This is a genomic window from Massilia alkalitolerans DSM 17462, from assembly GCF_000427785.1.
Classification (GTDB): domain Bacteria; phylum Pseudomonadota; class Gammaproteobacteria; order Burkholderiales; family Burkholderiaceae_D; genus Telluria; species Telluria alkalitolerans.
Map to the genome: position 1 here is coordinate 1 of NZ_ATYR01000004.1, position 57,472 is coordinate 57,472.

The following is a 57,472-nucleotide window of genomic DNA, read 5'->3' on the forward strand; positions in this document are numbered from 1 at the left end:
CGACACCAGGAAGGTCTGGATGATGGAAAGCGATTTCTCGCCCCAGGGCGGCTGTCAAGCAGATTCCCGAGCAGTGCTTCACGGTCGACCACGTGCTGGGCGGGCGCCTGGCTGCGCGCACCCTGCTCGACTACAAGCACCGCGACATCGCCGTGATTGCCGGCCCGGCGGCGCTGGCCGACAACGTGGCCCGCATCGACGGCTTCATGCGCGAACTGGAAGCCGAGGGTATCGACACCAGGAAGGTCTGGATGATGGAAAGCGATTTCTCGCCCCAGGGCGGCTGGTCGGCAGCCAAGGCGCTGATCGATTCCGGTACCAAATGCACCGCCCTGTTCTGCGCCAACGACGAGATGGCGGTGGGCGCGCTGGCCTACTTCCAGGAAGCCGGCATCAGCGTGCCGCGCGACCTGTCGGTGATCGGCTACGACGATACCCCGAGCGCCGCGTTCTCGGCCCCGCGCCTGACCTCGGTGCACATGCCCTGGCGCGAGATGACGCTCAATGGCCTGAACGCCCTGCTCAACCGCTGCTACGACCTGCATCGTCCGGTAACGCGCACCTTCCCGGTGAGCGTGACGCTGCGCGCCTCGCTGGCCAAAGGGCCGAGCGAAAGCGCGGCCGGACGCACGCGCAGCAGGAAGAAATAAGAGGGAGGGCCGCCCGTCGGCCTTTTTTTTAGATTGCAATTGGAAAGCTTTCCAAATATCCTAGCGTAACAAGCTCAACCAGACCAGACCATGACAACAGCATCCCGTCCCGAGCCGAGCGCCCCATCGCGCGGCGATTTCGCCCCCGACTTCTTGTGGGGCTGCGCCACCTCGTCGTACCAGATCGAAGGCGCCGGCCAGGAAGACGGCCGGGTCGAATCGATCTGGGACCGTTTCGCCGCCACGCCAGGGAAGATCAAGGACGGCTCCAACGGGCTTGTCGCCTGCGACCACTACCACCGCTGGCCGGAAGACTTCGACATCGGCCGCGACATGGGACTGAATGCCTACCGCTTCTCGATCGCCTGGCCGCGCATCTTCTCCGAGGTGGGCGGCAAGCCCAACGAAAAGGGCCTGGATTTTTATTCGCGCCTGGTGGACGGCATGCTGGAACGCGGCCTGCAGCCCTGGGCCACCCTCTACCACTGGGACTTGCCGCAGTTCCTGCAGGACCGCGGCGGCTGGAACGAGCGCGCCACCGTCGACGCCTACCTCGCTTTCGTCGATGCGATGACGCGCCGCCTGGGCGACCGCGTGCAGCACTGGATCACCCACAACGAACCCTGGTGCACGGCCATCATCGGCAACTACGAAGGCTGGCACGCGCCGGGCAATACCGATTTCAAGACCGCGCTGCAAGTGGCGCACCACGTGCTGCTCTCGCACGGCAAGGCGGTGCCGCTGATCCGCGCCAACGTCCGCAACGCCAAGGCCGGCCTCGCCCTGAGCCTGCATCCGGTACGTCCTGCTTCCAGCCAGCCTGAGGACATCGCCGCCACCGAACGCCACGACGGCCTGCGCTACCGCTGGTTCCTCGATCCGCTGTATGGCCACGGCTACCCGCAGGCGATCCTGGAAGCGATCGGTGACGCCGCCCCCATCGTGCTGCCGGGCGACCTCGAGGCCATCGCGGTGCCGACCGACTTCCTCGGCGTGAACTACTACTTCCCCGAGACCATCCAGCATGCCCCGGGCCACGGGCCCCTGTCGGCGCGCGTGCTGCCGCCCGCGCCTGGCGTGGAAACCACCTACATGGGCTGGGAAGTGGCGCCGCAGGGCCTGGCCGAACTCCTGCTGCGCATCGAGAACGACTACCATCCGGGCCCGATGTACATCACCGAGAACGGTTCCTGCTATGCCGACGAGGTGGGCCCCGACGGCGAGATCGACGACGTCGAGCGCCGCCACTACCTGATGCGCCACCTGGCCGCCTTGCACGCGGCCATCAAGGACGGCGTGCCGGTGAAGGGCTACTTCGCCTGGAGCCTGCTCGACAACTTCGAATGGGCGGAGGGCTACCTGAAGCGCTTCGGCCTCACCCACATCGATTACACAAGCCAGCAACGCCGCCTGAAGGGCAGCGGCAAGTGGTACCGCTCCTTCCTGCGCGCCGAACAAGACAAACCATAACAAGCGAGACGACCCCATGAAACCCATGCTTCGCAACCCGGTACTGACGCTGGCCATCGCGCTGGCCCTCCCTGCCACGGCAGCCCCCCTGAATGACTGGCCCACCGTGCGCAGCGCCATCGCCAAGGACGCGGCGCTCGAACAGCGCGTCCGCGACATCGTCGGCAAGATGAGCCTGGCGCAGAAGGTCGGCCAGATGACCCAGCCCGAGATCAAGAGCGCCACGCCGGAAGACGTCAAACGCTATTACCTCGGCTCGGTGCTCAACGGCGGCGGCAGCTGGCCGAACGGGAACAAGCATGCCAAGGCGGCCGAATGGCTGGCGCTGGCGCAGCGCTACCACGAGGCCTCCCTCAGCACCGACATGGCGGTCAAGGTGCCGGTGGTATGGGGCACGGACGCCGTCCACGGCCACAACAACGTGTTCGGCGCCACCCTGTTCCCGCACAACATCGGCCTGGGCGCGGCGCGCAACCCGAAGCTGATGGAGGAAATCGGCGCGGCCACCGCGAAAGCCACGCGCGCCAGCGGCATCGCCTGGGTCTTCGGCCCCACCCTGGCGGTGGTGCGCGACGACCGCTGGGGACGCACCTACGAGAGCTATTCCGAGAATCCGGACATCGTGAAAAGCTATGCCGGCGCCTATGTGCGCGGCATGCAGGGCATGCTGAAGGACGATGCCAATACCATCGCCACCGCCAAGCACTTCATCGGCGACGGCGGCACCGAGTTCGGCAAGGACCGCGGCGTCAACAAGTCCAGCAAATCGCAGATGATCAACATCCACGGCGCCGGCTACTATCCGGCCCTGGAGGCGGGCGTGCAGACCGTCATGTCCTCGTTCAATTCCTGGAACGACGTGGCGAGCGGGACCAACTACGGCAAGATGCACGGCAGCCGCGCCATGCTCACCGACGTGCTGAAGACGAAGATGGGCTTCGACGGCTTCGTCATCACCGACTGGAACGGCCACGGCGAAGTGCCGGGCTGCCGCAACGACAGCTGCGCGGCGGCGATCAATGCCGGCAACGACATGATCATGGTGCCGGACGACTGGAAGGCGTTTATCGCCAACACCATCAAGCAGGTGGAAAGCGGCGAGATCCCGATGGCGCGCATTGACGATGCCGTGAGCCGCATCATCCGCGTCAAGCTGCGCGCCGGCCTGTTCGACAAGAGCCCGGCGCAGAACGCCTACGCCGGCAAGGACGAGGTCATGCAGCCGCGCGATCTGGCGCGCCGCGCGGTGCGCGAGTCGCTGGTGCTGCTCAAGAACGATCAGCCAGTCCTACCGATCGCACGCGGCAAGAAGATCCTGGTGGTCGGCAAGACCGCGGACGACATGTCGAACCAGAGCGGCGGCTGGTCGATCACCTGGCAGGGCACCGCCAACACCAATGCCGACTTCCCGAATGGCGACACGGTGCTGGCCGGCATCCGCGAGGCGGCCGGCAAGGATAATGTCACGTTCAGCGTTGACGGCAAAGGCGTTGACGTGTCGACCTTCGACGTGGTGGTGGCGGTGATCGGCGAGCGCCCGTATGCGGAAGGCGACGGCGACATCGGTCCGAACGGTACCCTGCGCCACTCCGGCCGCTATCCGGAAGACCTGGCGGTGCTGCAGGCGGTCGCCGGCAAGGGCAAGCCGGTGGTGACCGTGTTCGTCTCGGGCCGTCCGCTCTACGTGAACGACCTGCTCAACCTGTCGGACGTGTTCGTGGCCGCCTGGCTGCCGGGCACCGAAGGCAAGGGCGTGTCGGACCTGCTGGTGGCCGGGACCAAGCGCTACGACTTCAGCGGCAAGCTGCCCTTCTCGTGGCCGAAATCGGCCTGCCAGACCGACTTGAACGTGGGCGACAAGAATTACGCGCCGCTGTTCGCCTATGGCTACGGTCTCAAGGCGGCGACGCGCTCGAAAGTCGGCAAGCTGGATACCACCTATCCGCAAGGCGGCTGTGGCGTCAGCAACAGCTTCCCGGTGTTCAGCCAGGCCGACCGCGCCAGCTTCCCGCTGACGATCCGCAGCGGCGGACAAACCCTGGTGCTGGGCGCCGACCTGAATTCGAGCTTCAGCCTGCCGGGCGTGAGCGTGCAGACCTCGCAGGTCAATACCCAGCAGGACGCCAAGCTGGTCACCTGGACCGGCCCGGCCACCGTCGAGGCGCGCGGCGCCCGCGCCATGGTGCTGCCGGCCGCGGCATCCACCAATGCGGCGCTGCGCTTCGACACCATCGTATCGAACGCACCAAGCGGCAAGGTCACGATGCGCATGGGCGCCGGCAGCCTCGACACCACCGCCCTGTTCAAGCGCCTGGCCGGCAAGGGCAAGCAGACCGTCGCGATTCCGCTGGCCTGCTTCCAGGCCAAGGGCACCGACCTGGCCAAGGTGGACACGCCCTTCAGCGTGAGCAGCGACGCCGCTTTTGCCGCCGCCTTCACCAACATCGAGATCGCCGGCGGCGCAGCTGGCGAGCCGGATGCCGTCCGCTGCAGGGAACTGCAATGAAGCTGCTGGCCGACATCGGCGGCACCAACGCCCGTTTCGCCCTGCAGTCGGGCACGGGCTTCGATGACGTCGAAGTGCTGGCCTGTGCCGATTATCCGACCCTGGGCGAGGCCATGCAGGCCTACCTCGCCAGGGCTGCCGGCCGCGGGCTGGCGGTGGAGCGCGTGCGCCATGCGGCGCTGGCGATCGCCAACCCGGTCGAGGAAGACCGGGTCAGCATGACCAACCACCACTGGAGCTTCTCGATCGAGGAGCTGCGCCGGCAGCAAGGCCTGGATACCCTGCTGGTGGTGAACGATTTCGCCGCGCTGGCGATGTCGCTGCCGCACCTGGCGGCGAACGGACGCGAGCGCATCGGCCGCGGCATCGAGCTGGCGAACCGACCGATCGGTTTGATCGGGCCTGGCACGGGCCTGGGCGTGTCCGGCGTGATCCCGGCGGGGACGCGCTGGATCGCCCTCGCCGGCGAAGGTGGCCACGTGAGCTTCGCGCCGTCGACGAAGGAGGAAGTGGCGATCCTGGAAGCGCTGTGGGGAGAATACGGCCACGTGTCGGCCGAACGCCTGCTGTCGGGCATGGGCCTGGAGCTGATCCACTGGGCGCTGACCGGGAAACGTATTGACGCCCCAAGCATCACCGGCGCCGCGATCGACGGCACATCGAGCGACTGCGTCAGGACGGTCGAGATCTTCTGCGGGGTGCTCGGGAGCGTGGCGGGCAACGTCGCACTAACCCTGGGCGCGACCGGTGGCATGTATATTGGTGGCGGCATCGTGCCAAGGCTTGGTAAACTGTTCACCGAATCAGCTTTCCGCGCACGCTTCGAGGACAAGGGGCGCCTCAGTCCCTACCTCGCACGCATCCCGACCTACCTGATTACCGAGCAGTACCCGGCGCTGCGCGGCGTATCCGCGATGCTGTCGGACCATATCGCGACCCTGCAATAAACGGAGACCCCATGCAGAACACAGTCCAGAACCCGACGCCGACGGCGCAGGCGCTCGAATCCGAGCACAACCCGCACACCGGCGCGCTCGTCATCGTCACCATCCTGTTCTTCATGTGGGGCCTGCTCACGTCGCTCAACGACGTCCTGATCCCGCACCTGAAGTCGATCTACACCCTGACCTACCTGCAGGCGATGCTGGTGCAGTTCTGCTTCTTCGGCGCCTACTTCATCGTGTCGCTGCCGGCCGGGATGCTGATCAAGAAGATCGGCTACCAGAACGGCGCCGTCACCGGCCTGATGATCGCAGCCGCCGGCTGCGCCCTGTTCTACCCGGCCTCGAAAGGCGGCTACGGCCTGTTCCTGTTCGCCTTTTTCGTTCTGGCGAGCGGCATCACGATCCTGCAGGTGGCGGCGAACCCCTTCGTCACCGTGCTCGGGCCGGCGCGCACCGCGTCCAGCCGCCTCACGCTCACCCAGGCCTTCAACTCGCTCGGCACCACGGTGGCGCCGGCGCTGGGCGGCATCCTGATCCTGTCCACGGTCGCGCTGAGCGCCGAGCAGCTGGCTGCATTACCTAGCGCCGAGCAGGCCGCGCACAAGGCGGCCGAGGCGGCCGCCGTGCAGGGCCCGTATCTCGGCCTGGCCGCGGCGCTGGCGCTGCTGGCGGTGCTGTTCGCGGTGGCCAAGCTGCCGAAGATCAGCCATGCCGATGACGGCAAGCCGGCCGTCGACGGCAAGGGCGGCGCCATGGCCTACCGCCACCTGGTGCTGGGCGCGGTCGCGATCTTCCTGTACGTGGGCGCGGAAGTGAGCATCGGCAGCTTCCTGATCAACTTCCTCGGCGAGGGCAACATCGCGGGCCTGAGCCACGCGGATGCGGCGCAGTACGTCAGCCTGTACTGGGGCGGCGCCCTGGTGGGCCGCTTCATCGGCTTCGCCGTGATGCGCTACGTCAGCCCGGGCAAGACCCTGGCCGTCAACGCCCTCGGTTCGATCCTGCTGGTGCTGGCGGCGACCTTCGGCGAAGGCCAGCTGGCCATGTGGGCGATCATCGCGGTCGGCCTGTTCAATTCGATCATGTTCCCGACCATCTTCAGCCTCGCGCTGCACGGCCTGGGCAAGTTCACCGGCCAGGGCTCGGGCATCCTGTGCATGGCCATCGTCGGCGGCGCCGTGGTGCCCTTCGTGCAGGGCATGTTCGCCGACACCATCGGCCTGCAGCCGTCCTTCCTGGTGCCGGCCGTGTGCTACCTGTTCATCCTGTACTTCGGCCTGAAGTACGCGAACCTGCACAAGCAGCCGGTGGCGGCGGCCTGACGCCGTCAGCCCTTCTAAGAATGCCCGCCTGACAAGCGGGCATTTTTTTCGTCCTCGCGCAGCGCTTCCATCAGGGCGATGAAGCGCCGCGCCGCCAGGGCCGGTGGGCGCTCGTTGTTCCAGATGATGTCGACGAAGAAGCGCAGCACATTGGTGAAGTTCGCGGTCGGAATCTCGACCAGTTCACCATGCTCGAGATGCTCGCGCACCAGGCCCGAGGGCAGCCATGCCCAGCCCAGGCCGGCCTTCACCAGCGCCAGCGCCGCGGCCGGGTTATCGGTTCGCCATTGCATGCGCGCGACGGCGATGCGCTTGTCGACGTACTCGGTGTCGCGGCCGGCGATCAGGACCTGGCGCTCGACCAGCAGGTCTTCGTCGCGAATGGCTTCCTTGCCCATGCGTTGGCACAGGGGATGGCTGGGCGCGACGACCGCGACCAGTCGTTCCTCGGCCACCTCCTCGAAGGCTTCGTTGGTTTCGCGTCCGTAGCGCTCATAGACCAGGGCGAGGTCCGCGCGTCCGCTGCGCAGCATGGCCAGCGCGTCGGCCTGCGGCGCGGTCAGCACTTCCACCTTGAGCAGCGGGTATTCGAGCGCCAGCCGGCGCAGCGCCTCGCTCCACGGTGCCGCGGCCAGCAGCTCGGGCACCAGGGCAATCGTCAGCGAGGTTTCCAGTCCCTGGGTCAGCGACAGCGCGTGGCTGTTCATGCGCTGCAACTGCTCGACCAGCAGGCGGGCCTGCGGCAGCAGCACCGCGGCATGCGCCGTGGGCCGCGGCTCGCGGCCGCTGCGGTCGAACAGTTGCAGGTCGAGTTCCGCCTCCAGGTTGGCGATCGCCATGCTCACGGCGGACGGAACACGCCGCAGCGCCCGCGCCGCGGCCGAGAAGGAACCGTGGTCCACCGCCGCCAGGAAGACTTTCAGGTTGTCGAGGTCAAAGGCCATCTTTCAATTTTACTGACAGCTTCTGACTTTTTCTATCTTCAATACAGAAATAAGATACTGCCATTGTTTTTTCATGGAAAGGTACATCATGGTCTGGGGAGCTCTCCTCGTGGCCGGCCTGTTCGAAATCGCCTGGGCGGTCGGCCTCAAATACACCGAAGGGTTTTCGCGCCTGTGGCCCTCGGTCGGCACGCTGGCGGCGATGGCCGTCAGCTTCGGCCTGCTGTCCTATGCACTGAAGACGCTGCCGGTGGGGACAGCCTATGCGATCTGGACCGGCATCGGCGCGATCGGCACCGCGATCATCGGCATCGTGCTGCTGGGCGAATCCGCGTCGCCGGCACGGCTGCTGTGCATCGCGATGATCGGCGCCGGCATCGTCGGCCTGAAGATGGTTTCACACTGAATGAGCGATCATGGATATTTCTGAATACTTGCCGGTCCTGCTTTTCATCCTCGTCGGCATCGCCGTGGGCGTCGTGCCGCAATTGCTGGGCCGCGCGCTCGGGCCGCACCGGCCGGACGCGCAAAAGCTGTCCGCCTACGAATGCGGCTTCGAAGCCTTCGGCGATGCACGGATGAAGTTCGACGTGCGCTACTACCTGGTCGCGATCCTGTTCATCCTGTTCGACCTGGAAGTGGTGTTCCTGTTCCCCTGGGCCGCGGCCCTGATGGAGCTCGACAGCGCCGGATTCTGGGCCGTGATGGTGTTCCTGGGCCTGCTGGCGGTGGGTTTCGCCTACGAATGGAAGAAAGGAGCGATGGAATGGGACTGAGGAGCTGCACGACATGAACGCCATGCTCGTTTCGAATGGCCTGATCGGGCTATGCCTTGCCTGGGTTGCATGGCGCGAGCTCAGGTCGCGCAACCGGCGCGATGCCGGCATCCTCGGGAGCGCGGCCTGCATCGCCCTGGCGGTCAGCGCGGGCACCTGGCTGCACGTGCTGGAACACGGCTGGTAGCCCTTCCTGGCCTACTTCGGCGTCGAGCAGTAACGCTCCACATAGGACTGGTGCGAAGGCAGGCCGGCCACGGTGCGGTCGATCTGCCCCTTGATCGAACCGAGGAAGTGCGACAGCTCCTCGTCGCCCATCAGGTCGGCCGACTGGTGGTGCCGGTAAGGCATGATGCCCTGCCCCAGCATCACCTGGATCCACGAGTTCTCGGCGAACAGCTCGTTCGCGATGCGGAAGACGCGCCCGGTTTCGCGGAACAGGTCGATGCGGTGCTGCAGCGACTTCGGCACCTCCATGTTGCGCGCGTCCGTCCAGTAAGGCGCGTCGATCCGGTTGTTGACCTTGTAGTGCAGGATGATGAAGTCACGGATCTGGCTTACCTCTTCCCAGGCCTGCCGGTTGAACTCGTCGATGTCGCTCTGGACGATGCCGCTGGTCGGGAACATCTGCATCAGGCGGATGATGCTGCGCTGGATCAGGTGGATGCTGGTCGACTCGATCGGCTCCAGGAAGCCGCTCGACAGGCCGACCGCGACCACGTTGTTCTTCCAGATCTGGCGCCGCTGCCCCGGCTTGAACCGGATCACGCGCGGCTTCATCAGGGCTTCGCCTTCGATGTTACCCAGAAGCGCCTCGATGGCTGCACCCTCTTCCACATAGCGGCTCGAGAACACGATGCCGTTGCCGACGCGGTGCTGCAGCGGGATGCGCCATTGCCAGCCGAAGGGATGGGCGATCGAGCGCGTGAGCGGAATCGCGTCGCGCACCGAACTCGTTTGCAGCGCGGCCGCGCTGTCGTTGAACAGCCACTGCGACCAGTCCTCGTACTCGACGCCCATCGCCTGCCCGATCAGCAGCGCGCGGAAACCCGTGCAGTCGATGAACAGATCGCCCTCGATGTCCGCGCCCGAATCGAGCGTGATCGAGCGCACCTGCCCGCTCAAGGCGCTGGTGCTGACATCGACGATCTTGCCCTCGATGCGCTGCACCCCGAAGCGCTCGCTGAACTTGCGCAGGTAGCGCGCATAGGCGCTCGCATCGAGGTGATAGGCGTAGTTCATGCCGCTGCGCGGCAGGTGGGCGAACTTGTTCTCCTGGGAGGCGCGCAGCTCCAGGCAATAGTCGCCATAGTCGCCGGCCAGGCCGCGCTCGCGGCCCTTGTGCCAGAAGTGCTGGAAGCCGGCGGTCCAGTGGTCGGTGCCGGTCAGGCCGAACGAGTGGATGTAGTCCTCGTTCACGTTGCGCCAGTTTTCGAAGCTGATGCCGAGCTTGAAGGTGGCCTTGGTCTCGGCCATGAACTCCTGCTCGTTGATCTCGAGGAGGTTGTGGAAGTTCAGCAGGGTCGGGATGGTCGCCTCGCCCACGCCCACGGTGCCGATCTCGTCGGACTCGACCAGCTTGATGTCGAGTCGCTTGCCCAGCACCTTCGAGATGCAGGCGGCCGCCATCCAGCCGGCGGTGCCGCCGCCGGCGATGACGACGCGGCGTATGGGCTTGCCGATACCATTCAGTCCTTGTTCCATGTCTCCCTCCTCAGCGATTCATTCTTTTCAGTAGTTGGGCGCGGATGTTGCGCACGCTCTCGGCATCCATCGGGGCCAGGGCGCGGCGCGCATTCGGCGGGATGTGGGCCGCGGTCTCGTCGTCCGCATCGAACACGTAGTGGCGAAACAGTCCGGCCCAGGCCTTGCGCTGCGCCAAAGGCAGGTCGCGCACGCTCATCAAGGCGTGCATCATCGCGTTCATCGGCGTGTCCATGTAGTCGGGGGACTGGCGCCACCAGTAGTTCACCAGCACGTTGAAGTCTTCCAGTGCCTGGATGTGGTGCCACCACATGCTGGGGATGAACAGCGCGTCGCCCGGCCCCATCTCGACCGCCAGCGCATGCGCCATCGCCGTGGCGAAGCGCGGGAAGCGCGCCAGGTCGGGCTGTACAAAATCGACCAGGCTGATGGCCTGGCCGGCCGGCGTCAGGTCGAGCGGGCCGATGTACAGGTTCTCGACCTGGCTCGGCGGGAACAGGGTGAAGCGGCGCCGCCCCGCCACCACGCAGGCCAGGTTGTCCGGCAGGTCGTAGTGGGCCGCGATGCGGGTGCGGTTGCCGATCCAGATCGACCCCAGTGCGTCGCGGCCGCCCAGGTCGATGCGGTTCTCGTCGTGGAAACCGGGCAGGCAGGTGTCGATCGTGGTCGAGCCGACGTAGATGGCCGGCTGCTGGTCGACGCCGCGGTAGCGTTCCAGCTCGGCCAGCACCTTGTCCAGGCGCACGCGCACCGGCGCGAAGTTGAAACCGTCCATCGCCTCGTTGTAGAAGAAGCGGCCTTCGATCTCGGGCGGGCCGAGCATGGCGTTCACGGTGGCGTCGCGGTAGAAGCGGCGCAGGTAGGCGTCGGCGGTGGATGCCGACTGGCGCGCCGCCTGGACCATCGGCCACCCTGCCACCAGGCCACGCAGCACGATCGGCTCGGTGGATTCGAGAATGCTCGGGCCGAGGTCGCGCGGCGTCAGGCCGCTGATTTCCCGGATGGGTTCAGGCACGGGCAGCACGGCGGGCATTCTTGCGGTCGATCAGCGCGCGGAAGTTCGACAGCGACGCGATCTGGAAAAAGATGGCGGACAGCCAGCCGGCCTTGTGCAGGCTGTCGAGCGCGGCGGCGTCCAGCGCGGCCAGGCGTTCTTCGTTGATGGTGTAGAAGCCGGCCAGGCGGTTCTCCGATCCGTCGTCGAGCGTGATGTCGAGCGAGAAGCCTTCGAGCAGCTCGTGCTTCTCCAGCGCTTCGATGAAGGCGGCATTGGATCCCATGCCTTCGTGGATGGTCAGCAGCATCGAGTTGACGTGCTCGAGGTAGGGGCTCATGCCCCCGTGCGGCAGGAAGATCGGCTCGCCCTCCGTGGTGCTGATGCGCGGGCTGTCGACGTCGATGTGGATCATCAGCTCCTCGCCCTCGCGGCCGATCATGAACGGCAAACGCTCCACCAGCAGCGGCAGGGTCGGCGCGTCCCAGCGGTCTTCTTCCAGGAACAGGTTTTCGTCGGTCTCGAAACCGAACAGGGCGATCGGCTCGTAGGCATGCGCTTCGCTTTGCTTGCGGAAGATGATCGGGTAGTGGGCCTGCAGGAGGCGGAATTCGCCGGCGAAGGTCTGCACATAGGCGTGGCTGTCATCCAGCTTGCTGCCGTGGCGGGTAATGATGCGCAGGTCCTTATGGTCGATGTTATTCAGCAGTACTGGCTTGGCCATGTGGTGTCTCTTTCTTTTGTCGTTGTCGTTGTCTTGTCAGGTCGGCAGGCCGTGGCGCACGATGTGCGCGATGAGCGCACGGTTGTCCGGCAGCGCCGGCAGCATCCGGCGCGTCAGCTCGGCCGCCTGGCGCAGGAAGCCGTCCGCCATCGCGCCGTTGCCCTCGCCGATGCGCTCGCGCCGCGCCTGGCCGGGTTCCGGAAGGAAGCCCATGCCGTACAAGATATACTGGTAGCTCGCCGCCGGGAAGACTTCCTGGATGCGATTGAAGTCGTAGCGCGAGGGCGGACGGTGGCGCCACAGCGCCAGCAGGTCGGCCAGGTGCTGCGGGATGGACTCGCTGCTCCGATTGTCGCGCCAGTAGCCATGCGGATCGATCGCGCCCTCGCGGCGGCTCAGCACATAGTGCAGCTTCAGGAAGTCGATCACCCGCTCCCAGCGGTAGGTGAAGGTCTCGTTGAAGCGCCGGGCGCTGATCTCCATCTGCGCGCGCGTCACCGGCATCTCGTCGAGCAGCATCGAGGCCGACAGTTCCACCATGGCCAGTGCCGACGCCTCCAGCGGCTCGATGAAGCCGGCGGACAGGCCGATGGCCACGCAGTTACGGTGCCAGAAGCGCTCGCGGTAACCCGGTTCGAAACTCAGCTTGCGCGGTGCCGGGATGTCTTCCGGTCCGCCGGTGGCGCGGATGTAGGCGCGCAGCGCGCGTTCGGCCTCCTCGTCGCTCGTGTGCGCGCTCGAATACACGTGGCCGATGCCGCGCCGGGTCGGCAGGCCGATGTCCCAGATCCAGCCGGCGTCCTGCGCGGTGGAGGTGGTCTGCGAGGCGATCGGATCATCTTCCGCTAGGTACGGCACCTGGACGGCCAGTGCGCTGTCGTTGAACAGGACGCCGCGCTGCGGGATGAAAGGCACGTCGTAGTGCTTCCCGAGCAGCAGCGACTGCATGCCGGTGCAGTCCACGAACAGGTCGCCCGCCAGCTCGCCGTGCGCCTTGGTGTGCAGGGCGGCGATGTCGCCGTTGTCGTGCGAGCGGATGCCGGTGACGTGGTCCGCCACAAAATGAACACCCAGGCGTTCGAGGCAGTGCTTCTTGAGAAAGAGGCCGAACTTGCCGGCGTCGAGGTGGTAGCCGTAGTTGGCCACCGCCGCGAACTCGGGCGTGGCGGCCTGCTTGGGCGCACGTCCGTGCACGCACAGGTGCGGCTGGTAAGTCACCAGGTCGGCAAAGGGGATGTCGGTATGGCGTTCCAGCCAGCGGCCGGCCATGTCGGCCTCGCCCCAGCCCTGCGGCAGCACGAAGGGGTGGAAATAGTAATCGTGGTCGCCGCCATGGACCCAGCGGTTGAAGCGCGAGCCCTGCTTGAAGGCGGCGTCGCACTCGCGGAAGAAAGCGGATTCGGACAGGCCGGCCGCGCGCAGGGTGTCGCGCATGGTCGGCCAGGTGCCCTCGCCGACGCCGATGGTCGGCACGTCGGGCGATTCGATCAGCGTCACGCGCAGGCCGCCGCTTTCCGCCGCCTCGAAGCCGGATGCAAGGACGGAGGCAGTCAGCCAGCCGGCCGATCCTCCCCCTACGATGACGACATGCCTGATGGTGGTGCTCGCCATATTTGTTTTCAATAAAAACTAATTCTGGGCAAGTCTAACCCGAAAATGAACACAGCGGACCATGGCGAGGGCCACGGTCCGCTGATGTGCACTTCCTGTCTGCTTAGAACTTGTAGCGGGCCGACAGCATGTAGCGCGGACCGGACTGCTCCACATACAGCGCCTGACGCTCGTTACGGCCATGCAGGCGCCGGATTTCGTCGGTCAGGTTGATACCTTCGAACTGGACACTGATGTTCTTGTTGACGTTGTACCCGATGCTCAGGTCAAGCTGGCCATAGGCTTCGACATACTGCGGATTCGCGCCGGCGCCGTCGAAGGTCGATGCCAGGAACTTGTCGCGCCAGTTGTAGGCCGCGCGCACGTTCCACTTGTCGTTCTCGAAGATACCCACCAGGTTGGCCGAGTCGCTCATGCCCACCAGCGCGAATTGCTCGCCGATGCTGGCGTTGTTGTACCCCAGGCCCGAGTCGACCTTGGTGTAGTTGGCCTGGAGGCCGAAGCCCGAGGCGCCGAACATGTGCTGCACGTTGAACTCGAGGCCGCGCAGGCGCGCCGCCTTCTGGTTCGAGTAGCTCGTGATCAGGAAGTTGGCGATCGGGTCGTTCGGCTGGCCGGCGATCGAACCGGTGGCGTTGCCGTTGACGTCATCCGGTCCACGGGTCACGCCAGGACGTCCTGCCAGGTTACGGAAGATATAGTTGCGGATGCACATCGTGTCCGAGCTCGCGCAACCGGCGCCGATCGCCGCGTTCCAGTAAGCGCCGCCCACCGGGGTACGCAGGCCGAAGGGCTGGGCCGTGACCTGCGACACACCGGCGTAATTTTCCAGGCTCTTGCGGAAGTGGCCGACCGAGACGAAGCTCGACTTGTTGTAGTACCACTCCCAGGCCAGGTCGATGTTCTTCGACTTGACCGGCAGCAGGCCCGGGTTGCCCTGGCTTCCACGGCCGCCTTCGATGCGACCCAGGGTCTCGAGCACCTGGCCGCCGGTCAGCTGGTCATAGCGCGCGCGGCCGATGGTCTCGCCGTAGCTGAAGCGGCCCTTCATGTCGGAACGCAGGTCGATGTCGGCGTCGAAGCTCGGCAACCAGTGATGGTACTTGCCGGTCAGGGTGGTGAAGGCCGGCGTGCCGAGGCCCACCGCGAACTCGTTCTGCGACACCCAGGTGTAGGACGAGGCGATCGGCACCAGCGCGGTCGAGGTGACCTCGGTCGTCTCGTAGCGCGCGCCCACCGAGGTATGCACCGGCATCGCGAAATCCCAGTCGGTGTTGAATTGCAGGTACAGGCTCTTCGACTTCTCGCGGGTGCGCTGGTCGGTGGTATAGCCCGACTTCGGCATGTACAGCTCCGGCTTGCCGGTCACCTGCGCGGCCAGCTGGCGCAAGGCGGCGAAGTCGAAGGTGTAGAAGGTGTTGAACAGGTTCGGGTTGTCGTGACCGTCGATGTTGTCGAAGTACTGGCGCAGGCTCTCCTGGTGGAAGTAGCTGGCCGGGTAATCCGACGCCTTGGTCGCACCGCCCCAGGTGTCGTCACGCTGCTGCACCGAGAAGGCCGAGCGGTTCTTGGCGTCGGTGGTGGCGAGGCCGAACTTGAGCTCGGACGCTTCCATCATCTTCCAGCTGCCATGGGTCTGGACCTGGCTGATCTCGCTCTTGACGTAGGCGTTCTCGAACACCGAGCCGGTCACCTGCTGCGGTGCGCGCTGGAAGTCGGCGCCCTGGATGCTCAGCACCGGCAGGTCTTTCGAAAAGTCGACGCTGGTGGTGCCGCGGCTGAAGCTGGCGGTGCCGAGGGTGTTGCTGGAGCCGAAGGGGCTGTCCGGCTTCGATTCGGCGGTGGAACGGTGGGCGTCGAGCTCGAGGCGGATGTCGCTGTTGACCTTCCATGCAGCGTTGAAGCCGAGCGAATTGTTCTCGGTCCTGGTGGCGAAGTCGGCGCCGCCCATGGCGATGTCGCTGTTGGCCGGGTTGATGATCTCGGTGTACACCAGCGGCGCGGCGACCGGACCATCGGTCCAGGTGCTCGACGAGGGGCCGAAGTTGAACCAGGCCGAGAGGTCCTGGCGGCGGGTCTGGATCTTGTTTTGCGAGTAGGTGTAATCGAGGGTCGTGGTCAGGGCCTTGCTCGGCGCGAACTGCAGCGTCAGCTGGCCGTTGGTACGCTGGCGCTGGATGCCGTTCATGGCGTAGTTCATGTTCTGCGGCACCTGGTACAGGTCTGTCGGCTTCGGACGGTTGGTGATGTTTTCCGAGCCCGGCGTGCCGGGTTGCGGAATGGTGCCCCAGTTGTTCTCGTCGCCGCGGAACGGGCCCTTCCAGCCGTTGCCGACGGAAGCCACGTTGTAGCCCAAGTTGCGCTCCTGGTAGCTGCCCGACAGGGCGATACCAAAGCGGCCGTCGGCCGAGGTATTGCTATACAGGCCCGACACTTCGGGCGTGACCTTGCCGCCACGCTGGACGTCGCCCGGCAGGTTCTCTGCCGAGGTGTCGTGCACGCCCTTGATGCCGATCGTGGCCTGCAGGCCGGGACGCGACAGCGGACGTGCGGTAATGACGTTGATGGTGGCGCCGATGCCGCCGGTCGGGGTCTCGGCGCGCGCCGATTTGTACACCTGCAACTGGGAGATGCCTTCGGACGCGATGTTGGCGAAATCGTAGGCGCGGCCCGGACGATCGCCCAGGATCGAGGTCGGCATCTGGCGGCCGTTGAGCAGCACCAGGTTGAAGTCGGGACCGACGCCGCGCACGGTGACCTTCGAGCCTTCGCCGATGCTGCGGTCGATCGACACGCCGCTGATGCGCTGCAGCGATTCGGCCAGGTTGGTATCCGGGAATTTGCCGATGTCTTCGGCGACGATGCCGTCGACGAAGCCCTGCGCGTTGCGCTTGAGCGCCATCGAGGATTCGAGACTGGCGCGCAGGCCGGTCACGACGACGGTCTGGACGCCGGCCGGCGAGGATGGGGTGCTGGCTTCCTGCGGGGTGAGGGCGGCCGGGTCGGTGGTCGCGGCGGCCCCGGGGGTCGAGGCGACTTCCTGGGCATGCGCCGGGATGAATGCCGCGCATGCGCTGGCTACTGCCAGGCTCATCAATGTCTGCTTAGCCTTGGGGTAATACATGGTGCTCTCCTGTTTTTTTTAAAATGACCGTCACCCAATCCAACGGTGTCTCCACTACCTGTGCCGGCTCAATCCTGGCTGCACGCCACCGGCGGTCCTTGCTGTCGTCCCTGCTGCCGTCCCTATCGCTGGGCACCTCCTCGCCGCGGTGCCGTCAGACGCCGGTCCTGGCCGCATGGCGCTTCCCGCCACCAGACGGCACAGCGAGGACATGCGGCCGGTGCCGGTGTCCTCGCTGCCAGGTAGCGGGTAAAGCGGTGCGCGCTGCGCTCGTTCATCTGTCATCGCTCAGGCTCGCATCTTGCGATGCTTCGTTGGTCAAGCAATTCTCCAAACATCCGTGCGGCATATGGAAACGTTTCCATATAAGTTGTTTGAATATTAGGCTTAGCAAAAAAAATTGTCAACGGAATATTCCGCGTAGGTAGGTGTCGAAATGCGGCTGATTTGCAACATTGCTCACACGTGAGAGCGAAGCCAAGGTTTCGCTCGTGCCTGTCTCCCCATTGCCGCGCAATTGACACTGAAAAATCGTCAGTGCTATAGTCGGGTTGACATTCTGGTAACGTTTCCAAGCAACCGCTGAAAAGGATGAGCATGAAGCGAGGTGAAGACGCGCGCGAAGCGGCCGGCAGCGCACCGCATGCGGACCTGCTGGGGAGGGGAACATGGCGCCGCCGCGTGCTCGCATGCGTGCTGGCCGCAGGGCTGCATGGCGCCATGCCTGCCGCCGGGGCAACCGACACCCGCAGCGCCTTCGCATGGCCGCACGGGGCGCGGGCCGCCGTCAGCCTCGCCTATGACGACGCCCTCGATTCCCAGCTCGACCATGCCCTGCCCGCCCTCGACAAGCTGGGCCTGAAAGGCAGCTTCTACCTGACCCTGTCGAATCCGGCGGTGGCGCGGCGCATGGCGGGATGGCGCGCCGCCGCGCGCGCCGGGCACGAACTCGGCAACCACAGCCTGTTCCACCAGTGCGCGCGCAACAAGCCCGGGCGCGATTGGGTCGAGCCGCACCGCGACCTCGATGCCATGAGCGTAGAGCAGATGCGCGACCAGGTCCTGCTGGCCAATACCATGCTGGCCGCGATCGACGGACGCCAGGAACGCACGTTCACGCTGCCCTGCGGCGATACCCAGGCCGGCGGACGCGACTACCTGCCCGCGGTGCGCGCCGCCTTCGTCGCGATCAAGGTCACCGGCGGCAGCGGCGTCATCGATGCGATGCACACGCTCGATCCGCTCGCGGTGCCGGTGGCGACACCTAGCGGCAGCAGCGGCGCGGAGCTGATCGCCATCGTCAAGCAGGCGGTTCAGCGCGGCACCATGGTCAACTTCACCTTCCATGGCATCGGCGGCGACTACCTCAGCGTGTCCGCGCAGGCCCACGCGGAACTGCTGCGCTTCCTGGCGGACAACCGCCAGCTGGTCTGGACCGATACCTTCATCAACATCATGCAGCACGTCAGGCAGCAGCAGGCCCGTCCCCCGGCGGCGCCCTGAGGCCACAAGGAGACCCATGAAACCGATCCGCCTTTTCGCCGCCACCCTGTCCACGCTGCTTGCGCTGGCCGCCGCCGGCTGCGCCTCCACCTCCGCGGACGCAGCTGCCGGCTGGACGCTGGCATGGAGCGACGAATTCGATGGCAGCCAGCTCGATCGCACGAAATGGGTGGCCGAGACCGGTGGCCATGGCTGGGGCAACCAGGAGCTGCAGTATTACACCGGCCGGCCGGAGAACGTCCGGGTGGAGGATGGCATGCTCGTCATCGAGGCGCGCCGGGAAGCCTACGGCGGCAAGGACTACACCTCGGCACGCCTCAAGACCGCCGGCCTGATGGAACAGATGCATGGCCGCTTCGAGGCGCGCATCAAGGTGCCGAAGGGCCAGGGCATCTGGCCGGCCTTCTGGATGCTGGGCGCGGACATCGGGCAGGTCGGCTGGCCGCGCAGCGGCGAGATCGACATCATGGAGATCATCGGCAAGGAGCCGTCGAACGTGTACGGCACCCTGCACGGTCCCGGCTATTCGGGCGCCAAGGCCTTTACTACCCACTCGACCCTGGCGAGCGGCATCTTTGCCGACGACTTCCACGTGTTCGCGGTGGAGTGGGAGCGCGGCGAGATCCGCTGGTATCGCGACGGCATCCACTACCATACGGCGCGGCCGAACCTGGTCAAGGGAGAGTGGGTATTCGAGCATCCCTTCTTCGTGCTCCTGAACCTGGCCGTCGGCGGCGCCTGGCCCGGCAATCCGGACAGCAGCACGGTCTTGCCGCAGCGGATGCTGGTGGATTATGTGCGCGTCTACCGGCGCGCCACGCCGGGACAGTAAGCCCCTGGCCGCAGGCTGCGCCGCTGCCGGCGCGCCATGCGGCCCGTTCGCGCCATGCCGTTTTTTTTACGCTCCAGACCGTGGTTTGCGCAGTTCATCGCAATCGGCTCGGGTGAGGCACGACAGCGGCCTATAGTGCCTCCATCGACAACCTACCGGAGAACAAGCATGAAAAAACTGTTGAGTGCCGCCGCCGTCGCCGCCACGCTCGCACTGGTCGCCAGCCCCGTCATCGCCGACGACGTCGTGCGCGAAAACCGCAGCGTCGATGCCAGGGTCACCAAGGTGAAACTGGATGGCATCGTCGACCTGGTCCTGCGCCAGGGCAATACGCCGTCCCTGGTCGTCTCGGGTGACCGCCGCTTCGTGCAGCGCATCACCACCGCCCAGCGCGGCGACACGCTGGAAATCGGTACCGAATCCTTCAATACCCGCCGTGGCGAAATGAGCGAGAAGCTGCGCGCCGAACTGACGGTGCCCAACCTCGCCGAGTTCACCTCGCAGGGCGTGGGCGCATCGACCGTCACCGGCTTCTCGGGCAATGCGATCCAGGTCGCCCTCGACGGCGCCGGATCGGTCACCATGAACAGCAATTACCGCACCATCGACGCGCGCCTGGGCGGCGTCGGTGGACTCGCCCTGAACGGCGTGCGCGCCGAACGCGTCGACCTCAGCTTGCGCGGCGCCGGCCGCATCAGCGTCAATGGCGAGAGCAAGCTGCTGCGCGCCAAGCTGGCGGGTGTCGGCAGCCTGGAAGCCCAAGGCCTGCGCGCCGAATCGGTCGACCTCGACATGACCGGCCTCGGCGGCGCAACGGTGCATGCGACCCGAGCGGCCGAGATCGACCTGAGCGGCATGGGTTCGGCCACCGTCTACGGCAATCCGGCGACGCGCAATGCCAACACCAACGGCATGGGCAAGGTCAGCTGGAAGTAAGCTGCCCGGGAACGGCCCTACTGGCGGAGCCGATCCCTGACGACCATGCTGTTCCGCACTTCTTTCACCCCGGGCACCTCCCGGGCGAGTTGTGCCGCCCGCGCGACGCTCTCGGACGAATCGACGAAGCCGCTGAGCTGCACCGTTCCCTTGTAGGTTTCGACCTGGACCTCGGTTGCCTTGACCTGCGGATCGGTGGCCAAAGCGGTCTTGACCCGGGTGGTGATGGCGGCATCGTCGATGTATTCACCGGTGCCGCGGTGCGTGCCGGAAGGCGCGCAGGCACTGAGGATAGCCAGCAACAGGCCGAGCAGGATCAGATGGATGCGGTAGGAAAGGTTCATGGAGGGCTCCCAAGAGAAGGCAGACCAGCCCATTCTCTCGGGTGCCATCGGTCGACGTTTGATGCCGGCCAAACGTGCAAACGGACCTTTTTTCAGTCAGCTTTGTTCAATGCCAGTACCGGCGCTGCCGCATCCCCAGCGGGAGCCGCCGGACGCAAGGCAAAACCACGGTGGGCGACGTCGCGCCCGAGCACCACGCGCAGGTTGGCGGGGGCGCAGCTGGGCACCTCCTGCAGCTGCGCGCTGCCGAAGCGGCTGGCCAGGCGTTCGGCCGCCTCGCGGTAGGCCGCTTCATATTCGATGCGGGTCTGGCGCACGCCGAAACCCTTCTGGTTGGACAGGCGCGTCACTTTCAGCCCGCTGCTGCCGACCTGGCGTGCCAGCACGCGTGCCATGCCCGAGACGCCATTTCCATTGCGCATCTCTACCAGCGCGAGGAGTGGCGCGTCCCGCCCCGGCGCGGCCGGCGCCGGCGCCGGTTCCGGCAGCCGTGCCGGAGCGGACGGGCCGGCCGGCGGCGGAGCGCGGCGCAGCTCCAGCATGCCATCCGCGCCGACGAGCAGCTGCACCTGGCTCCAGCCTGCCTCCTCGCGCGCCGGCGCCTTGAGCGCGCGGTCGATCGCTGCAACCTGACTCTGGCTGCCGGCAGCAGCATAGTCCGCGCGCAGGTCGTGGGCGCGCAAGGCATCGGCCTGGCTCAACATCTGCTGTGCGCGCTCTTCCTGCCCGAGCTTGCGCAAGGTTTCGCCCAGCAGTTGCCAGGAACGGTGGTTGAGCGGGTCGAGCAGGCAGGCTTTCTCGAGCGCGACCAGCGCATCGTCATACTCCGCGTTGAGGAAATGGGCCTGCCCGAGGTTGCTGAACAGGTAGGCCTTGCCGGGACCGGAGGACATCGTCAGCGACTCGGTCAATGCGCGCCACAAGGCGATCGCGGTGGCGAACTCGCGCTGTTCCGCATACAGCGTGGCCAGCCCGTTGCGGGCGTTCACGTGTGCGGGCGCCATCTGCAGCGCGGCCTGGTAGGCGGCGCGCGCTTCGTCGTAGCGGCGTGCCAGGTGGTGGTTGCGGCCGGCAAGATAGGCGTCGTCGGCGGCCGGCGCGGCGCCGTCGAAAGCGGGACGGGCGCCGAAGGGCGCGCAGGCCGCCAGGGTAGCGCCGGCGCACAGCAGCGCCAGACGTGAGAACAAGGTAAGGCTTGGCATAGGGGGCTCCTTCGTGTTCAATCCGCACCGGCCACTTTGCCCAGGGTCCGCGAAATCTGGATCATGGCGGGACCGAGCAGTACCATCAGCAGCATGGGGAATATGCAGAAAATCAGGGGGAACAGCAGCTTCAGGCCGATGCGGGCAGCGCATTCCTCGGCCACGATGCGGCGCTTGTGACGCAGGCTGTCGGACTGTACGCGCAGGGCGTCACCGACGCTGGTGCCGAATCGCTCGGACTGGATCAGCATGGCCACCAGCGTGTCCACATCCTCGACACCCGAACGCAGCGCGAAGTTGCGCAGCGCCTTCTCCTTGGAGAAGCCGGCGCGCATTTCCATCAGGACGAGCTGCAGTTCCTGCGCCAGCACCGCGCTCTTGATGTGGATCTCGTTTGCCACCTTGACCAGCGCACGCTCCAGGCTCAGGCCTGCCTCGACGCACACCGTGAGCAGATCGAGGGCATCGGGGATGGTTTCGAAAATCTCGCGGCGGCGACGTTGCACGATACGTTCGAGGATCATGTTTGGCAGGTAATAGCCGATAGCGGCCGCGGTGAGCAGCAAGGCCATCATCCGCCAGCCGAGCAGCGCCTTGCTGTAGACGATGGTCAGCGGCACCACCAGTGCCGGCAGCACCAGGGCGAGCGCCGTCTTCGAAGCGAAATACAGCGACAGGGCAGACGGATTGCGCCAGCCGGCGTTCATGAAGCGCGTGCGCAGGCTGGATTTCTCCCACCCCTCCTCGGGCACCGACAGCTTGGTCAGGGGCTTGGCTGCGCTCGCAACCCGTTCAACCCAGCCGCCCCCGGCATCGAGCTGGCTCTGCTCTGCATTGCCGAGGAAGCGGCGCAGGCGATCGCGCAGGGCCAGCGGCGCAAACAGCACCAGGCCGAGCCAGGCCAGGCCGGTGACGACGCACAGGACGATAAACAGGAAGATCAGCTGGGAGGATGTCATGTTCACCTCTGGAGGGATGCGGGCCGGACTCAGATGCGGATGCGGATGATCTTGCGCATCCAGACGACGCCGACCAGCATCATGCCGAGGCCGTACCACATCATGCGCACGCCGTTCGGGTCGGTCCAGAGCACGCTGATATATTTCGGGTTCATCGCCAGCATCATGCCCAGCACGGCAAACGGCAGCACGGTCAGGATCATCGCCGACATTCTTCCTTCCGCCGACAGCACGCGCACGTGTGCCACCAGTTTCAGGCGGGCGCGGATGATCTGGCTGATGTTCCCCAGGATCTCGGCCAGGTTGCCGCCCGATTCGCGCTGGATCAGCACCGCGATGATCAGGTAGCGCAGGTCAGTCAGCGGAATGCGCGCAGCCATGGCGTGCAAGGCCTCGTTCATCGGGGCGCCGTAGTTGATCTCCTCGCGGGCGATGCGGAACTCTCCGCTGAGCGGCTCCGGCAGCTCGTTGCCGACGATCTGGAGGACGTTGCTGAACGAGTGGCCGGCGCGCAGTGCGCGCGCGATGAAATCGGCCGCATCCGGCAGTTGCTGCTCGATGCGGATCAGGCGCCGCTGCCGCGTGCGGCGCAGCAGGACCCACGGCACGCCCAGCCCGAGCAGGGCCACCAGGGCACGCAATGCGGCCGGCAGTTGCCAGCCGAGCGATACCGCGGCGGCGATGGCCATGCAGCCAAGCGACCAGGCCAGGAATTGACCGACCGTGTTGCTGGTGCCGGCCTGCACCAGCAGGGCATCGATCCGGTCCGCCAGCGGGATGCGGTGCAGGAAGCGGTCGAAGGCCGCGTTGCGGCTGTAGGGACGCTGCTTGAGGATCGAGATCCGCTCGCCGCTGCGCCCGGATGAACCGGACATGACCTGCAGCCGGCGCGCGATGCGCCGCGCCGCCGCGCCATGCGTGCCCATCCACCACAGGTAGGTGCCCTCGATCGCGAGGACCGTGGCCGCGAACAGGAATACCACGAAAGCGTAGAACAGCACGTCCATGCTGCCTCCTCAGTCGAAAATCCGGTCGGGATCGAAGGTATCTTCCGGCACCGGCACGCCGAACATCTTCAGGCGCTCGGCGAAGCGCGGACGGACGCCGGTGGCGCTGAAACGCCCTTTCACCTTGCCGTCGGCGTCCACGCCACTCTGCTCGAAGCGGAAGATCTCCTGCATCGAGATGATGTCGCCTTCCATGCCGGTGATTTCCTGCAGGCTGACCACCTTGCGCGTGCCGTCGGTCAGGCGCGATACCTGCACCACCACCGTCACGGCGGAAGCGATCTGCTGGCGGATCGCACGCGCAGTCAGGTTGACGCCGGCCATGCTGACCATGTTTTCCAGGCGCGACAGCGCATCGCGCGGCGTGTTCGAGTGGATCGTCGCGAGCGAGCCCTCATGGCCGGTGTTCATCGCCTGCAGCATGTCGAGCGCCTCGGCGCCGCGCACCTCGCCCAGGATGATGCGGTCGGGGCGCATCCGCAGCGCGTTGCGCACCAGCGCGCGCTGGGTCACCTCGCCCTTGCCTTCGATGTTCGGCGGACGCGTTTCCAGGCGCACCACGTGCGGCTGGCGCAGCTGCAGCTCGGCCGCGTCCTCGATCGTCAGCACGCGCTCGCTGGCCGGGATGAACCCGGAGATCAGGTTCAGCAAGGTGGTCTTGCCGCTGCCGGTGCCGCCCGAGATCAGGATGTTCACCTTGCCCGCACCCAGGCTCTCCAGCACCCGGATCATGGGTGGGGTCAGGCTTTTGTAGTCGAGCAGGTTCTGCACCGACAGCGGCGAGGAGCCGAAACGGCGGATCGAGAGCAGCGGCCCGTCCACCGCCAGCGGCGGAATGATCGCGTTGACGCGCGAACCGTCCGGCAGGCGCGCATCGACCATCGGGCTCGACTCGTCGACGCGCCGGCCCACGCGCGAGACGATCTTTTCGATGATCTTGATCAGGTGGGCATTATCGTGGAAGCTGATGTCGGTGAGCTCGAGCTTGCCGCGCCGCTCGACATACACCTTGTTGGCGGTATTCACCAGGATATCGGAAACGGTGGGGTCGTTCAGGAGCGGCTCGAGCGGGCCGAAGCCGAGCATCTCGTGCTGGATATCGAGCACCAGGTGGTGGCGTTCGTGCTGGTTCAGCACGATGCGCTCCTCCTCGATGATGCGCTGGATCAGCAGGGCCAGCTCGTGCTTGAACTGCTCGGCGGTGAGCCGCTTGAGGCGCTCGAGGTCGATGCGGTCCAGGATCATCTGGTGCATCTGCTTCTTGAGCTCCTGATAGGCGTGGTTGGCGACTTCCGGCACGACCACGCCGGGCTGGCGTTCCTGACCGGTACTCGCAAGGCGTTCACGTAAGGACATGGGTGGCTCCGTGTCGTTCTGTTTCGTGTTGATCAGTCATCTTCGCCGCGGCCGAACAGGCGGTCGAGCAGCCCCCTGCTCTCCTGGACGCGCCGCGTCGTCACCAGTTCGACCATGTCGGCCAGGCTGCGCGCGGCCGCGCTCGAGCGCGACAGCTGCAGCACCGGGACGCCCTGGTTGACCGAGTCGGTGACGGCGACGTAGTCGTTGGGGAAGGTGTGCACCACTTCGCACCCCAAAGCCGCGTGCAGGTCCTGCAGGCGCAGCTTGCCGCCCTTTTCGTAGCGGTTGACGATCAGGCGGATGTGGTCCAGCACGTAGCCGAGCGAGCGGAAGATGTCGAGCAGGCGGCGCGCATCGCGGATGTCGGGCAACGCCAGCTGCAGCACGGGATAAATCGTGTCGGTGACGTCGAGGGCGCGCAGCGACACCGCGTCGATCTGGCGGCCGACGTCGAGCAGCACGTAGTCGTAGTGCTGGCGCGCGACGCGCAGGATGGTGTCGATGTGCTCCGGCTTGGCTTCCTTCGCGTGGGCGGCATCGTCGGCCGCTGCCAGCACGCCAAAGCCCGGCGTCACATGGACCACGCAGGAATCGAGGAAGGGGCCGTCCACGCGCGCGATCTGGGCGCAGACGTCGGACAGGGTCATGCTCGGCTTCTGGTCGGATACGTACAACGCGGCGTCGCCGAACTGGCCGTGCAGGTCGATCAGCAGCACCTTCTTGGCGGCCAGGGTGGCGAGCGCGTAGCCGAAATTGGTCGAGATGAAGGTAGCGCCGCTGCCGCCCTTGCAGGCGATGAAGGCGAGGATCTTCCCGTCGCGCAGGCCCGACACCCCGGCCGCGGCCGAAATGCGGTCCATCGACTCGTGAAAGGCACGGTGCACCAGAGGCAGCTGCAGCACTTCGCGCACGCCGGCGCGCATGGCGTGGATCAGGAGGTCCGGATGGTTCTGGTCGGTCAGCAGCATCAGATGGGCTTCGGGATACTGGCGGCCAAGGCGTTCAAGCAGGGGGGCTTCCGAGGGTTCGGTCTGGGTGGCGTCGATGATGACCAGCTGCGGGGTGTCGGCTTCGGGGCGGTCGAGTGCCTCGCGCAGGCTGGCGCGAACGGCACCGAGGTTCAGCGGCGGCACGCGTGCCGCCCCCTGGGAGGCGATCTCCGCATAGAGCTGGCTGTCGCGGCTGATAAGTAGCGCTTTCATGGCGGGCCTCGTTGCTGGCGCATCTGGTCAAAGTGGAAGGCAGGCGCTCATCGCACGCTGCCAGCGGTGACGAAGATCGGCGCCGGTGCCGCTTCCGGCTGGGCGAAGCTGCGCTGGTAGCCTTCATGCGCTCCCTTGGCCGCGCGGCCGTCGACCCCGACGGCAGGATCGCGGTTGCTGGCCGCGGCCGGATCGAGCACCTGGACGGCCAGGTTGGCGCGCGTGGCGTTGCCGAATTGCCTGTCCCACTCCGGCGTGGTATGCATGCAGCCCTGCAGACAGGCGGCCACCAGCGCCGGCAGCAGAAAGTAGGTCGGGTTCTTCACGGATGCCTCCTATTTGAGTTCGAAACCGCCGGCGGTCTGCGCAGCGGGGGGCGCGACTTGCGGCGTGGACGCGGCGGCAGTGGTCGCGGCCGGGGCATCGCCCTCGAGGCGGCCGCCGAGCATCACCTCGCCACGCGTCGGTATGCCCACCTTGTCGGTCGGCAGCGAGTATCCGGCGCCCGCGATCGGCTTGACCAGCCGCGCGGTGATCACGAACACCAGTTCGGTGCGGTCCTGCTGGAAGTCGGTGCTGCGGAACAGCGCGCCCAGCACCGGGACTTCGCCCAGCATCGGCAGGCCCTTCAGGCTGGCCACCAGGTTGTTCTTTACCAGGCCGCCGATGGCGAAGCTCTGGCCGTCATACAGCTGCACAGTGGTGCTGGCGCGGCGCGTAGTCACGACCGGCAGGATCGAACTGCCGGTAATGCCGAACGCCGACACGCCGATCCCTTCGCGCGACAGCTCGGACACTTCCGGCGCCACCTTCAGGTTGATGCGCCCCCCCGACAGGACGGTCGGGGTAAAGCGCAGGCCGACGCCGAATTCCTTTTCCTCGAGCGTGACCTTGTTGTTGTCCTGGGCCACCGGGATGTAGAACTTGCCGCCGGCCAGGAAGGTGCCCTCCTGGCCGCTGATGGCCAGCACGTTCGGCTCGGCCAGCACGCGCACCAGGCCGTCCTGCTTGTCGGCCGCCCCCACCAGCCGGTTGCCGTTGTCCTTGTCGAAGCGAATGCCGTTCGTCGTCCGTCCGGTCAGGAAATTCGACACCAGCCGGGTAGTCCAGCTGCCCGAACCGAAGCTGAACGCGGCGTCGGTCTCGAGCCGCTCGAGCAGGGTCTTCGACACCTCGGCTACCTTGACTTCAAGCTGCACTTGCTGGGGGGCGCTGACATTGAGCAGGTTGATCACGCGCGTGGCTGCCGCGGCCGCGCCGCCGGCGCCGCCCCCGCCGTTGTTGTTGGCCAGCGGAACGACGCCGTCGTTATCATTGGCCTTGTCGGCGGACGGCAGCTGGCGCAGCGGACGCCGCACATACGCCGTCGCCAGCTCGACCGCGCGGGTGAGCGCGCCGGCGTCGCTGACGGTGCCGGTCAGCACCAGCGAATCGGCGGCCGCCATCACCCGGATGTCCTTTTCTTCGGGCATCGCCGCGGTCAGGGTCGCCTGCAGTACGGCGGGGTCCATCGCGACCACGATGTCGACCACGCTGCACAAGCCGCTTTTCCCCTGCACGATCATGTTGGTGGTGCCGACGTCGACAGCGGCGATGTACAGCGTGTCCGGCGACACCAGCATCGCCTGCACGATCGCGGGATTGCCGACGCTGCGGTTGAGCACCCGCTCGGGCAGGCGCAGCATGGTGGACTTGCCCATGTTGAGCGACAGCGTGGCAGGGCGCGCGGCTTCGCCGCTGCAGCCCATCGCGGGCTGGGAACGCGTCTCCGCTGGTTTGGCGGGAGCGGCAGCTGCAGGCTTGGCAGCGGCGCTTTCCGCTGGTTTGGCGGGAGCGGCAGGCTTGGCTGCGGAAGCCGCGTGGGAAGGCGCGGCGGCGGCCAGCGCCAGGCCAGCGGCAAACCGTGCAAGATTAAGGCGTCTGTTCATGGCATCCATCCCGGATCGATAAGGTCAGAAGCATTCTTGTGAAGCATGCAGGCCATTGATGACCTTGACGCAGTCACGCCGCGGTGCCGCTGCAGGGGCCGGGCGCGGCGCCTCCGCCTGCGGCCGGGGTGCGCGTACCGGCATCGCCACGGCCCGCACGGGCGAGGCCGGCGCCGGCAGCAGGTTCTCCTTGGTGGCGCCAAGGGTCTCGGCCGGCGCCGGGTCGATCTGGTTGCGCAGCGCCAGCGACAGGGTGCCGACGCTACGCGCCAGGTCGAGCTTTTCGGCCTGCTCGGGCGTGACTTCGAGCGTGACGGCATTCACGACCTTCGGTTTGGTTTCGTCGCGGTTGACTTCCTGCGCCACCGCCAGCACCAGGATCCGTTCCAGCACGATCTTGGAGATGCTCCGCTCGCGCTGCTGTCCGTCCTGCGCCTTGGCCTCGGTCTGGGTACTGACGATGATGTCGACGTAGTTGCCGGGCAGCGCGAAACCGGCTACGCCGATCACGTCGTTGACGCGGACCGTGATGGCCCGCTTGCCCTCGGTGATCAGGGCCGACAGGCCGCCCACCGTGCCGACTGGGGCCAGCTTGGCCTCGCTCAGGGGCTCACCCATCAGGATGCTCGATTTGAGTACCCGGCCGCCAAGCTTCTGCGGATCGTCGAACGCGCCTTTCGGCACGCTGTGGGCCGGCCATTCGACCAGCTTGAGCATCTCGGGCGTCAGGCGCTGGCCGATGCTGATGTCGGCCCCCGCCACCACGATGTGATCGGCTCGCTTGGCCGGTTGTGTCAGCAGCCAGCGCGAAGCCAGCAAGACGGCCGTCAGGCCGAACAGGATCGCGAGCGTCATCACGATCACGGCACGCTTGTTTTTCATCGAGCATCTCCCAGGTTACCGGGTTCGAGCGCCGCGCAAGAACCGAACAGGCTGCTCCACGCCTGGACCACGCTATTCAGGTCGAAACGTGGCGTGTGGTCGGCGAACCCGGCGAAGTCGGCAATCCGGCCCAGCAGCTCATGCGGCCAGGCAGCCAGCAACGGACGCCGGGTGCGGCGGTGCAGTTCGTTGATCAGGTAATCGACCGCGTCTTCGTCGGCCTCGATGCCGCGCATCCGGCACTGGCGCCGCAGCAGCGCGCGGTAGCCGGCTTCGGAAAGCGGGCCCACGGGAATCCGGTAGCCGACGCGGCGCATGCAGGATTCATCCAGCACCGCCTGCGGCGCGAGGCTCGTGACCAGCACCAGCGACACGTCGAACGGCAGAGCATGGCTGGCCCCACCCGGCACCGCGACATGGTCGGTGCCGCTCTCGAGCGCGCCCAGGCAGCGGTGCAGCACCTCGGCAGCCGGCACCCGCTGGCGGCCGATGTCATCGAGCACCAGCAGTCCATTGTTGGCCAGCAAGTGCGGCGGTGCACGCAGCACGCCGCTGGCGGCGTCGATGCGCAGTTCCAGCATGTCGCACGCCAGTTCGGCGCCCACATGCACCAGCGGGCGCTGGCACAGTACCCAGCGCGCGTCGCAGCTGCGCCGTTCTTCCAGGGCGCGCGGCTGCAGCGGCGCGGGATGCAGGTCCGGAGCGTATATCTGCACGATCTCGTGGTTGACCAGCACCGCGTACGGAATCGCCACCGGCTCCTGGCGCAGCCGCGCGAACTTGCGCGCCAGGCTCGTCTTGCCGCTGCCGGAAGGACCGTACAGCATCAGCGGACGGTTCGAATGCAGCGCCGCGCCGATCAGCTCCTGCACCGCGAGTTCGATGCCGTCCTCCGCCAGGGTGGCCTGCAGCTCTGTGGGCGTGACGCGGGGGGCGCCGGGCTGGCGCAGCGACTGCTTTTCCACGACGCTGCGGTAAGCGTCGAGCGTCACCGGGGCCGGCCCGATATAGCGCGATTCCGCCAGGTACTCGGCAGCGGCGCGCAGCCCGAAGGCGGTCAGCTGGTAATGCACGTCGATGTCGGAATCGCCTTGCCAGGCCACCTCGGCCAGTTGCTCCGCAACCAGCCCCTGCAGCACTTCACGCACCACGCTGACCGACAGGCGCAGCCGTCCGGTAAGGAGCGATAGCGGAATCTTGCCGCTGGCATGCATGATCTTGACCGTGAGTGCGGTGACCAGACGCGCGTCGAGGCCGGTATCCCGCACTGTACGTGGCTGGCGCGGCAGGACCGGAGCGGGATCGGCCTCGGGTCCGCTGCCGGCTCCAGCTGCCGGCCGCGCGTCGCAAGGAGCGCTTGGCCTGGGTGGTGAAAACACTTCCATAAGGAAACCTCCTGATGAGGTGCGGATATTTCTTACATTTGTTAAATTGATTCTAACCATCGCTTCCCCCTCCCCGTTTGACTTCCGGCAAGGAAGCGGGAACACCAAAAACAGGGCTTAACGGCTCATCAGGAAGTAGATCGTCCCGGCGGCAATCGCGACGCCGTAAGGTATCGAACCGGCGCTCGGCTGCGCCTCCATTCTTGTGATGGGAAGACGCAAGGCAGCCTGGCGCACCATGCTCCAGACGTTGGTCAGCGCCAGCCGCAAGCGGCCCTGGAAAAGGATGAAGGCCAGGGCCATCACACCACCGGCGCACCAGGCGAAGATCGCGATGTGCAAGGCAGCCGCCGGACCGGTGAAGGCGCCTACCGTGGCCATCATCTTGACGTCGCCGGCGGCCATGCCGCGCATCAGGTAGAAGGGAAGAAAAACCAGCAGTCCGACGACGGCGCCACCGAAACAGGCCAGCAAGGCAGCGCCGGGCTCCGGTGATACTGCGTGAAGGGACAAGGCGGCGATAAGGCCTGTCAGCAGCAGGAGATTCGGAATACGTCGGCTTGCGAGGTCGTTGATCGCAGCGACGGCTACGAGCAGCAGGAGCAGTATGTCGAGGTAAGGTGCGACAACCATGATCGTCTCACAAAAAAAAAACCCCCGGGGCCGAATGGCACCGGGGGCGTTAGCGATATTAAGGGCCTGCAGGCGGAGTCGGGTTCAGCTCTTCGCCAATCTTGTTGAACAGCGCGGTAATATCAGCGCCGAGAGCCTCGGCAGCCCCTGCCAACGCAATGCCGACCAGTGCAGCGATCAGGCCGTATTCGATGGCCGTCACCCCGTTTTCATCGGCAATGAAGGTTTTGATGGCGGAGGTAATGGTGCTCATGATGAACTCCTTGTGATGGTTGATGGAACATCTACTACTGGGTCTTACTGACAGACGGGGCCCCGTCTTTTGCTGCTTTCGACTGCGTCTGTCAGTGAGTTCACTGTACCGAATAGTGCCGCACGACAAGTTGACGCCGGGCAAGCTTGCCATGTGGAAATCTGTGTTTCTGCATGGACTTGCGCGTGCACAAGCAGACGGCCACCAAGCATTACCTTCCAGACATTAAAAAGATAAATATTGTTAAGAATAGTTGCCTACAATACAAAAACGCTTTATGCTGTCCCTCTTGCCCGCCTAAAAAAGCGGCAGCCGTACTACCAACCCGGCCGTGCTCTTGCTTGACTCAGTTTCTCTGCGTTTCTGAAAAAAACCGACATGGATTCCCTGCTGCGACACATGGTGGACATGACTGGCCACCGCGATCACACGATGCTCGACATCTCCGTGATTTCGGCGGTACAGGAACTGGCGGGCGCGCTGCAGACCCGGGTCTTGAACATTACGACGGTCTGCGGGCAGAGCTTCGTGCGTTCGCGCGCCTGCATCCGCGCCGGCGGCGTCGCCTGTCCGGAAGAGCAGCACGATAGCGGCAGCCCGGGCGAGCCGCTCTCGGCCTTTCCCGAACTGGCGCACTGCCTCGAACATCATGATTCGCGTGCCGAAGGCCTGGGCAGCGACGGCCTGCGCCGCCTGTGGCTGCCGATCTGGTTCGGCGACAAGGCCGATACCTGCCTCGAGATCGTGCACGCACAAGGCTTCACCGCCGAATCGATCCATACGATCAGCGGGATCGTCGGCGTCTACCGCAATTTCCAGAACCTGCTCGACTACAGCGAGCGCGACTCGCTCACCGGACTACTGAACCGCAAGACCTTCGACGACCAGCTGGCGCGCATGCTGCACAGCGGCGACACCGAACCCCTGGTGCCGGGCCAGCTGGAACGGCGCCAGCACGGGGCCGAGGAAAAGCAGTGGCTGGCCGTGGTCGACGTCGACCATTTCAAGATGGTGAACGACCGCTTCGGCCACCTGTACGGCGACGAAGTGCTGATCCTGGTCGCGAACCTGCTGCAGTCCTCGTTCCGTTCGCAGGACCGCGTGTTCCGCTTCGGCGGCGAAGAGTTCGTGGTGCTGCTGCGTTCGACCACGCTCGAGAATGCCCGCAAGATCATCGACCGCTTCCGCACCAACGTCGAGGCGCACGTGTTCCCGCAGGTAGGCCGCGTTACCGTGAGCGTCGGCTTCACCAGCATCAGCGCCACCGATTCGCCGGTCGTGACCCTGGGTCACGCGGACCAGGCCCTGTATTTCGCCAAGGCCAACGGCCGCAACCGCGCCTGCCATTACGAGGAGCTGGTAGCGAACGGCCTGCTGCAGACCGTCGCCACCAACGACACCGCCGAGTTCTTCTAGGGCGCCTGCCGGGCCTGCGCGAATTCGAGAGCGTCTTCCAGGCGGTCATCGCCCCAGAACAGCTCGCCCTGCACGATAAAGGTCGGCGCACCGAAGATGCCAAGCATGCGTGCGGCCGCGGTCTGCGCGCGCAGCGCCGCCTTGTTGGCCTCCCCTTCCGCCTCGCGCAGCACCGCTTCCGGCTCGGCGACCAGGCCCTCCAGCGCCGCCAGCACGGTGCCGGCGTCGTCGATGTCGGCATCTTCGGACCAGTTGCGCAGCATGATGCGGCGGCAGTATTCGCCCATCCAGGCTTGCTGCGCGCCGAGCAGCGCGACCCGCATCGGCAGTAGGGCCCGGCGCGGGAAGGCCGAGGGCCGCTTGAAGGGAATCCCGTATTTCGCGGCGCGGCGCGCCATGTCGCGCCAGACGTACTCGCCCTTCTCCTTCTGCTCCGCGAAGGGCGAGCTTTGCCAGCCGAGTTCACGGAAGATCGGCCCCAGCAGGAAGGGCTTCCAGTGCAGCGGCACCGAGGCGCGACGTGCGAGCGCCTCGATACGCATGGTCGACAGGTAGCTGTAGTTGCTGCCGAACTCGAACCAGCATTCGATGGGTGGGTGCATGGCCGCCTTCCTCGCTTGGTATAGTGTGTCGAGTATGCAGGCAGTGGCCTGCCACCACAACAGGAGTGTCGGGATGAGCAAGGTACTGATCGTGACAGGCGCCGGGCGCGGCATCGGCGCCGCCATCGCCAGGCAGGCGGCCGCCGGCGGCCATGCGGTGGCGGTCAACTACCGTCATGACGAAGCGGCGGCGCAGGCGCTGGTGGCGGCGATCCGCGCCGATGGCGGACAGGCTGCCGCGATCCAGGCCGACGTCGCGGCAGAAGCGGAAGTGGCGCAGCTGTTCACACGCACCGAGCAGGAACTCGGACCGCCTGCGGCGCTGGTCAACAATGCCGGCATCACGGGACGCATCGCGCGCTTCATGGAAACCGATCCCGCCACCATCGAAGCGGTATTCCGCACCAATGTGTACGGCACCATGCACTGCTGCCGCGCGGCGATCGACGCCTTCCGGCGCCATGGCACGCGCGGGGTGATCGTCAACCTGTCCTCGATCGCGGCCAGCACCGGCAGCCCGCGCGAGTACGTGCACTACGCCGCCAGCAAGGCGGCGGTCGAGACCTTCACGCTGGGACTGGCGCGCGAGATGGCGCCGGAGGGTATCCGCGTGTGCGCGGTGGCGCCCGGGTCGACGCTGACCGGCATCCATGCGGCGGCCGGCGAGCCGGGCCGGCCGGAACGCGTGGCGCCGGCGATCCCGATGGGGCGCCTGGCCACGCCCGACGAGATCGCGGAAGCGGTGCTGTGGATGCTGTCGCCTGCCGCGTCCTACGTCACCGGGACGACCTTGCGCTGCGCGGGCGGCTTGTAAGGCGCGGCCTGGAGCTCAGGCGATGTTCATGAACTGCAGCGGATTGACGTTCCACTTCTCGGCCGACTCGTGGCGCAGGATCTTGTCGCCGCCGCCGAAGCCGAGCGGCTTGGACAGGTCGAGGGTCTGCGGCTTGATGTAGCCTTGGCTCTTGGTGCTGAAGAACACGTTGACCTTCGGCGTGAGCAGGCTGGTTTCGTGCGGCTCGATCACCACACCCAGGCGGCCGGATTCGAGCAGCACCAGGGTGCCGACCGGGTAGATGCCGACACAGCGCATGAACTCCTGGACCAGCGTGGGGTTGAAGTGGAACTTGCTCCACTCGTAGATCTTGCGCAGCGCTTCGGCCGCCGGCATGCCCTTGTGGTAGCAGCGGTCCGAGGTGATGGCGTCGTAGACGTCGACGATCGCCGCCATCTGCGCCAGTTCGCTGATGCTGCCTTCGCCCTGCTTGTCCGGATAGCCGCTGCCGTCGCGCCGCTCGTGGTGGTGCAGCGTGATGTCGAGCGGGATCGGGCCGATCTCCGGGGTCTTGGCCAGGATGTCGTAGCCGTCGCGCGGGTGGCGCTTGATGATGTCGAATTCCTCGTCGGTCAGGCGGCCCTGCTTGTTCAGGATGCTGTCCGGCACCAGCGCCTTGCCGGTATCGTGCAGCAGGCCGCCCAGGCCGGCCTGGTAGATCGTATCCTCGTCCATTTTGCGCGAACGGCAGAACGCGACCAGCAGCGCGCACACGCTGACCGAATGCAGGAAGGTGTAGTCGTCCTTGTTCTTGATGCGCAGGAGGCCGAGCAGCGCGCCGGAATTGCGCAGGATCGATTCGGTCACGCTCTCCACGACCGGCCCCACCTTGTCCAGCTCGACGGCCTTGCCGAGGCGGGCGTCGGCCATCACGGTGCGCACCAGGCCGGCCGCCTGCTTGCGGATATGCGCGGCACGCTGCAGCTCTTCACCCAGGGACACGCGGGTGACGATCCGCGGCGCGGCGGCGATCGCCGTCACTTCCGCTTCGGTGGCGGCATCGGCCTGCGCCAGGGTCGGCGCGTCGTCCACGTCCAGGCCCTTGCTGCAGTCGATGACGACAGCGCGGATCTTGGCATTGCGGATCTTGTAGATTTCTTCGTCCGTGGTGAGCTCGAAACGGGCGCGCACAAACGGATGGTCCATCCAGCCGCAGTCGAGATCGTGGATATACATACCAATCCTCAGCTGCGATGCATCCACCTTTTTCAACATGTCGCTACTCTGCTCTGTAATAATGTCGGCGCCCATCGGCCACGGGGCAGTATAACAATTTTGTTACACACAATCATTATTTGTTGCTTGCTGGACACAACACTGCAGGATGGAACTTCGTCAACTCCGGTATTTCGTCGCCATTGTCGATCACGGCTCGCTATCGCGCGCCGCGCTGGTCCTGCACGTGGCGCAGCCGGCCTTGACCCAGCAGCTACGCCAGCTCGAAGAAGAACTGGGCGCGCAGCTGCTGCACCGCTCGGCCCATGGCGTCGTCAGCACCGACGCCGGCAAGATCTTTTACGAACACGCGCAAGCCATCCTCAAGCAGGTGGCCGATGCCCGTTCGGCGGTGGTGCAGTCGACCACGCGGCCTTCGGGCAGCGTGTCGCTCGGCCTGCCGCACAGTATTTCGGGTGCGCTGGCGCTGCCGCTCCTGAAGGCCACCCGGGCCAGATATCCGGAAATTACCCTGCAACTGACCGAGGAAATCTCGGGCAGCCTCACCGAACAGCTCAAGTCGGGCCGCCTGAACCTGGCGGTGCTGTTCGACGTCGTCCCGGCCGGGCATTTCACCGCCACCGCACTGGTCGAGGAAGACCTGATGTTCATCTGCCGGGCCGGCTCGAACTTCGCACCGGCGGTGGACAGGCTGAGCCTGCGCGAGGCCCTGGCCAGCACCCTGATCCTGCCGGCGCGCCAGCACGGCGTGCGGCCGCTGGTCGAGCAGGCGGCGCAAGGCGCCGGCCTGGCGCTCGGCACCATCCTCGAAATCAATTCGATCGCCATCCTGCGCTCCGCCCTGCTGGCCGACCTGGGCGCCACCTTGCTGCCGGTCGCGCCGCTGCTGGCCGACATCGAACGCGGTGCAATGGCGGCCTGGCCGGTGGGCGAGCCGGCGGTGACGCGCCGCGTGACGCTGTGCGCCTCACGGAATATCCCGCTGACGAATGCCTCCGCGGCGATCGCGAAACTGGTGCGCGAAGTGACCGAAGACCTGTGTGAACGCGGCGCCTGGCCAGGCGCACGGCTGGTCGCATAACGGTCATCAGATTTACTTATACCCCCATCCGCATTCCCTATTGGCCCTGGCGGGTCGAAGTCCCTACACTCCACGCGGTTAAAAAGCGCCCTTGCCTACCCGGCGGGAGGCGCCTAGCACCGAACCATACAATGGAGACCCGCATGCCAGATACCGTCACGCCACAGACCGTGGCGCCGGACTATTCGTCCCGCCTGACCACCGTTACCCTCGACGACAAATACACCGCCAGGACCGGCAACATCTTCCTGTCCGGTATCCAGGCCCTGGTGCGCCTGCCGATGATGCAGCGCGAGCGCGATGCCGCCGCCGGCCTGAACACCGCCGGCTTCGTGTCCGGCTACCGCGGCTCGCCGCTCGGCGGCCTTGACGAGACCCTGTGGAAGGCCAAGGGCCACCTGGAAGCCAGCCACGTGCAGTTCGTCCCCGGCGTGAACGAAGACCTGGCCGCCACCGCCGTCTGGGGCACCCAGACCGTCGACCTGATTGGCCCCGCCAAGTACGACGGCGTGTTCGCCATGTGGTACGGCAAGGGCCCGGGCGTGGACCGCTGCGGCGACGTCTTCAAGCACATGAACCACGCCGGCACCGCGAAGCATGGCGGCGTGCTGCTGGTGGCCGGCGACGACCACGGGGCCTACTCCTCGACTCTGCCGCACCAGTCCGACCACATCTTCTCGGCCTGCATGATCCCGGTGCTCTACCCCTGCAACGTGCAGGAATACCTGGACCTGGGCGTGCACGGCTGGGCCATGTCGCGCTACTCGGGCTGCGCGGTGGCCTTCAAGGCGCTGGCCGACACGGTCGAATCGAGCGCCTCGGTCGACGCCAACCCCTTCCGGGTCGAGGTCAAGTATCCGAAAGACTTCGTGATGCCGGAAGGCGGACTGAATACCAAGCTGTCGTCGGTCCCGCTGGGCCAGCAGGCGCGCGCGCAGGAAGCGCTGATGCAGGACTACAAGATCTACGCGGCCCTGGCCTACGCTAGAGAAAACAAGCTCAATCGCACTACCATCGACAGCCCTGACGCCAAGCTGGGCATCATCGCCTCGGGCAAGTCCTACCTGGACGTGCTGGAAGCGCTGGAAGAACTGGGCATCGACGAAGCGATGGCCGAGAAGGTCGGCCTGCGCCTGTACAAGGTGGCGATGATCTGGCCGCTGGAGCCGGAAGGCGTGCGCGAATTCGCGCAGGGGCTGGAAGAGATCCTGGTGGTCGAAGAGAAGCGCCAGGTCGTCGAGTACCAGCTCAAGGAACAGCTGTACAACTGGCGCGACGACGTCCGTCCGCACATCGTCGGCAAGTTCGACGACAAGGGCGAATGGGTGGCGCCGCGCGGCGACTGGCTGCTGCCGCCGAAAGCCGACTTCTCGGTGGCGCAGGTGGCACGCGTAATCGCCGGCCGTATCGCGCGCCTGATCTCCGATGACACCACCCGCGATTTGATCCGCGCGCGCCTGGCCTTCCTGGAAGCCAAGGACGCCGTGCTGCAGAAGGCGATCACCACGCCCTTCCGCCCGGCCTTCTACTGCTCCGGCTGCCCGCACAACACCTCGACCAAGGTGCCGGACGGTTCCTTCGCGCTGGCCGGCATCGGCTGCCACGTGATGGCGACCTCGATCTACCCGGAGATGAACAAGCTGACCACCCACATGGGCGGCGAAGGCACGCCGTGGATCGGCCAGGCCGCGTTCTCCAAGGTGCCGCACGTGTTCCAGAACCTGGGCGACGGCACCTACTTCCACTCGGGTTACCTGGCGATCCGCGCGGCGGTGTCGGCCAAGGTCAACATCACTTACAAAATCCTGTACAACGACGCGGTCGCGATGACCGGCGGCCAGCCGGTCGACGGCACGACGTCGGTGCCGCACATCGCCCAGCAGATGGCGGCCGAGGGAGTGAAACGCATTGCGCTCGTGACCGAAGACCTGTCGCGCTATGCGGACCGCTCGAACCTGCCGGCCATGGTCACCCTGCACGACCGCAAGCACATGGACGACGTCCAGCGCGAGCTGCGCGAACTGCCGGGCGTCACGGTCATCATCTACGACCAGACCTGCACCGCCGAGAAGCGCCGCCGCCGTAAAAAAGGCGAGTTCCCCGACCCGAACCAGCGCATGGTGATCAACGAAGCCGTGTGCGAAGGCTGCGGCGATTGCGGCATCCAGTCGAACTGCGTCTCGATCCTGCCGAAGGAAACGGAGTTCGGCCGCAAGCGCCAGATCGACCAGTCCTCGTGCAACAAGGATTACTCGTGCGCGAAAGGCTTCTGCCCGAGCTTCATCACCGTCGAAGGCGGCACGCTCAAGAAGAGCAAGACCGGCGTGCCGAAGAGCGGCAGCGAAGACGGCTGGGGCGCCCTGCCCGAGCCGAAACTGCCGAGCGTCGAGCATCCCTACAACATCCTGATCAACGGCATCGGCGGCACCGGCGTGATCACCGTCGGCGCGCTGATGGGCATGGCCGCCCACCTGGAAGGCAAGGGTGCGTCGGTGCTGGACATGACCGGCATGAGCCAGAAGAACGGCTCGGTGACCTCGCACGTGAAGATCGCCGCCACCCCGGACCGCCTGCACGCCCAGCGCATCGCCACCGGCGAAGCGGACCTGATCCTCGGCTGCGACATCCTGACTACCGGCGCCGCCGATGCGGTCTCCAAGATGCGTCCAGGCCGCACCCTGGCCATCGTCAACCTGCACGAGCAGCCGACCGGCACCTTTGCCCAGCAGCGCGACTGGGAATTCCCTTCTGGCGACGTGCGCTCGCTGATCCTGGAAGCCGTGGGCGGTGAATCGGGTGTCGATTTCGTCGATGCGACCAAGCTGGCGACCGCGCTGATGGGCGACTCGATCGCGACGAACCTGTTCCTGATGGGTTACGCGTGGCAGAAAGGCCGCATCCCCTTGACTGAAGCCGCCCTGCTGCGCGCGATCGAACTGAACGGCGTGGCCGTCGCGTCCAACAAGATGAGCTTCCTGTGGGGCCGCCGCGCAGCAGTGGACTTCAAGCGCGTCGAGAAGCAGGCGATTCCCGCGCAGGCCATCGTAGTGCAGATGCCGCTAAGCCTGGACAGCGTCGTCAAGAAGCGCGTCGAGCACCTGACCGGCTACCAGGACGCCGCCTATGCGGAGGTCTACAAGAACCTGGTGGAGCGCGTGCGCACGGCCGAATCGGCGCAAGGCCTGGGCAACAAGCTGTCGATGGCCGTGGCGAAGAACTACGCCAAGCTGATGGCCTACAAGGACGAGTACGAAGTGGCGCGCCTGTACACCGACGGCCAGTTCGTCGAGCAGCTCAAGACCCAGTTCGAAGGCGACTTCTCACTCAAGTTCAACCTGGCGCCGCCGCTGTTCGCGAAGAAGGACGCCAAGGGCCACATGGTCAAGGCGCAGTATGGCTCCTGGATGTTCGGCGCCTTCAAGCTGCTGGCCAAAATGAAGGGTCTGCGCGGCGGCGCCTTCGACGTCTTCGGCAAGACCGCGGAGCGCAAGATGGAGCGTGCACTGATCGTGGAATACCGCGAGATGGTGGAAGCGCTGGTCGCCAGGCTCGACGCTTCGAATTATCTCGAAGCAATCGAACTGGCTTCGCTGCCGGAACAGATCCGCGGCTTCGGCCACGTGAAGGAAAAGGCCGTGGCCGAGTTCCGTGCGCGCAAGGCTGAGCTGCTCTCCGGCAACGTCAAACGTCGTGCTGCTTGAGTAAGCACTAACGCTAAACAACGTCATCCCGGCGCAGGCCGGGATCCAATTTCCTTCGCATCCTGCTGTCGCTGGTATAAGACACGTGCGTTGAACTTGGGTTCCGGCCTTCGCCGGAACGACGGCCTGGGGCGGCGTGCCCGGCTTGACGTTAACGTTAACGTCATATACCGTACCGAGATACCCCTGTCCTCCCGAACTCCCAAGGACCCAATCCAATGAACGACATCACCCCCGCCGCGAAACTCGACCTGCCGGAGCAGCCGAAGCTGGCCAACAAGGTGCGTTTCGTCACCGCCGCCTCGCTGTTCGACGGCCATGACGCCTCGATCAACATCATGCGCCGCATCCTGCAGTCGAACGGCGCCGAAGTGATCCACCTCGGCCACAACCGCTCGGTCGACGAAGTCGTCACCGCGGCCCTGGCCGAAGACGTGCAAGGCATCGCCATCTCGAGCTACCAGGGCGGCCACGTCGAATACTTCAAGTACATGATCGACCTGCTGCGCCAGCGCGGCGGCGCCCACATCAAGGTGTTCGGCGGCGGCGGCGGCGTGATCGTCCCGAGCGAGATCGAAGAACTGCACGCCTATGGCGTCACCCGCATCTTCAGCCCGGAAGACGGCCAGCGCATGGGCCTGGTCGGCATGATCCGCTCGATGCTGGAAAGCTGCGACGTCGACCTGTCGTCCTACGTCCCGACCTCGATCGACGCCTTGCAACAAGGCGATATCGCCGCGCGCCATCGCCCGCTGGCCCAACTGATCACGGCCCTCGAGAACGGCAAGGCCGACGAAGGCCTGCGCAAGCAGATCGTCGAAGCCGCCGACAGCGTCAAGGCGCCGGTGCTCGGCATCACCGGCACCGGCGGCGCGGGCAAATCCTCGCTGACCGATGAACTGATCCGCCGCATCCGACTGGACCAGGGCGACCGCCTGAACATCGCCGTCATCTCGATCGACCCGTCGCGCCGCAAGTCGGGCGGCGCCCTGCTGGGCGACCGTATCCGCATGAACGCGATCAATCCCTGGAACGGCCAGGCGCGCGTGTTCATGCGCTCGCTCGCCACCCGCGAAGCCGGTTCCGAGATCTCGCAGGCCCTGCCTGACGTGATCGCCGCCTGCAAGGTGGCCGGCTTCGACCTGGTGATCGTCGAGACCTCGGGCATCGGCCAGGGCGACGCCGCCATCGTGCCGCATGTCGACACCTCGATGTATGTGATGACCCCGGAATTCGGCGCCGCCTCGCAGCTCGAGAAGATCGACATGCTCGACTTCGCCGACTTCATCGCCATTAATAAATTCGACCGCAAGGGCGCCCAGGACGCGCTGCGCGACGTCTCCAAGCAGTACCAGCGCAACCGCGAACTGTGGAGCAAGCAGCCGGACGAGATGCCGGTGTACGGCACCCAGGCGTCGCGCTTCAACGACGATGGCGTCACTGCCCTCTATCACGGCCTGCTGCCGAAACTGGCCGAGCTGGGACTGCAGGTGGAGCCAAGCAAGCTGGCCGCGCCATCGCAAAAATACTCGAGCGGCAAAAACGTGATCGTGCCCCCTAGCAGGGCCCGTTACCTGGCCGAGATCGCCGATACCGTGCGTGGCTACCACCGCAACGTCAAGAAGCAGGTGCAACTGGCGCGCGAGCGCCAGCAGCTGAGCGAAACCAAGCGCATGCTGGCCGCCGCCAACCGCGAGGTAGTGCTGGACGACCTGATCACCGAGCGTGACAACGCCATGGAAGGCAGCGCGAAAAAACTGCTGGCCATGTGGCCGGACATGCAAGCCGCCTACGCCGGCGACGACTACGTCGTCAAGATCCGCGACAAGGAAATCCGCACCCGCCTGGTACAGAAGACCCTGTCGGGCAACCCGATTCGCAAGGTCGCCCTGCCGAAGTTCGAGGACCACGGCGAAGTCCTGCGCTTCCTGATGCTGGAAAACGTGCCGGGCTCTTTCCCCTACACCGCCGGCGTCTTCGCTTTCAAGCGCGAAGGCGAAGACCCGACCCGCATGTTCGCGGGCGAAGGCGACGCCTTCCGCACCAACAAGCGCTTCAAGCTGGTCTCGACCGGCATGGACGCGAAGCGCTTATCTACTGCATTCGACTCGGTGACCCTGTACGGCGCCGATCCGGCCCTGCGTCCTGACATCTACGGCAAGGTCGGCAACTCGGGCGTGTCGATCGCGACCCTGGACGACATGAAGGTGCTGTACGACGGTTTCGACCTGTGCAGCCCGTCGACCTCGGTGTCGATGACGATCAACGGCCCGGCCCCGACCATCCTGGCGATGTTCATGAACACCGCCATCGACCAGCAGATCGACAAGTTCGTGGCGGACAACCATCGCCAGCCGACCGACGACGAAGCGCAAAAGATCAAGGACTGGGTCCTGATGAACGTGCGCGGCACCGTGCAGGCCGACATCCTGAAGGAAGACCAGGGCCAGAACACCTGCATCTTCTCGACCGAGTTCTCGCTGAAGGTGATGGGCGACATCCAGGAATATTTCGTCCACCACCAGGTGCGCAACTTCTACTCGGTGTCGATCTCGGGTTACCACATCGCCGAAGCGGGCGCGAACCCGATCTCGCAGCTGGCCTTCACGCTGTCGAACGGCTTCACCTTTGTCGAAGCCTACCTGGCGCGCGGCATGCACATCGACGACTTCGCCCCGAACCTGTCCTTCTTCTTCTCGAACGGCATGGACCCGGAATACACGGTGCTGGGCCGCGTGGCGCGCCGCATCTGGGCAGTGGCCATGCGCGACAAGTACGGCGCCAACGAGCGCAGCCAGAAGCTGAAGTACCACATCCAGACTTCGGGCCGCTCGCTGCACGCGCAGGAGATCGACTTCAACGACATCCGCACCACGCTGCAGGCCTTGATCGCGATCTACGACAACTGCAACTCGCTGCACACCAATGCCTACGACGAAGCGATCACCACGCCGACCGACGAATCGGTCCGCCGCGCACTGGCGATCCAGCTGATCATCAACCGCGAATGGGGCCTGGCGAAGAACGAGAACCCGAACCAGGGCGCCTTCATCATCGACGAGCTGACCGACCTGGTCGAAGAGCAGGTGATGCAGGAGTTCGAACGCATCGCCGAGCGCGGCGGCGTGCTGGGCGCGATGGAAACCGGTTACCAGCGCGGCAAGATCCAGGAAGAGTCGATGCTGTACGAGCACAAGAAGCACGACGGCTCGCTGCCGATCATCGGCGTGAACACCTTCCGCAACCCGAACGGCGCCGGCGCCCCGGCGACGATCGAACTGGCGCGTTCGACCGACGACGAAAAGCAGTCGCAGCTGACCCGCCTGGAAGCCTTCCACGCTCGCAATGCCGACAAGGCCCCGGCCGCCCTGGCCGCGCTGCAGCAGGCCGCGATCGACAACGAAAACGTGTTCGCCAAGCTGATGGACGCCGTGCGCGTCTGCTCGCTGGGCCAGATCACGACCGCGCTGTTCGAGGTTGGCGGACAGTATCGCCGCAATATGTAAGACCTGAGTACCAAGCCACGTCTGGTACTTCCTTAGAGGCTAGCCCGATTCCGGGCTAGCCTTTTTCATTTGGTGCTGTCGCGTTCATTCAACACGAGCATCGGGCCAAGAAAAGCGCAGGCATTTACCTGTTGAAATAAAACTAAAACGAGCGCAACATAAAGTTAGTTCCCGTAAGTAATCGTTTCTCAAGCACACATGTTAGCCAAGGAGCTTTACCGTGGACCTGATCGACCAGCTGCGAACACTTGCAACGCGAATCCAGAATACCAAGTCTCTGATTCAGACAGAAGAGGCGACCAAGAACGCCATGGTCATGCCCTTCATCCAACTTCTGGGATACAACGTCTTCGATCCAACTGAGGTCACACCTGAGCTGGTTGCTGACATTGGCACAAAGAAGGGGGAAAAGGTCGACTATGCGATCCTTCGCGACGGTGATCCAATCATGCTATTCGAGTGCAAGAAGTGCGGCGCCGATCTTCATATCAACCACGCGGGTCAACTATTCAGATATTTCACGTGACGGAATCGCGCTTCGGCGTGCTGACCAACGGACTGAAGTACCGGTTCTTTACTGACCTCGAGCAACCAAATAAGATGGATGACACGCCATTCTTTGAATTCGACATCCTCGACTTCAAAGAACGGGACGTGGAAGAACTGAAGAAGTTTGCGAAGACCACGTTTGATGTCGATACGATCCTTAACACTGCCAGCGACTTGAAGTACACACGTGCCATTCAAGAGCGGCTGGCAGAGTGGGTATCGAATCCTCCAGACGAATTTGTTCGTTTGCTGTCCAGCGACTTGCTCGGCGGCCGGCGCTTTACACCGACCCTCAAAGACCAGTTCACGCAAATCACGAAGCGCGCTTTCGAGCAACTTCTTGCGGAACGAATTAATGTCCGCCTTAAGGGGGCAATGGCTGCGGAGTTCCCGGTCGTTGAAGAGAACGCAGCACCAATCATCCCCCGCACGGATGATGAGCCCGAAGTCGTTACCACGGCTGAAGAAATTGAAGGGCTCCATATTGTCCGATCAATTCTGCGTGATGTGGTTAGCCCGAGACGCATCGTCATGCGTGACAATCTGAGCTATTGCGCCATTCTGCTAGACGACAACAATCGAAAGCCTGTCTGCCGACTGCGCTTCAATAATACGCAAAAGCTGGCAGTTGGGATTTTTGGCGCTGACAAGGCGGAAGAAAAGTTCGCCTTGAATGAAATTGACGACCTCTATGGATTTGCAGACAAGCTGCGCGCAACCGTTTCTATGCATCTACCGCAGGACGAGTAAAACCAGTCGAACGTGTGTGTCGTAACGTCACCGTCTTGCGAAGTATCGACGGCGGCGTTACAGCCAAGGATCAGCCAAACGTCACCGCATACACCGGCGGCAGCGTGGTGGACAAGGTCCGCCAGCTGTCGCCGCCGTTTTCCGAGATCCACACCCCGCCCGTCGTCGACCCCATCAGGAGGGTATGGCCGTCGCTGCTCACCGCCAGCCCGTGGCGGTACACCAGATCGTAGCAATGCTCCTGCGGCAGGCCATGACGCAGCACCTCGAAGCTCTTGCCGCCGTCGCGCGTGCGCAGCACCGCCATGGCGGCGCCGACCGGGATGCGGCGCTGGTCCGCCTCCAGCGGCACGAACCAGGCGGTATTGCCGTCAGTGGGATGGGCCGCCACCGCGAAGCCGAAGCGCGACAGCGGCGCCACCGTGATTTCCTGCCAGCGCCGCCCGCCATCGTTCGAGCGCCACATGCCGTTGTGGTGCTGGCACCAGAGCACGTCCGGCTGTCCGGCACAGCGCACGATGCGGTGCGGGTCCTGGATCTCCTCGTTCTCGTTCATCTCGGGCGGCATGTAGTCGGCGCGCATGCCGGTCGCGCTGACGCTCCAGCTGGCGCCGCCGTCCTCGCTGCGCCAGGCGCCGCCGCAGGAGACCCCGACCAGCAGCTGCCCGGCATCGCGCGGATCGAGGCTGATGCTGTGGATGCCGGGCACGTCGTAACCGCCCCCGAACCAGTTGGCGCGCTGTGGCACGTCCCACAGCGGGCGCACCAGTTGCCAGGTGTCGCCATGGTCGCTCGAGACGAACAGGCCGCCGGGCAGCGTGCCCGCCCACAGCAGGCCGGGCTGGCCGGCATGGCCCGCCTCCAGCGCCCAGATCATGCGGTTGTTCCAGTCGGTCTTGTCTTCGCTATCCTCCGGCTTGGGCGGGTAGCTTGGTGCGGGCAGTTCGGTCCAGGTTTCGCTACCTCCGCGGCGGCGGTGCAGCTTGACCCCGAAATGGCCCAGGTTCAGGGCCGCATACAGGCTGCCGTCGCGCGGGTCCGGCAGCGCCATCGACACCGGCTCGCCCAGGAAATGGACCGGGCCGAAGTCCCAGCGGCCCGCTTCCTTGCGCAGTTCGAACAGGCCCTTGCGGGTCGACAGGTAAGCACGCTCGCTCATGTTCAGCCTCCGGAAAGGGCCTGCAGCACGTAGACCTGGCTGCCGGGCTGCAAGGGGTCGTCCAGGCGCGCCGGATCATGGCAGCGCCGGCCGTCGATAAAGATAGTCACGTTGGCGCGCAGCCGACCCTGGTCGTCGAGCACGTAGCCGCGCAGCAGCGGATTGATGGCGAAGGCATCTTCCAGGGCGGCGCGCAGTGCGCCTGCCGAGGTCTCGACCTGGGGCACGCTGATAAAGCGCGCCAGTTGCTGGGTGAAGAACAGCCGTGCCATCGCCTGCGCCCATCATTTCTAATGTGAAATGTCATTCTATGCCTGCCTGGCTGGCGCCGCATCTGTCCAATTCCGTGGGTCCTGCATGCGCGGCTGGCCTAGAATGGACTGGACAACCATCCATGGAGTTCATGTATGCCGATCCAGCCCGAGCAACTTGCCGCCCTGATGGCCGAAGTCGAACAGGAAGATCCGATCGACTTCGCCGACCTTCCCTTTCCCGAAGACGAGCTGCGCACCCTGGTGGCCAGCCACTTGTGCGAAATGGCGGCCGCCATGGAAAACTTCAGCACCGAAGACCGCCTGATGACGCTGCTGGCGGTGTCGGCCAAGCTCGTGCTCGAGAATCTGGTGCTGCACGTTCAATTGCTGCGCCGGCATGGCCTTCCCGTGGGCGACAATGTCGAGGAATTGCTGGGCCGCTTGCGCAAAGGCAACCCGCCAGAATAGGGCTTGTACCACCCGTCCAACAGTAAATTTTTTGAGAGCAACAATCAGGAAAGTTTTGCAACAATGTATCATCCATGTTGCGTTGGCACAGGATTCCATCATGTATTATTGTTGTCGAGTTAATTCTTCGCACCAACATGCGAATGCCAGACAACCTACAAGGAATTCCTATGCCGCGCCACGCCTCCAAGCTCAAGCTTTCCGCCGCACTTCTTTCCAGCGCCTTCCTGATGGCGGGTTTGTCCGCCTGCAGCAATAACCAGTCGACGGAAACGCTGCTGGCGGAAGCCAAGCAGTATCAGCAAAAGGGCGACGTCAAGGCGGCGATGATCCAGCTGAAGAACGCCGTGGCCAAGAATCCGGAGGACGCCGAAGCGCGTATTCAACTGGGCATGCTGCACCTGGAAACAGGCGATGCCGTCTCGGCGGACAAGGAACTGCGCAAGGCCCGTTCCCTCGGCGCCGATGCCGGCCGTGTCCTGCCGCTGCTGGGCAGGGCCAACATGCTGCAGGGCCGCGCCAAGGAATTATTGGATGACATTTCTGCAGATCAAGCCAAGGGCTCGGCGTCGCTGCTGACCCTGCGTGGCGACGCCCTATTGGTGACCGGCAAGCCGGACGAAGCCAAGGCCGCCTTCGAGGCTGCGCTGGCCATCGATCCGAACCTGGGCAGCGCCTACCTCGGCCTGGCGCGCCATGCCATGCTGAACGATGACCGCGCAGGTGCGGAGCGCCTGTTGGCCGAGGCACTGGCCAAGGACCCGAAGAACCCGGACGTCTGGATGGCGAAAGGCAGCATGCTGCGCATGAGCAATAAGGCCGACGAGGCCGTGGCGGCGTATGACGAAGCCCTCAAGCTCAAGCCGAACCATCGGGATGCCTTTATCGAGAAGGCCTACGTCGAAATCGGCCGCGGCAAATTCCCGGCCGCCAAGCTGGCCGTGGAAGGCGCCGAGAAAGCGGCGCCGGGCAACCTGCTGGTCGTCTACGTGCGCGCCCTGTACGAGTTCTCGCAAGGTAAGTATGCCGTTGCCCAGGAATCGCTGCAAAAGATCCTGAAAGTGGCGCCGGGTCACATGCCGACCCTGCTGCTGGCCGGCGCCTCCGAGATGAACCTCGGCGCGGTGCAACAGGCTGAACAGCACCTGCGCAGGTATCTCGAGAGCAACCCGAACAATGTCTATGCGCGCAAGCTGCTGGCCCAGACCCTGCTCAAGAGCAGCCAGCCGGCCGATGCGGCCGCGGCGCTGGCGCCGGCGCTGAAGGACGGTACCCAGGATGCACAGCTGCTGGCCCTGGCAGGCCAGTCGCACATGCAGGTGCGTGACTTCAGCAAGGCCAGCGATTACCTGGAAAAGGCGGCCGAGCTGGCGCCCAAGGCGGCCGGCGTGCGCACCTCGCTCGGCATCTCGAAACTCGCGCAGGGCGACCAGGCACGTGGCCTGAAGGAACTGGAACTGGCCACCACGCTCGACCCCAAGTCGGCGGAAGCCAATGTCGCCCTGATCCAGACGCACATGGGCCTGAAGCAGTTCGACAAGGCCCTGCAGGCGGTCGCTTCCCTCGAGAAGCAGCAGCCGGAGAGCCCGCAGGTGCAGAACCTGAAAGGCCAGGTCTACCTGGCCAAGGGCGACGTTGCCGGCGCACGCGCAGCCTGGGACAAGGCGGTGGCGCTGCAGCCGGCCTTCCTGCCTGCGACCGCCAACCTGGCACGCCTGGACCTGCAGGCGAAGCAGCCCGAGGCGGCCAAGGGTCGCTTCCTGGAAGTGCTGGAAAAGGACAAGAACAACGTCGACGCGATGACGGCGCTGGCCGAACTGGCCCTGGTGCAGAACCGTCCCGACGAAGTCACGAGCTGGCTCGAGAAGGCCAGCAATGCCAATCCGGAAGCGGTGGGGCCGGCCCTGAACCTGGGCATGCACTACATCCGTACCAATCAGGCGCAGAAGGCCCTGACCCTGGCGCGCAAGCTGCAACCCGCCAACCCGACGCATGGCGGCCTGCTCGAAATGATGGGCCAGGCGCAGATGGCGACCAAGGACACGGCGGGCGCCCTGGAAACCTACGGCAAGCTGGTGAACGTCATGCCGAAGGCGGCGGTGGCGCAGCTGCGCCTGGCCGGCGTGTACACGGCCATGAAGAACGAGGCCTCGGCCGCCGCCCACCTCAAGCGCGCCGTCGAGCTGGAACCGAACTTCGTTCCGGCCCGCCTGGCTCAGATCGACATGGCCATGCGCGCTGGCCGTCCCGACGACGCATTGCAGATCACGCGTGAACTGCAGAGGCTCCAGCCAAAGTCGCCTGTCGGCTACATGTTCGAAGGCGACGTCATGGTGTTGCAGAAGAAACCGGCGCAAGCGGTGACGGCCTATGAAAAAGCGCAGGCACTGTCCAACTCGCCAGACCTGCTCGTCAAGACCATTCAGGCGATGAGCCTGGCCGGCAAATCCAGGGAAGCTGGAGCCCGAGGCATGCAATGGCTGAACCAGCATCCGAACGATGTCCGCGTTGCCCTTGTAGTGGCGGAACTCAACCTGGGCAGCAAAGAATACAAGCAGGCAATCCCTGTGCTCGAGCGCGCGCTCAAGGTGGCGCCGAACAATCCGCAAATCTTGAATAACCTGGCCTGGGCCTATCAGCAGGAAAAAGATCCGCGGGCACTGGCGACGGCCGAACAAGCCTTCAAGCTGGCGGGCAACCATCCCGGCGTGATGGATACCCTCGGCTGGCTGCTGGTGGAAAAGGGTGATACCGCGCGCGCCCTGCCGCTGCTGCAGAAGGCTGTCGAGAAAGCGCCGAATGCGCCGGAAATCCGTTATCACCTGGCGGTCGCCCTGCATAAATCGGGCGACAAGCAGGGAGCACGCAAGGAAATCGACAAGGCGCTCGCCCAGAATGCGCCTTTCAGTGAAATTGATGCCGCGCGCGCATTGCTCAAGACCCTGTAAGTTTGATAATATATTGATATCAAACTGGTTTCGGTTCCGCTGCGCCGATGGTGCGGCGGAATTGCCCCGATTGACGGAAACCGGGGCGGATTCCACATAAGCCACGCCTCGATGCAAGGACGTGGCACGCCAACGATTTCGGGCTTTCCTGAACCATCGCATGCCTGCATTCGGCATGGGATGGCGCTGTCCTGTTCCTCATCGGCCCAGGTTTCATTGGCTGCTTCCCTAGCGAACGCGCGATATATGTCAGTCGCGATACTATGGCAGCCTCTACTTTCGAGGATGTTTTATCGTGAATGACGATTCGTACGGAATTCGTCTACCGGATACTGCTGAGGGCCGAAATTCGGCCAGCATGCTCGTGAAACGCATGTATGCCCGTCGCGGGTATACCGGTTCGCGCCATGTCCTCGATGAGCATAATCGTGTGACGCTGACCGCCACCGACAAGGGTGAGGTGGTGGGCACGGTGACCATCGGTATCGACTCGGAGCTCGGCCTGATGGCCGACGAGTTGTTCAAGGACATTCTTGACGAGCATCGTGCACGCGGCGCACGGCTGTGTGAATGCACCAAGTTAGCGTTTGACCTCTCGGAGCGCTCTCGAGTTCCCCTGGCGAACGTATTTCATTTGGCACTCATTTATGCGCGCGACCTGTATGACTGCACCGACGTCGTCATCGAAATCAATCCGCGCCATCGCCGCTTCTATGAACGCATGCTCGGTTTCCGCCAGCAAGGGGAATTGAAAATCAATCCGCGCGTGAATGCCCCGGCTTACCTGATGCACCTGAGCCTCGATTACGTGAGCGAACAGGTCGAACGCCTGGGCGGAACCTTCGATACCCCGGTCGGCAGCGCGGAGCGCTCGCTCTACCCGTATTTCTTTTCCCCCCGCGAGGAACGCGGTATCATCAACCGCCTGTTGCGCATGGATGAGCACCACATTTCCTCATAGCGCAAAATAGCGGTACCTGTATCGATAAGGCCGATCACGCGCATGCGCGACAGCGGCGCTTTACGTCAACTATTCCCATCCATGATGAAAAATCCGTTTCGCTACGAGCAGGCTTTTGCGCGCAATATTGGCTGGATCACTCCAGAAGAACAACAACGCTTGCGCAGCAAGCGTGTGGCGATTGCCGGTATCGGCGGTGTCGGCGGGGTCCACCTGCTGACATTGACGCGTCTCGGTATTTCCAAATTCAATATCGCCGATTTCGACCGCTTCGACATCCCGAATTTCAACCGTCAAGTGGGCGCGATGATGTCCACGCTGGGCCAGCCGAAAGCGGAGGTATTGGAGCGCATGGCGCGCGACATCAATCCCGAAGTCGACATCCGGGTATTTTCGGACGGCGTCGACGCCGGCAATCTCGACGATTTCCTGGGCGATGCCGACCTGTATGTCGACGGCCTGGATTTCTTCGCCTTCGACGCACGCCGCCAGACCTTTGCAAGGTGCGCGCAGCTGGGCGTGCCGGCCACCACCGCGGCGCCGCTGGGCATGGGCGCCGCCCTGCTGAACTTCATGCCGGGCGGAATGACCTTTGAAGAATATTTCCAATGGGGCGACTTGCCGGACATCGACAAGGCGATCCGTTTCGCCATCGGCCTGGCGCCGGCCGGGCTGCACCGTCCCTACCTCGTGATGCCGGAAGCGGTGAATTTCGACGAGCAGCGCGGCCCGTCGACCTTCATGGCCTGCCAGCTGTGCGCAGGCATTGTCGGGACCGAAGCGCTGAAGATCCTGCTCGGCCGCGGCAAGGTGCTGGCGGCGCCTTATGGCATGCAGTTCGATGCCTACCGCAACAAGCTCAAGCAGACCTGGCGCCCGGGCGGCAGCAGCCATCCGATCCAGAGGCTGGCGATCGCCATCGGCAAGCGCCAGTTTGCCAACAAAATGCGTTAACTATTATTTATTTAAAAAAAAATCCACTGCCGAGGCAGTGGATTTTTTATTTCACGAAAGCTGGCAAGCAGCTTCTGCAAAAGCTTACTTGGCTTGCTTGCGGCGACGTGCGGCGCTCAGGCCCAGCAGGCCGAGGCCCAGCAGACCCAGCGAAGCCGGCTCTGGAACTTCAGCTCGGTCGAACACGACGTCCAACGAACCGTCAATATATGCGGTACGGGTCGGATCGATCACGAAGCCATTCAGCTGGCCGCTCTGGAACGACAGGTTGTAGAACGGATTTGGCGCAGTGAAGAACTGGTCTCCTTGTCCGACGAGCTCGAAGGTGGTTTGCGAAGCAAATCGACCACATCCAAACTGGACATTCGCGCAGCTTGCATTTGGAGCGAACGAACCTTCACCTGACAGAGCAACGCCTTGAGCCAGCAGGATATCGTTGCCAGCACCGGTCAGGTTCCAATCATCTTGGCCAGTAGCTGGACGTTGACCAACGCCACCAACCGTATCCTGATCTTGATCGAGATACACTGCCAACGAACCTGGTCCGGTGAAAGTGAAGCTAGTGGTGTTTCCGCTGATGCTATAAGTGCCGCTGGCTTTATACAGGGCATACAGGCCGTAGCCATACTGATTAGGGCCAGGAGCCAGGCCGCCGTTCAGGCCCGTGGTCGTGCCCGCCAGCGGGCCAACACCACCTTCATCTACGAACTGGCCAGCCCTCCAATACAAGGACACAAAAAAATTCCCATTGCTATCGAAGGAAATCGCTTCGTTGTAGTTACCGGTAATTTTGTCGGCTTCGAACGGTCCATACGGATAGGTTGGGAGTGCGTTTGGAGCGGTAACGGGATCCAAGTTCCCTGGAGTTACCGTGAAATTCGGGTAATCTGCCGCATTAGCTGCACCGACAAACAGGGATACGGCAGCTACGGCCGATGCGACGATGGTCTTCGAAAAAAGCGATTTCATGTGATCTCCTAAGTTAGTCTGACGCTGCATGTCTAACTTAGCAATCTCCATGCCAGATAAAAATTATCATTTAAAATCATATACTTATGATTTAAGGAAGAAGAAATCAAATACAGGTGTAAAAAATCCCGACACGTGTGTCAAGCAAGTCCCGTCGCTTGTGGCTTGCGAGCAATGACATTCCAAGTATTACCACTCTTAAACTCGCTAGCGATTTCATAGCCACTCGTGATGATTTTTTGGCGAATCTCGTTTTCTTCAAATGGGCTGTACAGGATCCCCTTCCTGATTCCCCAATCATTGATCTTCTGCGCCGCCCATCGCAGCGGTGCGAATCCGCTCGGATACAGCAGCACGTTGGCCGCCAGCGTCCCACCCGGCTTGAGCACGCGCAGGATGTCGCGCAGGGCGCCGTCGACGGTCGGGAAGCAGTGGATCGAATTGGCGATGTTGGCCGTATCGAAGTGGTTCTCCGGGAAAGGCAGGTCGGCCGCGTCAGCGTGCTGCACTTTCACCTGGGGATCCTTGGCGAAGCGCTTCCTGGCGCCGGCCAGCATCGAAGGCGCGTAGTCGATGCCGACCACGTTCACCTTGGGCAGCTGGCGGCGGCGGCGCCAGTTGAGGATCATTTCCAGCAGGGTTCCGGTGCCGCAGGCGACCTCCAGGTGATCCGGGCCGAAATTCGGGCCGAAGAAACGCATCTGGGTGCCGATCGTGCTGTTATAGGCGAACGTGAGGATGAAGAAGCCGCGGATGTCGTACCACCACGGCTCGGATGAGTAGGCTTCGGCGATTTCATCGCGGGTTTTACCGCTCGTCATGGGCGTTCCTTGCTATAAATGGTGAAAAGAAGAAAGTGAATATAGGAGCTTCTGCAGCTAGGAGCAAGCTACAGATGACTGCCAAGAGGGAGTTTTGTTCAACTACCCACGCGGAGGGGCAGGAATCAGCCAATGCGTTTCAGGCGCGCAATGATACCGCCCTCTTCGCGGGGCGAGAAAAAGTAGGGAAACAGGGAGCGGTCGCCGACCGCGTGGTCGCCCTTCCCCGCCACCTCGGCAATCCGCTTGGTGCCGCGGGCAATATGCCCGCGCAACAGAACGGCCGGCGCGTCGACGCGCGGATTCGGCCGCGATTCGCATTCGACCCGGAAGTCGAGCATGACTTCATAGAAGCGGCGGTGGCGCGGATTCACTTCGATGAAGATGTCGCTGCACTGGTGCAAGTCCCTGGCATAGATGAAGGCCACATGGAACAGGGAGGCCAGCACCGCCTTGGACTTGACCGCCGGATCGAAGGCGAGCTTGATGATTTCGCACACCTTGCCCTGGGCGCGATAGGGATCGATATGATCCTTGAATACCTGGTCGGCGAGCAGGCCGACGTCCGAATCGAGGTTGAGGCTCAGCGTACCGATGACCCCCTCCTTGTTCGACGCCGTCAGGGTAATCCGGTTGGGGTCCTCGCTGATATGGTGGTTGCCACTATAGCCGCGCCACGCATACATCTTGCTGATGAGCATGCTGGCGGAACTGCGCTGCTCGTCGACGTCGGCGGCACGGATGCCGAACACGCTCTCGTTGATGGTGACATCGACAATGCTGGGCGAATACGCATCTGTCCCGTCGTCAGCAGGTGCAGGGCTGACGGGTTCTGTCGTTACGGTGTCGAACATGTGTACTCTCCTGGCGGAATGGACGCGTCATGCCGCAGTCGGGACTGCCTCATATCATAGCACTCGAAATTCTAATTTAGCAACAAGTTGTTCTAAAGAATTTTATATACATAATATCGAACAGCATTCCTCTTCTCCACCACCATGTGGTGGTAACAGGAAATGGCCCAAACTTGGGTGTTGTACTGTTGGGAATTGCGTACACCGCAGTGACGCCGTGGGCTCAGTGCCCCCGCTGCTCTTGCTGGATGTCGTGATTCAGCTGACCGATCAGCTCGGAAGCCGCAGACAGAATCTGGGCCGAGCCAAAGCCCGCCCGGTGCATTTCGCGAAAGAACGAACGCGCCAGTATCCTGGCGACCTGTTCAGGGTTACGGTAAGCCAGCCTTGCCGTTTCCGGCGACTCCCCTTCCGTTTCCTGCAGCAGCGCCAGCTGGGCGAAGCGTGAGTCGAGCAGGTGTCGCAGGTGACGTACCTGCAGGTAGCCGCCCAGGGACGAGGCCAGGAGCTGGAGCAGGCACAATGCCGTGTCGTCGAAGGCTGCGGCGTCCTTGGCGTTGGCGGCATTGACCACCCCGACGATGCGCCCCTCGACACGGATCGGCGCACAGACGAGGCTGCTTCCGAGCTCCGTCCCGCGCCGTGCAAGCGCTGCGAATTCCGATTTCCGGATGTCCGCGACCAGCAATGCATTCCCGCTTGCCAGTACGCGGCCCGAAATGCCTTCGCCGCGCCGGATGGCCGCCTGCAGCGCGGCACTGGGCAAGGGACCATGATGGGCATGGATGCTCATGCACGGCTCGCCTTCCCCTTCGCTCCCCAGCAGCATGACCGAACAGCTTGCCGCGCCGATCACGCCGGCCGCGCGCCGGACCTGGTCCTGGAGGCTTGCCTGCTCCGGGCCTTGCGCCAGTGCCTGTTGCAGGGCTTGTAAACGGATCAGGGGAAGGGGTGCTGCCTGCATGCTTTCCTCGCGCAAGGATGAGTTGGTGAGACCGATTTCAACATATTTCATTTATAGCATGCTATTGAAACCGGCCGTGTTATCACATTTGCTCTGCCCCGGCGGTGCGCGGTGAGATCAAGGCCTTGTGAAACAGGTGGCGCGCCAGCATCGGTAGCGGCATGCGCAGCCAGTTGCCGCGCAGGTAGAGCGCGCCCTGCGCCAGCGGGGTCAGGCGGTCGGCGCAGCTCGGGTGGAGCGGGACCAGGTTACGCAGGAAGATTCCGTCCATCAGGGCCAGCAGGGGTGCGGCAGGCCGGCCTGCCGCCGCAGCCTCGGCCAGCACCGACGCCGGCACCGGGGTCCCGAGCAGCCGGCTGCAGTAGCGCAGCGCATAGAACAGCGGCCGCGCCAGCTGCAGCTGGACGGCGCGCGCCGCCAGTCCTTCCCAGAAGCCGGGCGCGGCGCCGAAGTGCAGCAGCAAGCGGTGCAGGTCGAGCAGGTCGCGCAGGCCGTGGTCCGTTTCACCTTCGGAGAACAGGTGCACCGCACTGTGCAGCACCAGGTCGTGCGGCGCCAGCATCCACAGATGTTCGCTTCCGGGGATCGGCCGGGCCGCGGCACGCAGCAGTGCCGGATCCGGCCGCGCACGTGCGGTTTCCGGCAGGATGGCATGGTGCACGTCGATGGTACTGCCGCGCTCGACGTGATCCATCGGCGGCAGTTCGTGCATCCATTCGCGGTAGTAGCGCTGGTCGTAGGGGTGCTGCTTTGCGCTGGCCCAGCCGTGCAGCATCAGCGCCGCCTCGACTTCGCCGATGCGCTCCTTCGGCACCAGGATGTCGACGTCGGAAAAGATGCGTCCCTGCGCCGGCGGCAGCCCGGCCAGGACATAGGCGGCCCCCTTCAGCAGGATCAGCGGCAGGCCGAGGTCGGCCAGGGCGCGCCGAATCTGATCCACTTCGAAGCGCACGGCGCGCTGGTGCGCCTGCAGCACGACGCCGGCCCATTCCAGATGCCGGCGCGGGGCCGGCGGCACCGACGCCAGGAGGCCTGCTTCGGCGAGGCTGGCTCCCAGGGTGGCGGCCAGGCCGGCATTCGCCGCCTGGCGCAGCAGCAGGTCCCAGTCGGCCAGTCCGAGTCCTTCGACCCGCGCCGGATTGCGCAGGACCTCGACCAGCAAGGGCAGCGGCGTCATGCCGCGCCGCCTGCGAAACTGTCGAAAACGGCCATGGCATCGTCGAGCCGGCCGTAGCTGAACGTGTATCCGCTGCATTCCTCGACCAGGCGTCCGAGGACGTCGAAACCCTGCCCTCCCAGCACCGCGTAATTGAAGGCGTTATCGACCATGCCGGTGAACAGGCGCGCCTTCGGCATCGGCGCCAGGCTGGCCGGGGCGTCCGCTTCGTACCTGGGAAACACGACGTGGGTCGCACGCGCGGGTACCGCAGCGGCGGCGACACTGGCGCCCGGCGCCCGCATATGGGCGATCGTCCCCTTGGAAGTGCCATGGACCTCGGGGCCGAACCGAGCGTCCGGCGCATAGCTGCGCAGCACGCCGATCGACGCATTCTTGAGGCTGACCGGGCGCGCCAGCGGCAGCAACGCCAGATCCTGCGGCCTGACCAGGGTCAGCTCGTCCGACAACAGGCGCCAGCCGCGGCTGGCAAGGGCGGCGCACAGGGTGCTCTTACCGGAACCCGGCGGCGCCGGCAGGATCACGGCGGCATTGCCGCGCTGGAGCACGGCGGCGTGGATGATCAGGTAGCCGTGCGCATGGTGCGATACGCACCAGTTCATCACCCATTCGAACATCGGCAAGGCCTGCTCCAGCGGCAGCGGCTGGAACGGCACCCGGCCGTCGCTGTCGAAGCGCACCTGCGGACGGTACCAGCGGCGCAGGCCGCCCGAGCGGCGGAAGGCGAGCTGGAAATCGGCGAAGCCGTCCTCGCCCTCGACCGGATGGTCGGCGTACAGCAGCGCGATCGCATCGGCCAGGTGCCTAATGTCGGTACGGATGCGGCTGCGGAAGGGGCCGGTGCGCAGCACCAGGCCGGGCCCGGACAGGGCAAGGCGGCGCAGCATTTCCGCGCGGCCGAGGCTGGCCAGCGTCAGCATGGGCAGGGTTCGATCAGGCTAAGCTGCGACATTTCATCGAGCAGGATATGCAGTTCGGCACCGACGCTCGCGTCGTCGATCTCGAATTCATCCAGCAGCCTGGATGCCAGTGCCGCCATGGACGCAGGGCCTGGACGCAGCGCCTCGAGCACGCACAGCGCTGCCGGGCCGAGCAGGTGGGTCGCTCCGGACACGTCGTTGTACAACACGGCT

At 64.8% G+C, this 57,472-nt stretch carries 51 protein-coding genes (1 of these 51 cut by a window edge); 22 read left to right on the forward strand and 29 right to left on the reverse strand.

Translation table 11 applies throughout. The features are described 5' to 3' along the window. Nucleotides 1-62: 62 nt before the first annotated feature. The 5 genes from YWC_RS28445 to YWC_RS0105685 all read left to right on the forward strand — a co-directional run bounded on the left by YWC_RS28445 (nt 63) and on the right by YWC_RS0105685 (nt 6,892). The gene (locus YWC_RS28445) at nt 63-650 is read left to right on the forward strand and encodes a substrate-binding domain-containing protein (RefSeq protein WP_307175576.1); all 588 of its coding nucleotides are present in this window, start codon (nt 63-65) and stop codon (nt 648-650) included. A gap of 90 nt (nt 651-740) precedes the next feature. Next, a complete protein-coding gene (locus YWC_RS0105670; protein WP_027864498.1) occupies nt 741-2,120 on the forward strand; it encodes a GH1 family beta-glucosidase in 1,380 nt (459 codons plus the stop codon). Between the two features lie 16 nt (nt 2,121-2,136). After that, a complete protein-coding gene (locus YWC_RS0105675) occupies nt 2,137-4,626 on the forward strand; it encodes a glycoside hydrolase family 3 protein (protein ID WP_027864499.1) in 2,490 nt (829 codons plus the stop codon). Further along, nucleotides 4,623-5,573 (forward strand): glucokinase, encoded by a 951-nt coding sequence (locus YWC_RS28450; protein WP_036213301.1) that lies wholly within the window; start codon nt 4,623-4,625, stop codon nt 5,571-5,573. Before YWC_RS0105675 ends, YWC_RS28450 begins: the two co-directional genes overlap by 4 nt. Before the next feature lie 11 nt (nt 5,574-5,584). Next, nucleotides 5,585-6,892 carry a sugar MFS transporter gene (locus YWC_RS0105685; RefSeq protein WP_027864500.1) on the forward strand — a complete coding sequence of 436 codons (1,308 nt, stop codon included), beginning with the start codon at nt 5,585-5,587 and terminating at the stop codon, nt 6,890-6,892. Nucleotides 6,893-6,906: 14 nt separating this feature from the next. On the opposite strand, the gene YWC_RS28455 is transcribed toward YWC_RS0105685, so the two are convergent. Further along, a complete protein-coding gene (locus tag YWC_RS28455; protein WP_036213304.1) occupies nt 6,907-7,836 on the reverse strand; it encodes a LysR family transcriptional regulator in 930 nt (309 codons plus the stop codon). 88 nt (nt 7,837-7,924) lie between these two features. Between YWC_RS28455 and sugE the strand changes: the two genes are divergently transcribed. The 3 genes from sugE to YWC_RS32675 are packed head-to-tail and all read left to right on the forward strand — an operon-like array spanning nt 7,925 to nt 8,799. Beyond that, a complete protein-coding gene (gene sugE, locus YWC_RS0105695) occupies nt 7,925-8,242 on the forward strand; it encodes a quaternary ammonium compound efflux SMR transporter SugE (protein ID WP_027864501.1) in 318 nt (105 codons plus the stop codon). Nucleotides 8,243-8,252: 10 nt separating this feature from the next. Further along, nucleotides 8,253-8,612, forward strand: a complete 360-nt coding sequence (locus tag YWC_RS0105700; RefSeq protein ID WP_027864502.1) for an NADH-quinone oxidoreductase subunit A — start codon at nt 8,253-8,255, stop codon at nt 8,610-8,612. A 13-nt stretch (nt 8,613-8,625) separates the two neighbouring features. Next, nucleotides 8,626-8,799: a hypothetical protein gene (locus YWC_RS32675; RefSeq protein WP_156923519.1), complete on the forward strand. Its 174-nt coding sequence runs from the start codon at nt 8,626-8,628 to the stop codon at nt 8,797-8,799. Nucleotides 8,800-8,810: 11 nt separating this feature from the next. On the opposite strand, the gene YWC_RS0105710 is transcribed toward YWC_RS32675, so the two are convergent. From YWC_RS0105710 to YWC_RS0105730, 5 genes are all read right to left on the reverse strand, one after another. Beyond that, nucleotides 8,811-10,316, reverse strand: coding sequence for a tryptophan halogenase family protein (locus YWC_RS0105710; protein WP_027864503.1), 1,506 nt, complete (start codon nt 10,314-10,316; stop codon nt 8,811-8,813). Between the two features lie 10 nt (nt 10,317-10,326). Next, nucleotides 10,327-11,331, reverse strand: a complete 1,005-nt coding sequence (locus YWC_RS0105715) for a cupin-like domain-containing protein (protein ID WP_229413024.1) — start codon at nt 11,329-11,331, stop codon at nt 10,327-10,329. Further along, nucleotides 11,324-12,034: a SapC family protein gene (locus YWC_RS0105720; RefSeq protein ID WP_027864505.1), complete on the reverse strand. Its 711-nt coding sequence runs from the start codon at nt 12,032-12,034 to the stop codon at nt 11,324-11,326. Before YWC_RS0105720 ends, YWC_RS0105715 begins: the two co-directional genes overlap by 8 nt. Nucleotides 12,035-12,070: 36 nt before the next feature. Continuing rightward, on the reverse strand, nt 12,071-13,645 hold the full coding sequence (locus tag YWC_RS0105725; RefSeq protein WP_027864506.1) for a tryptophan halogenase family protein: 1,575 nt from the start codon (nt 13,643-13,645) through the stop codon (nt 12,071-12,073). Nucleotides 13,646-13,748: 103 nt separating this feature from the next. Then, complete coding sequence (locus tag YWC_RS0105730; RefSeq protein ID WP_229413025.1) at nt 13,749-16,739, reverse strand: TonB-dependent receptor; 2,991 nt, start codon at nt 16,737-16,739, stop codon at nt 13,749-13,751. A 627-nt stretch (nt 16,740-17,366) separates the two neighbouring features. Here YWC_RS0105730 and YWC_RS0105735 point away from each other — a divergent pair. The 3 genes from YWC_RS0105735 (at nt 17,367) to YWC_RS0105745 (ending at nt 20,040) form a co-directional block, all read left to right on the forward strand. Then, a complete protein-coding gene (locus YWC_RS0105735) occupies nt 17,367-18,272 on the forward strand; it encodes a polysaccharide deacetylase family protein (protein ID WP_229413026.1) in 906 nt (301 codons plus the stop codon). A 16-nt stretch (nt 18,273-18,288) separates the two neighbouring features. After that, entirely contained in the window at nt 18,289-19,104 is an 816-nt protein-coding gene (locus YWC_RS0105740) for a glycoside hydrolase family 16 protein (protein ID WP_027864509.1), read from the forward strand. 168 nt (nt 19,105-19,272) lie between these two features. Continuing rightward, a complete protein-coding gene (locus YWC_RS0105745) occupies nt 19,273-20,040 on the forward strand; it encodes a GIN domain-containing protein (RefSeq protein ID WP_027864510.1) in 768 nt (255 codons plus the stop codon). A 17-nt stretch (nt 20,041-20,057) separates the two neighbouring features. Here YWC_RS0105745 and YWC_RS0105750 read toward each other — a convergent pair whose 3' ends face one another. The 12 genes from YWC_RS0105750 to YWC_RS0105805 form a co-directional block, all read right to left on the reverse strand. Further along, the gene (locus YWC_RS0105750) at nt 20,058-20,384 is read right to left on the reverse strand and encodes a BON domain-containing protein (RefSeq protein WP_027864511.1); all 327 of its coding nucleotides are present in this window, start codon (nt 20,382-20,384) and stop codon (nt 20,058-20,060) included. Between the two features lie 92 nt (nt 20,385-20,476). After that, the gene (locus tag YWC_RS0105755; protein ID WP_027864512.1) at nt 20,477-21,586 is read right to left on the reverse strand and encodes a LytR C-terminal domain-containing protein; all 1,110 of its coding nucleotides are present in this window, start codon (nt 21,584-21,586) and stop codon (nt 20,477-20,479) included. A gap of 17 nt (nt 21,587-21,603) precedes the next feature. Further along, the gene (locus tag YWC_RS0105760; protein WP_027864513.1) at nt 21,604-22,545 is read right to left on the reverse strand and encodes a type II secretion system F family protein; all 942 of its coding nucleotides are present in this window, start codon (nt 22,543-22,545) and stop codon (nt 21,604-21,606) included. 29 nt (nt 22,546-22,574) lie between these two features. Continuing rightward, complete coding sequence (locus YWC_RS0105765; RefSeq protein ID WP_027864514.1) at nt 22,575-23,552, reverse strand: type II secretion system F family protein; 978 nt, start codon at nt 23,550-23,552, stop codon at nt 22,575-22,577. A 9-nt stretch (nt 23,553-23,561) separates the two neighbouring features. Then, complete coding sequence (locus YWC_RS0105770) at nt 23,562-24,908, reverse strand: TadA family conjugal transfer-associated ATPase (protein WP_027864515.1); 1,347 nt, start codon at nt 24,906-24,908, stop codon at nt 23,562-23,564. A gap of 32 nt (nt 24,909-24,940) precedes the next feature. Next, a complete protein-coding gene (locus tag YWC_RS0105775) occupies nt 24,941-26,113 on the reverse strand; it encodes a CpaE/TadZ family protein (protein ID WP_027864516.1) in 1,173 nt (390 codons plus the stop codon). Between the two features lie 47 nt (nt 26,114-26,160). Then, nucleotides 26,161-26,439, reverse strand: coding sequence for a hypothetical protein (locus YWC_RS28460; RefSeq protein WP_036213313.1), 279 nt, complete (start codon nt 26,437-26,439; stop codon nt 26,161-26,163). Nucleotides 26,440-26,448: 9 nt separating this feature from the next. Continuing rightward, a complete protein-coding gene (locus YWC_RS0105785; protein WP_027864517.1) occupies nt 26,449-28,041 on the reverse strand; it encodes a type II and III secretion system protein family protein in 1,593 nt (530 codons plus the stop codon). A 24-nt stretch (nt 28,042-28,065) separates the two neighbouring features. After that, nucleotides 28,066-28,923 carry a Flp pilus assembly protein CpaB gene (cpaB, locus tag YWC_RS0105790; protein ID WP_027864518.1) on the reverse strand — a complete coding sequence of 286 codons (858 nt, stop codon included), beginning with the start codon at nt 28,921-28,923 and terminating at the stop codon, nt 28,066-28,068. Beyond that, nucleotides 28,920-30,308, reverse strand: coding sequence for a DUF8689 domain-containing protein (locus tag YWC_RS28465; RefSeq protein WP_156923521.1), 1,389 nt, complete (start codon nt 30,306-30,308; stop codon nt 28,920-28,922). The genes cpaB and YWC_RS28465 overlap by 4 nt, the downstream gene beginning before the upstream one ends. A 117-nt stretch (nt 30,309-30,425) precedes the next feature. Further along, nucleotides 30,426-30,941 (reverse strand): A24 family peptidase, encoded by a 516-nt coding sequence (locus YWC_RS0105800; RefSeq protein WP_027864519.1) that lies wholly within the window; start codon nt 30,939-30,941, stop codon nt 30,426-30,428. Nucleotides 30,942-30,999: 58 nt separating this feature from the next. Further along, a complete protein-coding gene (locus tag YWC_RS0105805) occupies nt 31,000-31,194 on the reverse strand; it encodes a Flp family type IVb pilin (RefSeq protein WP_027864520.1) in 195 nt (64 codons plus the stop codon). A gap of 378 nt (nt 31,195-31,572) precedes the next feature. On the opposite strand from YWC_RS0105805, the gene YWC_RS0105810 reads away from it, so the two are divergent. After that, nucleotides 31,573-32,610, forward strand: a complete 1,038-nt coding sequence (locus YWC_RS0105810) for a GGDEF domain-containing protein (RefSeq protein WP_027864521.1) — start codon at nt 31,573-31,575, stop codon at nt 32,608-32,610. Here YWC_RS0105810 and YWC_RS0105815 read toward each other — a convergent pair. Beyond that, nucleotides 32,607-33,212: a 2-hydroxychromene-2-carboxylate isomerase gene (locus tag YWC_RS0105815; RefSeq protein WP_027864522.1), complete on the reverse strand. Its 606-nt coding sequence runs from the start codon at nt 33,210-33,212 to the stop codon at nt 32,607-32,609. The genes YWC_RS0105810 and YWC_RS0105815 overlap by 4 nt on opposite strands. A 73-nt stretch (nt 33,213-33,285) precedes the next feature. On the opposite strand from YWC_RS0105815, the gene YWC_RS0105820 reads away from it, so the two are divergent. After that, nucleotides 33,286-34,026 (forward strand): SDR family oxidoreductase, encoded by a 741-nt coding sequence (locus YWC_RS0105820; protein ID WP_027864523.1) that lies wholly within the window; start codon nt 33,286-33,288, stop codon nt 34,024-34,026. Between the two features lie 15 nt (nt 34,027-34,041). On the opposite strand, the gene YWC_RS0105825 is transcribed toward YWC_RS0105820, so the two are convergent. Continuing rightward, entirely contained in the window at nt 34,042-35,298 is a 1,257-nt protein-coding gene (locus YWC_RS0105825; protein ID WP_371846092.1) for an HD-GYP domain-containing protein, read from the reverse strand. Nucleotides 35,299-35,371: 73 nt separating this feature from the next. Between YWC_RS0105825 and YWC_RS0105830 the strand changes: the two genes are divergently transcribed. From YWC_RS0105830 to YWC_RS28470, 5 genes are all read left to right on the forward strand, one after another. Continuing rightward, nucleotides 35,372-36,304 (forward strand): LysR substrate-binding domain-containing protein, encoded by a 933-nt coding sequence (locus YWC_RS0105830; protein ID WP_027864525.1) that lies wholly within the window; start codon nt 35,372-35,374, stop codon nt 36,302-36,304. Between the two features lie 143 nt (nt 36,305-36,447). After that, nucleotides 36,448-40,005, forward strand: a complete 3,558-nt coding sequence (locus tag YWC_RS0105835) for an indolepyruvate ferredoxin oxidoreductase family protein (RefSeq protein WP_027864526.1) — start codon at nt 36,448-36,450, stop codon at nt 40,003-40,005. A 218-nt stretch (nt 40,006-40,223) separates the two neighbouring features. After that, nucleotides 40,224-43,511 carry a fused isobutyryl-CoA mutase/GTPase IcmF gene (icmF, locus tag YWC_RS0105840; protein WP_027864527.1) on the forward strand — a complete coding sequence of 1,096 codons (3,288 nt, stop codon included), beginning with the start codon at nt 40,224-40,226 and terminating at the stop codon, nt 43,509-43,511. Nucleotides 43,512-43,731: 220 nt separating this feature from the next. Continuing rightward, entirely contained in the window at nt 43,732-44,037 is a 306-nt protein-coding gene (locus YWC_RS33665) for a hypothetical protein (protein WP_229413028.1), read from the forward strand. Beyond that, on the forward strand, nt 44,034-44,810 hold the full coding sequence (locus YWC_RS28470; protein ID WP_229413029.1) for a restriction endonuclease: 777 nt from the start codon (nt 44,034-44,036) through the stop codon (nt 44,808-44,810). Before YWC_RS33665 ends, YWC_RS28470 begins: the two co-directional genes overlap by 4 nt. Nucleotides 44,811-44,880: 70 nt before the next feature. Here the strand turns inward: YWC_RS28470 and YWC_RS0105850 are convergent, their stop codons facing one another. Both YWC_RS0105850 and YWC_RS0105855 read right to left on the reverse strand, forming a co-directional pair. Continuing rightward, a complete protein-coding gene (locus YWC_RS0105850) occupies nt 44,881-45,969 on the reverse strand; it encodes a WD40/YVTN/BNR-like repeat-containing protein (protein ID WP_027864528.1) in 1,089 nt (362 codons plus the stop codon). A gap of 2 nt (nt 45,970-45,971) precedes the next feature. Further along, nucleotides 45,972-46,241, reverse strand: a complete 270-nt coding sequence (locus YWC_RS0105855) for a MoaD/ThiS family protein (RefSeq protein WP_027864529.1) — start codon at nt 46,239-46,241, stop codon at nt 45,972-45,974. A 135-nt stretch (nt 46,242-46,376) separates the two neighbouring features. On the opposite strand from YWC_RS0105855, the gene YWC_RS0105860 reads away from it, so the two are divergent. The 4 genes from YWC_RS0105860 (at nt 46,377) to YWC_RS0105875 (ending at nt 51,554) form a co-directional block, all read left to right on the forward strand. Further along, nucleotides 46,377-46,691 (forward strand): hypothetical protein, encoded by a 315-nt coding sequence (locus YWC_RS0105860; RefSeq protein WP_027864530.1) that lies wholly within the window; start codon nt 46,377-46,379, stop codon nt 46,689-46,691. A gap of 170 nt (nt 46,692-46,861) precedes the next feature. Next, nucleotides 46,862-49,639, forward strand: coding sequence for an XrtA/PEP-CTERM system TPR-repeat protein PrsT (prsT, locus tag YWC_RS0105865; protein WP_027864531.1), 2,778 nt, complete (start codon nt 46,862-46,864; stop codon nt 49,637-49,639). Nucleotides 49,640-49,934: 295 nt separating this feature from the next. Beyond that, nucleotides 49,935-50,600, forward strand: coding sequence for an N-acyl amino acid synthase FeeM domain-containing protein (locus YWC_RS0105870; protein ID WP_036213319.1), 666 nt, complete (start codon nt 49,935-49,937; stop codon nt 50,598-50,600). Between the two features lie 84 nt (nt 50,601-50,684). Further along, entirely contained in the window at nt 50,685-51,554 is an 870-nt protein-coding gene (locus YWC_RS0105875) for a ThiF family adenylyltransferase (RefSeq protein ID WP_027864533.1), read from the forward strand. Between the two features lie 84 nt (nt 51,555-51,638). Here the strand turns inward: YWC_RS0105875 and pepA are convergent, their stop codons facing one another. From pepA to YWC_RS0105910, 7 genes are all read right to left on the reverse strand, one after another. Next, nucleotides 51,639-52,523, reverse strand: coding sequence for a flocculation-associated PEP-CTERM protein PepA (pepA, locus tag YWC_RS0105880; RefSeq protein ID WP_169728091.1), 885 nt, complete (start codon nt 52,521-52,523; stop codon nt 51,639-51,641). A 140-nt stretch (nt 52,524-52,663) separates the two neighbouring features. Continuing rightward, nucleotides 52,664-53,344, reverse strand: a complete 681-nt coding sequence (locus YWC_RS0105885) for a class I SAM-dependent methyltransferase (RefSeq protein ID WP_027864535.1) — start codon at nt 53,342-53,344, stop codon at nt 52,664-52,666. A 125-nt stretch (nt 53,345-53,469) separates the two neighbouring features. Beyond that, nucleotides 53,470-54,198, reverse strand: a complete 729-nt coding sequence (locus YWC_RS0105890; protein ID WP_027864536.1) for an N-acyl amino acid synthase FeeM domain-containing protein — start codon at nt 54,196-54,198, stop codon at nt 53,470-53,472. A gap of 223 nt (nt 54,199-54,421) precedes the next feature. After that, on the reverse strand, nt 54,422-55,213 hold the full coding sequence (locus YWC_RS28475) for a GAF domain-containing protein (RefSeq protein WP_051306264.1): 792 nt from the start codon (nt 55,211-55,213) through the stop codon (nt 54,422-54,424). Nucleotides 55,214-55,244: 31 nt separating this feature from the next. Next, nucleotides 55,245-56,339 carry a nucleotidyltransferase domain-containing protein gene (locus tag YWC_RS0105900; RefSeq protein ID WP_027864537.1) on the reverse strand — a complete coding sequence of 365 codons (1,095 nt, stop codon included), beginning with the start codon at nt 56,337-56,339 and terminating at the stop codon, nt 55,245-55,247. After that, the gene (locus tag YWC_RS0105905) at nt 56,336-57,259 is read right to left on the reverse strand and encodes an HprK-related kinase A (protein ID WP_036213323.1); all 924 of its coding nucleotides are present in this window, start codon (nt 57,257-57,259) and stop codon (nt 56,336-56,338) included. Before YWC_RS0105905 ends, YWC_RS0105900 begins: the two co-directional genes overlap by 4 nt. Beyond that, on the reverse strand, nt 57,253-57,472 hold the 3' portion of the coding sequence (locus tag YWC_RS0105910; protein WP_027864539.1) for an HPr-rel-A system PqqD family peptide chaperone. It continues 80 nt past the right edge of the window; 220 of the gene's 300 nt are visible here — the last part of the coding sequence; its start codon lies beyond the right edge, outside the window; its stop codon occupies nt 57,253-57,255. The genes YWC_RS0105905 and YWC_RS0105910 overlap by 7 nt, the downstream gene beginning before the upstream one ends.

Bases quoted from the DNA above. Each gene is read 5' to 3' on its own strand.
- YWC_RS0105685 (WP_027864500.1), top strand. From the start codon at position 5,585: ATGCAGAACACAGTCCAGAACCCGACGCCGACGGCGCAGGCGCTCGAA.
- YWC_RS0105810 (WP_027864521.1), top strand. From the start codon at position 31,573: ATGGATTCCCTGCTGCGACACATGGTGGACATGACTGGCCACCGCGAT.
- YWC_RS0105875 (WP_027864533.1), top strand. From the start codon at position 50,685: ATGAAAAATCCGTTTCGCTACGAGCAGGCTTTTGCGCGCAATATTGGC.
- YWC_RS0105735 (WP_229413026.1), top strand. From the start codon at position 17,367: ATGAAGCGAGGTGAAGACGCGCGCGAAGCGGCCGGCAGCGCACCGCAT.
- YWC_RS28475 (WP_051306264.1), bottom strand. From the start codon at position 55,213: ATGAAATATGTTGAAATCGGTCTCACCAACTCATCCTTGCGCGAGGAA.
- YWC_RS0105775 (WP_027864516.1), bottom strand. From the start codon at position 26,113: ATGAAAGCGCTACTTATCAGCCGCGACAGCCAGCTCTATGCGGAGATC.
- sugE (WP_027864501.1), top strand. From the start codon at position 7,925: ATGGTCTGGGGAGCTCTCCTCGTGGCCGGCCTGTTCGAAATCGCCTGG.
- YWC_RS0105750 (WP_027864511.1), bottom strand. From the start codon at position 20,384: ATGAACCTTTCCTACCGCATCCATCTGATCCTGCTCGGCCTGTTGCTG.
- YWC_RS0105905 (WP_036213323.1), bottom strand. From the start codon at position 57,259: ATGCTGACGCTGGCCAGCCTCGGCCGCGCGGAAATGCTGCGCCGCCTT.
- YWC_RS0105800 (WP_027864519.1), bottom strand. From the start codon at position 30,941: ATGGTTGTCGCACCTTACCTCGACATACTGCTCCTGCTGCTCGTAGCC.
- YWC_RS0105820 (WP_027864523.1), top strand. From the start codon at position 33,286: ATGAGCAAGGTACTGATCGTGACAGGCGCCGGGCGCGGCATCGGCGCC.
- prsT (WP_027864531.1), top strand. From the start codon at position 46,862: ATGCCGCGCCACGCCTCCAAGCTCAAGCTTTCCGCCGCACTTCTTTCC.
- YWC_RS0105855 (WP_027864529.1), bottom strand. From the start codon at position 46,241: ATGGCACGGCTGTTCTTCACCCAGCAACTGGCGCGCTTTATCAGCGTG.
- YWC_RS0105725 (WP_027864506.1), bottom strand. From the start codon at position 13,645: ATGGCGAGCACCACCATCAGGCATGTCGTCATCGTAGGGGGAGGATCG.
- cpaB (WP_027864518.1), bottom strand. From the start codon at position 28,923: ATGAAAAACAAGCGTGCCGTGATCGTGATGACGCTCGCGATCCTGTTC.
- YWC_RS0105885 (WP_027864535.1), bottom strand. From the start codon at position 53,344: ATGACGAGCGGTAAAACCCGCGATGAAATCGCCGAAGCCTACTCATCC.
- YWC_RS0105740 (WP_027864509.1), top strand. From the start codon at position 18,289: ATGAAACCGATCCGCCTTTTCGCCGCCACCCTGTCCACGCTGCTTGCG.
- YWC_RS0105900 (WP_027864537.1), bottom strand. From the start codon at position 56,339: ATGACGCCGCTGCCCTTGCTGGTCGAGGTCCTGCGCAATCCGGCGCGG.
- YWC_RS0105805 (WP_027864520.1), bottom strand. From the start codon at position 31,194: ATGAGCACCATTACCTCCGCCATCAAAACCTTCATTGCCGATGAAAAC.
- YWC_RS0105825 (WP_371846092.1), bottom strand. From the start codon at position 35,298: ATGGGCGCCGACATTATTACAGAGCAGAGTAGCGACATGTTGAAAAAG.
- YWC_RS0105835 (WP_027864526.1), top strand. From the start codon at position 36,448: ATGCCAGATACCGTCACGCCACAGACCGTGGCGCCGGACTATTCGTCC.
- YWC_RS0105675 (WP_027864499.1), top strand. From the start codon at position 2,137: ATGAAACCCATGCTTCGCAACCCGGTACTGACGCTGGCCATCGCGCTG.
- YWC_RS0105730 (WP_229413025.1), bottom strand. From the start codon at position 16,739: ATGAGCCTGGCAGTAGCCAGCGCATGCGCGGCATTCATCCCGGCGCAT.
- YWC_RS0105755 (WP_027864512.1), bottom strand. From the start codon at position 21,586: ATGCCAAGCCTTACCTTGTTCTCACGTCTGGCGCTGCTGTGCGCCGGC.
- icmF (WP_027864527.1), top strand. From the start codon at position 40,224: ATGAACGACATCACCCCCGCCGCGAAACTCGACCTGCCGGAGCAGCCG.
- YWC_RS0105890 (WP_027864536.1), bottom strand. From the start codon at position 54,198: ATGTTCGACACCGTAACGACAGAACCCGTCAGCCCTGCACCTGCTGAC.
- YWC_RS0105720 (WP_027864505.1), bottom strand. From the start codon at position 12,034: ATGGCCAAGCCAGTACTGCTGAATAACATCGACCATAAGGACCTGCGC.
- YWC_RS0105765 (WP_027864514.1), bottom strand. From the start codon at position 23,552: ATGGACGTGCTGTTCTACGCTTTCGTGGTATTCCTGTTCGCGGCCACG.
- YWC_RS0105830 (WP_027864525.1), top strand. From the start codon at position 35,372: ATGGAACTTCGTCAACTCCGGTATTTCGTCGCCATTGTCGATCACGGC.
- YWC_RS0105710 (WP_027864503.1), bottom strand. From the start codon at position 10,316: ATGGAACAAGGACTGAATGGTATCGGCAAGCCCATACGCCGCGTCGTC.
- YWC_RS28455 (WP_036213304.1), bottom strand. From the start codon at position 7,836: ATGGCCTTTGACCTCGACAACCTGAAAGTCTTCCTGGCGGCGGTGGAC.
- YWC_RS0105860 (WP_027864530.1), top strand. From the start codon at position 46,377: ATGCCGATCCAGCCCGAGCAACTTGCCGCCCTGATGGCCGAAGTCGAA.
- YWC_RS0105785 (WP_027864517.1), bottom strand. From the start codon at position 28,041: ATGAACAGACGCCTTAATCTTGCACGGTTTGCCGCTGGCCTGGCGCTG.
- YWC_RS0105700 (WP_027864502.1), top strand. From the start codon at position 8,253: ATGGATATTTCTGAATACTTGCCGGTCCTGCTTTTCATCCTCGTCGGC.
- YWC_RS32675 (WP_156923519.1), top strand. From the start codon at position 8,626: ATGAACGCCATGCTCGTTTCGAATGGCCTGATCGGGCTATGCCTTGCC.
- YWC_RS0105670 (WP_027864498.1), top strand. From the start codon at position 741: ATGACAACAGCATCCCGTCCCGAGCCGAGCGCCCCATCGCGCGGCGAT.
- YWC_RS28450 (WP_036213301.1), top strand. From the start codon at position 4,623: ATGAAGCTGCTGGCCGACATCGGCGGCACCAACGCCCGTTTCGCCCTG.
- YWC_RS0105815 (WP_027864522.1), bottom strand. From the start codon at position 33,212: ATGCACCCACCCATCGAATGCTGGTTCGAGTTCGGCAGCAACTACAGC.
- YWC_RS0105850 (WP_027864528.1), bottom strand. From the start codon at position 45,969: ATGAGCGAGCGTGCTTACCTGTCGACCCGCAAGGGCCTGTTCGAACTG.
- YWC_RS0105770 (WP_027864515.1), bottom strand. From the start codon at position 24,908: ATGTCCTTACGTGAACGCCTTGCGAGTACCGGTCAGGAACGCCAGCCC.
- YWC_RS0105760 (WP_027864513.1), bottom strand. From the start codon at position 22,545: ATGACATCCTCCCAGCTGATCTTCCTGTTTATCGTCCTGTGCGTCGTC.
- pepA (WP_169728091.1), bottom strand. From the start codon at position 52,523: ATGAAATCGCTTTTTTCGAAGACCATCGTCGCATCGGCCGTAGCTGCC.
- YWC_RS28465 (WP_156923521.1), bottom strand. From the start codon at position 30,308: ATGGAAGTGTTTTCACCACCCAGGCCAAGCGCTCCTTGCGACGCGCGG.
- YWC_RS0105745 (WP_027864510.1), top strand. From the start codon at position 19,273: ATGAAAAAACTGTTGAGTGCCGCCGCCGTCGCCGCCACGCTCGCACTG.